Origin of the sequence: Pseudomonas putida, from assembly GCF_002906855.1 — a bacterium.
GTDB classification, from domain to species: Bacteria; Pseudomonadota; Gammaproteobacteria; order Pseudomonadales; family Pseudomonadaceae; genus Aquipseudomonas; species Aquipseudomonas putida_N.
The window spans coordinates 677,404-735,074 of sequence record NZ_MINI01000028.1; the positions used below are offsets into that span (position 1 = coordinate 677,404).

The 57,671-nt window shown below is 62.8% G+C and carries 43 protein-coding genes (1 of these 43 running past the window's edge); 27 read left to right on the forward strand and 16 right to left on the reverse strand.

Annotated elements, in window-relative coordinates; genetic code table 11:
• Positions 1 to 39: 39 nt before the first annotated feature.
• The 3 genes from BGP85_RS03450 to BGP85_RS03460 all read right to left on the reverse strand — a co-directional run bounded on the left by BGP85_RS03450 (position 40) and on the right by BGP85_RS03460 (position 3,014).
• Positions 40 to 861: an ABC transporter ATP-binding protein gene (locus BGP85_RS03450; protein ID WP_103447668.1), complete on the reverse strand. Its 822-nt coding sequence runs from the start codon at positions 859 to 861 to the stop codon at positions 40 to 42.
• 63 nt (positions 862 to 924) lie between these two features.
• A complete protein-coding gene (locus BGP85_RS03455; RefSeq protein WP_103447667.1) occupies positions 925 to 1,950 on the reverse strand; it encodes an aromatic ring-hydroxylating dioxygenase subunit alpha in 1,026 nt (341 codons plus the stop codon).
• A 38-nt stretch (positions 1,951 to 1,988) separates the two neighbouring features.
• On the reverse strand, positions 1,989 to 3,014 hold the full coding sequence (locus BGP85_RS03460; protein ID WP_103447666.1) for an ABC transporter substrate-binding protein: 1,026 nt from the start codon (positions 3,012 to 3,014) through the stop codon (positions 1,989 to 1,991).
• Between the two features lie 623 nt (positions 3,015 to 3,637).
• Between BGP85_RS03460 and BGP85_RS03465 the strand changes: the two genes are divergently transcribed.
• Complete coding sequence (locus tag BGP85_RS03465; RefSeq protein WP_181004500.1) at positions 3,638 to 4,444, forward strand: hypothetical protein; 807 nt, start codon at positions 3,638 to 3,640, stop codon at positions 4,442 to 4,444.
• Positions 4,445 to 4,491: 47 nt separating this feature from the next.
• Here BGP85_RS03465 and prpR read toward each other — a convergent pair whose 3' ends face one another.
• Positions 4,492 to 6,438: a propionate catabolism operon regulatory protein PrpR gene (gene prpR / locus BGP85_RS03470; RefSeq protein WP_103447664.1), complete on the reverse strand. Its 1,947-nt coding sequence runs from the start codon at positions 6,436 to 6,438 to the stop codon at positions 4,492 to 4,494.
• 200 nt (positions 6,439 to 6,638) lie between these two features.
• Between prpR and BGP85_RS03475 the strand changes: the two genes are divergently transcribed.
• The 7 genes from BGP85_RS03475 to BGP85_RS03505 all read left to right on the forward strand — a co-directional run bounded on the left by BGP85_RS03475 (position 6,639) and on the right by BGP85_RS03505 (position 13,824).
• On the forward strand, positions 6,639 to 7,697 hold the full coding sequence (locus BGP85_RS03475; protein WP_103447663.1) for a phosphotransferase family protein: 1,059 nt from the start codon (positions 6,639 to 6,641) through the stop codon (positions 7,695 to 7,697).
• Positions 7,694 to 8,050, forward strand: coding sequence for a DUF6285 domain-containing protein (locus tag BGP85_RS03480; RefSeq protein ID WP_103447662.1), 357 nt, complete (start codon positions 7,694 to 7,696; stop codon positions 8,048 to 8,050). Before BGP85_RS03475 ends, BGP85_RS03480 begins: the two co-directional genes overlap by 4 nt.
• A 50-nt stretch (positions 8,051 to 8,100) precedes the next feature.
• On the forward strand, positions 8,101 to 9,273 hold the full coding sequence (locus BGP85_RS03485) for an acyl-CoA dehydrogenase family protein (protein WP_103447661.1): 1,173 nt from the start codon (positions 8,101 to 8,103) through the stop codon (positions 9,271 to 9,273).
• Positions 9,273 to 10,040 carry an SDR family NAD(P)-dependent oxidoreductase gene (locus tag BGP85_RS03490; RefSeq protein WP_103447660.1) on the forward strand — a complete coding sequence of 256 codons (768 nt, stop codon included), beginning with the start codon at positions 9,273 to 9,275 and terminating at the stop codon, positions 10,038 to 10,040. The genes BGP85_RS03485 and BGP85_RS03490 overlap by 1 nt, the downstream gene beginning before the upstream one ends.
• A 96-nt stretch (positions 10,041 to 10,136) precedes the next feature.
• Entirely contained in the window at positions 10,137 to 11,789 is a 1,653-nt protein-coding gene (locus BGP85_RS03495) for an acyl-CoA synthetase (RefSeq protein ID WP_103447659.1), read from the forward strand.
• 56 nt (positions 11,790 to 11,845) lie between these two features.
• The gene (locus tag BGP85_RS03500; RefSeq protein ID WP_103447658.1) at positions 11,846 to 12,169 is read left to right on the forward strand and encodes a DUF485 domain-containing protein; all 324 of its coding nucleotides are present in this window, start codon (positions 11,846 to 11,848) and stop codon (positions 12,167 to 12,169) included.
• Complete coding sequence (locus tag BGP85_RS03505) at positions 12,166 to 13,824, forward strand: cation acetate symporter (RefSeq protein WP_103447657.1); 1,659 nt, start codon at positions 12,166 to 12,168, stop codon at positions 13,822 to 13,824. Before BGP85_RS03500 ends, BGP85_RS03505 begins: the two co-directional genes overlap by 4 nt.
• A gap of 49 nt (positions 13,825 to 13,873) precedes the next feature.
• Here BGP85_RS03505 and BGP85_RS03510 read toward each other — a convergent pair whose 3' ends face one another.
• From BGP85_RS03510 to BGP85_RS03545, 8 genes are all read right to left on the reverse strand, one after another.
• Positions 13,874 to 14,026, reverse strand: a complete 153-nt coding sequence (locus BGP85_RS03510; RefSeq protein ID WP_103447656.1) for an amino acid permease — start codon at positions 14,024 to 14,026, stop codon at positions 13,874 to 13,876.
• A gap of 239 nt (positions 14,027 to 14,265) precedes the next feature.
• Complete coding sequence (locus BGP85_RS03515) at positions 14,266 to 15,519, reverse strand: aspartate aminotransferase family protein (RefSeq protein WP_103447655.1); 1,254 nt, start codon at positions 15,517 to 15,519, stop codon at positions 14,266 to 14,268.
• A 48-nt stretch (positions 15,520 to 15,567) separates the two neighbouring features.
• Entirely contained in the window at positions 15,568 to 16,992 is a 1,425-nt protein-coding gene (locus tag BGP85_RS03520; protein ID WP_103447654.1) for a gamma-aminobutyraldehyde dehydrogenase, read from the reverse strand.
• Positions 16,993 to 17,071: 79 nt separating this feature from the next.
• Positions 17,072 to 18,403: an APC family permease gene (locus BGP85_RS03525; protein ID WP_103447653.1), complete on the reverse strand. Its 1,332-nt coding sequence runs from the start codon at positions 18,401 to 18,403 to the stop codon at positions 17,072 to 17,074.
• Between the two features lie 12 nt (positions 18,404 to 18,415).
• Positions 18,416 to 19,573 (reverse strand): iron-containing alcohol dehydrogenase, encoded by a 1,158-nt coding sequence (locus tag BGP85_RS03530; RefSeq protein WP_103447652.1) that lies wholly within the window; start codon positions 19,571 to 19,573, stop codon positions 18,416 to 18,418.
• A gap of 220 nt (positions 19,574 to 19,793) precedes the next feature.
• Positions 19,794 to 20,669: an alpha/beta fold hydrolase gene (locus BGP85_RS03535; RefSeq protein ID WP_103447651.1), complete on the reverse strand. Its 876-nt coding sequence runs from the start codon at positions 20,667 to 20,669 to the stop codon at positions 19,794 to 19,796.
• On the reverse strand, positions 20,666 to 22,192 hold the full coding sequence (locus BGP85_RS03540) for a flavin-containing monooxygenase (RefSeq protein WP_103447650.1): 1,527 nt from the start codon (positions 22,190 to 22,192) through the stop codon (positions 20,666 to 20,668). Before BGP85_RS03540 ends, BGP85_RS03535 begins: the two co-directional genes overlap by 4 nt.
• Positions 22,193 to 22,495: 303 nt before the next feature.
• A complete protein-coding gene (locus BGP85_RS03545; protein WP_103447649.1) occupies positions 22,496 to 23,074 on the reverse strand; it encodes a TetR/AcrR family transcriptional regulator in 579 nt (192 codons plus the stop codon).
• A 379-nt stretch (positions 23,075 to 23,453) separates the two neighbouring features.
• Between BGP85_RS03545 and BGP85_RS03550 the strand changes: the two genes are divergently transcribed.
• From BGP85_RS03550 to BGP85_RS03580, 7 genes are all read left to right on the forward strand, one after another.
• Positions 23,454 to 24,341: a phytanoyl-CoA dioxygenase family protein gene (locus BGP85_RS03550; protein WP_103447648.1), complete on the forward strand. Its 888-nt coding sequence runs from the start codon at positions 23,454 to 23,456 to the stop codon at positions 24,339 to 24,341.
• 71 nt (positions 24,342 to 24,412) lie between these two features.
• On the forward strand, positions 24,413 to 24,628 hold the full coding sequence (locus BGP85_RS03555; protein ID WP_103447647.1) for a hypothetical protein: 216 nt from the start codon (positions 24,413 to 24,415) through the stop codon (positions 24,626 to 24,628).
• Positions 24,629 to 24,754: 126 nt separating this feature from the next.
• On the forward strand, positions 24,755 to 25,450 hold the full coding sequence (locus tag BGP85_RS03560) for a hypothetical protein (protein WP_258035864.1): 696 nt from the start codon (positions 24,755 to 24,757) through the stop codon (positions 25,448 to 25,450).
• 505 nt (positions 25,451 to 25,955) lie between these two features.
• Positions 25,956 to 27,344, forward strand: a complete 1,389-nt coding sequence (locus BGP85_RS03565; RefSeq protein WP_374755309.1) for a DUF1329 domain-containing protein — start codon at positions 25,956 to 25,958, stop codon at positions 27,342 to 27,344.
• Positions 27,345 to 27,368: 24 nt separating this feature from the next.
• Entirely contained in the window at positions 27,369 to 29,015 is a 1,647-nt protein-coding gene (locus tag BGP85_RS03570; protein ID WP_308450947.1) for a DUF1302 domain-containing protein, read from the forward strand.
• An 8-nt stretch (positions 29,016 to 29,023) separates the two neighbouring features.
• A complete protein-coding gene (locus tag BGP85_RS03575; RefSeq protein WP_103447645.1) occupies positions 29,024 to 31,438 on the forward strand; it encodes an efflux RND transporter permease subunit in 2,415 nt (804 codons plus the stop codon).
• A gap of 10 nt (positions 31,439 to 31,448) precedes the next feature.
• Positions 31,449 to 32,411: a WD40/YVTN/BNR-like repeat-containing protein gene (locus tag BGP85_RS03580; protein ID WP_103447644.1), complete on the forward strand. Its 963-nt coding sequence runs from the start codon at positions 31,449 to 31,451 to the stop codon at positions 32,409 to 32,411.
• Between the two features lie 116 nt (positions 32,412 to 32,527).
• On the opposite strand, the gene BGP85_RS03585 is transcribed toward BGP85_RS03580, so the two are convergent.
• Positions 32,528 to 33,397, reverse strand: a complete 870-nt coding sequence (locus tag BGP85_RS03585; protein ID WP_103447643.1) for a phytanoyl-CoA dioxygenase family protein — start codon at positions 33,395 to 33,397, stop codon at positions 32,528 to 32,530.
• 239 nt (positions 33,398 to 33,636) lie between these two features.
• Between BGP85_RS03585 and BGP85_RS03590 the strand changes: the two genes are divergently transcribed.
• Positions 33,637 to 34,890 (forward strand): PucR family transcriptional regulator, encoded by a 1,254-nt coding sequence (locus tag BGP85_RS03590; protein ID WP_181004499.1) that lies wholly within the window; start codon positions 33,637 to 33,639, stop codon positions 34,888 to 34,890.
• 207 nt (positions 34,891 to 35,097) lie between these two features.
• On the opposite strand, the gene BGP85_RS03595 is transcribed toward BGP85_RS03590, so the two are convergent.
• Positions 35,098 to 36,012, reverse strand: a complete 915-nt coding sequence (locus tag BGP85_RS03595) for a LysR family transcriptional regulator (protein WP_103447641.1) — start codon at positions 36,010 to 36,012, stop codon at positions 35,098 to 35,100.
• 206 nt (positions 36,013 to 36,218) lie between these two features.
• On the opposite strand from BGP85_RS03595, the gene BGP85_RS03600 reads away from it, so the two are divergent.
• The 6 genes from BGP85_RS03600 (at position 36,219) to pgm (ending at position 46,072) form a co-directional block, all read left to right on the forward strand.
• Positions 36,219 to 37,241 carry a zinc-dependent alcohol dehydrogenase family protein gene (locus BGP85_RS03600; RefSeq protein WP_103447640.1) on the forward strand — a complete coding sequence of 341 codons (1,023 nt, stop codon included), beginning with the start codon at positions 36,219 to 36,221 and terminating at the stop codon, positions 37,239 to 37,241.
• 431 nt (positions 37,242 to 37,672) lie between these two features.
• Positions 37,673 to 39,046: a hypothetical protein gene (locus BGP85_RS03605; RefSeq protein ID WP_103447639.1), complete on the forward strand. Its 1,374-nt coding sequence runs from the start codon at positions 37,673 to 37,675 to the stop codon at positions 39,044 to 39,046.
• Complete coding sequence (locus BGP85_RS03610; RefSeq protein ID WP_103447638.1) at positions 39,046 to 40,356, forward strand: GntR family transcriptional regulator; 1,311 nt, start codon at positions 39,046 to 39,048, stop codon at positions 40,354 to 40,356. Before BGP85_RS03605 ends, BGP85_RS03610 begins: the two co-directional genes overlap by 1 nt.
• Before the next feature lie 84 nt (positions 40,357 to 40,440).
• Positions 40,441 to 42,090, forward strand: coding sequence for a VRR-NUC domain-containing protein (locus tag BGP85_RS03615; protein WP_103447637.1), 1,650 nt, complete (start codon positions 40,441 to 40,443; stop codon positions 42,088 to 42,090).
• On the forward strand, positions 42,087 to 44,348 hold the full coding sequence (locus BGP85_RS03620; RefSeq protein WP_103447636.1) for an ATP-dependent DNA helicase: 2,262 nt from the start codon (positions 42,087 to 42,089) through the stop codon (positions 44,346 to 44,348). Before BGP85_RS03615 ends, BGP85_RS03620 begins: the two co-directional genes overlap by 4 nt.
• 86 nt (positions 44,349 to 44,434) lie before the next feature.
• Positions 44,435 to 46,072, forward strand: a complete 1,638-nt coding sequence (pgm, locus tag BGP85_RS03625) for a phosphoglucomutase (alpha-D-glucose-1,6-bisphosphate-dependent) (protein ID WP_103447635.1) — start codon at positions 44,435 to 44,437, stop codon at positions 46,070 to 46,072.
• Between the two features lie 36 nt (positions 46,073 to 46,108).
• On the opposite strand, the gene BGP85_RS03630 is transcribed toward pgm, so the two are convergent.
• Positions 46,109 to 46,807 carry a pirin family protein gene (locus tag BGP85_RS03630; RefSeq protein WP_103447634.1) on the reverse strand — a complete coding sequence of 233 codons (699 nt, stop codon included), beginning with the start codon at positions 46,805 to 46,807 and terminating at the stop codon, positions 46,109 to 46,111.
• 175 nt (positions 46,808 to 46,982) lie between these two features.
• Between BGP85_RS03630 and BGP85_RS03635 the strand changes: the two genes are divergently transcribed.
• The gene (locus BGP85_RS03635; RefSeq protein ID WP_103447633.1) at positions 46,983 to 49,499 is read left to right on the forward strand and encodes a UvrD-helicase domain-containing protein; all 2,517 of its coding nucleotides are present in this window, start codon (positions 46,983 to 46,985) and stop codon (positions 49,497 to 49,499) included.
• A 7-nt stretch (positions 49,500 to 49,506) separates the two neighbouring features.
• Here the strand turns inward: BGP85_RS03635 and BGP85_RS03640 are convergent, their stop codons facing one another.
• Complete coding sequence (locus BGP85_RS03640) at positions 49,507 to 54,234, reverse strand: leucine-rich repeat domain-containing protein (protein ID WP_181004498.1); 4,728 nt, start codon at positions 54,232 to 54,234, stop codon at positions 49,507 to 49,509.
• A 207-nt stretch (positions 54,235 to 54,441) separates the two neighbouring features.
• Between BGP85_RS03640 and BGP85_RS03645 the strand changes: the two genes are divergently transcribed.
• The 4 genes from BGP85_RS03645 to BGP85_RS03660 all read left to right on the forward strand — a co-directional run.
• The gene (locus BGP85_RS03645) at positions 54,442 to 55,368 is read left to right on the forward strand and encodes an alpha/beta fold hydrolase (protein WP_103447631.1); all 927 of its coding nucleotides are present in this window, start codon (positions 54,442 to 54,444) and stop codon (positions 55,366 to 55,368) included.
• 76 nt (positions 55,369 to 55,444) lie between these two features.
• Entirely contained in the window at positions 55,445 to 55,864 is a 420-nt protein-coding gene (locus tag BGP85_RS03650) for a VOC family protein (RefSeq protein ID WP_103447630.1), read from the forward strand.
• A complete protein-coding gene (locus BGP85_RS03655; RefSeq protein WP_103447629.1) occupies positions 55,861 to 56,640 on the forward strand; it encodes an alpha/beta fold hydrolase in 780 nt (259 codons plus the stop codon). Before BGP85_RS03650 ends, BGP85_RS03655 begins: the two co-directional genes overlap by 4 nt.
• A 189-nt stretch (positions 56,641 to 56,829) precedes the next feature.
• On the forward strand, positions 56,830 to 57,671 hold the 5' portion of the coding sequence (locus BGP85_RS03660; RefSeq protein ID WP_103447628.1) for an MFS transporter. Its footprint extends 832 nt past the window's final position; 842 of the gene's 1,674 nt are visible here — the first part of the coding sequence; the start codon lies at positions 56,830 to 56,832; its stop codon lies off the right edge, out of view.

Consider the following 57,671-nt stretch of genomic DNA (forward strand, 5'->3'; position numbering starts at 1 on the left):
AGTAGGGGGGGACGCGACGATTGGCTCATGGTAATGCCCTCAGCAATGATCACTGTTGGCCTGGGCCAACAGCTGGGACAGGTGTGCGCATTGTGCGATGAACGCCGGCGAGGTGCGGTAGGCCTCGTCACGCTCGGGTGGGCCGTCGATGGCTACATCGGCGATCACCCGGCCGGGGCGGGCCCCCATCACCACCACCCGCGACGACAGGTACACCGCCTCGAAGATGCTGTGGGTGACGAACACCACCGTCAGGTCGCGCTCGGCCCACAACTGGCGCAGGTCGCTGTCGAGCTTGTTACGGGTGAACTCGTCCAGCGCACCGAACGGTTCGTCCATCAGCAGCAGGTTGGGCTCGGTGGCCAGCGCCCTGGCGATGGAGGCACGCATCTGCATGCCTCCGGAAAGCTCGCGTGGGTACACACCGCCGAATGCCCCCAGGCCTACCAGTTCCAGGGCAGCCTGCACCCGTGGCTGGCTTTGCGCCTTGGGCACGCCGGCAAGGTCCAGGGGCAGGCGCACGTTGTCCTGCACTTTGGCCCAGGGCATCAAGGTGGCCTCCTGAAACACCATGGCAAGGCCTGCACCCGGCGCTTCCTTGCCCCACCAGCGTACATGGCCAGCGCTGGGTCGTTCGAGGCCTGCGAACATTTTCAGCAGGGTACTTTTGCCGCACCCCGAAGGGCCCAGCAGCGAGACGAATTCGCCTCGGGCGATCGCCAGTTTCACGCGGCTCAAGGCATGGGTGCCGTTGCCGTAGGTTTTTTCCACCTGGTTGGCGAACAGCGGCGTGTCCACCCCGATGAGGGGCGAAAGGGCTTGCGGTTGGGCCGTCGCGGTAGGAAGGGTGTGCATCAACATAGCGCTCTCCCCGTAGGTCATGAGCAGTTGAAAATGCCCCGGCGCAGCGGGGCGCTGTGCAGGTCAGTGGCTGAGGAACACTTCGCTCTCGCCATGGGCTTCGAGCAAGCCCAGCAACTGGCGGCGAATCACCAGCCCGGGCTTGTCCGAAGGCATGTGCAGCTCGACTCGCCGACGGGTGTCGACGCAGGCGTCGGGGTCGGTGGCCTCGAGGATGTCGCGGTCCTCGGCGGTGATCGCCGCATCCCAGTCGATCAGCTCCTGGGTGGAGCACTGCGCTTCGCTGTCGTTGCGGTACAGCCACTGCACCAGCATCAACCGGCCGTCATCGATGGGCGTGGCGCAGTTGTAGATGATGTGGTGGATACCGCTGTTCGGGTACATGCAGCCGAAGCGCCGTGAAAATGGCAGGTAGTAGCGGTTGACCAAGTGGCGCTCGGTGATTGGCGCGGTGGTGCCGGTGATACGAAAGCTCGCCTCGGGGTTGCGGATAGGCACGCGGGTTTCGGCCTCGAAACCATAGTCGGTTTCGCGGAACTCATAGCTGGCCGGTTGCGGCTGGTCGAACAGGCCGAAGTTGGCCTTGTGCACGAATGAAAAATGGGAGTTGTCGAAGGAGTTCTCCATTACCCGCAACGGGCTGGTTTTCCATTCTTCGTAGAACTGGAAGATGCGCCGGTAACCGGGGGCGCCGTCTTCGGGGAACTCGGGGATCGGCTGCAGCGGGTCGTCCAGCGCGACCCAGGCATAGCCGTATTTCGCCTGGCAGTGATAGGCCTTGACCGCAGCACCCGGGGGGATGGCGCCGCAGGGGTTCTGCGGGATTTTCACGCAGGCACCGCCGGCGTCGTATTCCCAGCCGTGGTAGCCGCAGGCGATGTTGCCGTCTTCGCTGACGAAGCCTTTGGAAAGCTTGGCAGTGCGGTGGCAGCAGCGATCACGCATCGCCACCGGGGTGCCGTCGGGGCGCTTCCACAGCACCAGCGCTTCACCCAGCAGAGTGAACGGTTTAGGGCCATCGTCCAAGGCGCTCAGAGGTAGCAGGGCATACCAGAAGCGGCGCAGTACAGGTTGTTGGGTAACCAGCATGATCGGGTTTCCTCACGGCATTCGAGTTTTTATGGGGTTCAGCGGCTGGCTGCCTGGTCGGCAACGGGCAACACGTGCAGGCCTTGCACGAAACGGGTGGTATAGGCCTTTTGCCACGGCGCCTCGGCACCGAGCAGGCCAGCCTGCACCATGAAGTCGCGGGTGGCGTGCCAGCGCGCGTCGTTCATGGTGCCGATGCCTTGGCTTGCAGCGTCGCCACCGGTAACCAGGCGGTATTGCTTGAGGGTGCTCACGCCCCAGGCCAGCAGTTCGTCGCTCATGTTGGGGTTGTCACGCTTGATCAGCGCATTGCCGGCTGCAGGGTTGTCGAGGTAGCGCTTCCAGCCCTCCATTGAGGCGCGCACGAAACGCTCGACCCGCTCCGGGTGCTGTTCGATGACGTCCTGGCGGGTCGCCACGGTGGAGCCGTAGGGCGGGTACCCGGCATCGGCGAACAGGAAGAAGTTGGGCTGCTGGCCGGCCTTCCTGGCCTGGAACAGCTCGGAGCTGGCGTAGGCCTGCTGGGTGGTGTCGGGGTTGGCCAGGAACGGCTGCAGGTTGAAGGTGTACGGCCGCGCCTGGTTGTCCGCCAGCTGGTACTTGGCCTTGAGCCACGGCCACCAGGTTTGCTGGCCCGAAGTGGAGACCAGCACCTGTTTGCCCGCCAGGGCATCCAGGCCGGTGACATCGGCGTGGGTCATCAGGCCTTGGAGGTCACCCTGGAATGGCGCTGCCACTGCGACCACCGGCAAGCCTTGCTCGACGCTCTTGAGGATCTGCAGGTCATAGTTGACGATGAAATCGGCCTGCTTGCTGACCAGCAACTGCATGCCGTTGACCTGCGGGCCACCCATGCGAATGGTCACATCCAGACCTTCATTTGCATACAATCCATCGGCCAGGGCTTGATAGAAACCGCCCTGTTCGGCCTGGGCGTACCAAGAGGTGAGCAGCACCACGCGGTCATTGGCGCTGGCATGGGGCGCCAGTGCCACGGCGGCGGGCAGCAGCGCGGCCAGCAACCGCGAGCGAAGCGGGTGACCCAAGGCAAAGCGAGTGTTCATGTTGTGTTCTCCACCTCGATTGGGAAATCGCCGTGCGCCGTTGGGCACGCCAGCGAGTGCGCCGGGCGGTGGGAACTTGGGAAAGGGAGAGGGTACACGGGTGACGCTGCTCTCTTGCCCGTGGCCGTTCAGGCCGCGTTCAACCATCCGCTCGGATGTACGCCCGGTACAGGGCGCAAGAGCAATGTCCCATGCCGCTTTCGGCACTGACCGCTTCTACTCGCAAGAGTCTGAAGCCAGAAGCGTGCCAGCTTGCACATGCTGCCAAAATCCGGGGAGGTGCGGCGAAGGGCCGCGTCGCCAGTGAATCGAGAAGGTGCAGGGCTCGATGTCGAAGCGCCATTAAAGTGCGCAATGCAGCCTTGATAGGTACTCAATAAGGTTATGGATTGGCCACAATCCTTTGTATGGCTTGTATCCTATGAATTGGCACGCCCTCTGCTTGGGGTCACCCGAGTAGAAGCGGTCAGTGCCGAAAGCGGCATGGGACATTGCTCTGGCGGCCTTGCGCCGCCCACCCGGCATGGGTGGTGCCTCGGTGCGAACCGGGGCCAGGGGAGAGGTCGTCCACTGCTACGCCCCCTTGCCGGTCAATCACAATAATTCTGACCCAAGGGATGCACATGAAACCGAACCGTATTTCCTGGCTGCGCCATGGCCTGTTGCCACTTTGTACCATGCTCGGCTCCACCGCCCAGGCTGGCCCACTGCTGTGGAACGACAACAGCCTGAGCTACCTGTATGGGCACAACTACAAGGTCGATGGCACCGGCAACGACATCCAGCAAACGGTCACCTTCGAGCATGCCAGCGGTTGGACCTGGGGCGATGTGTTTCTGTTTGTCGACAACAAGTGGTCCAACGGGCTATCGGGCAGTGATGGCTACACCTACTACGGTGAATTCTCTCCGCGCTTATCGCTAGGCAAGGTCAGCGGCCACAACCTGCGCTACGGCATCGTCAAGGATGTGCTGATCGCTGCCACCTACGAGCGCGGCGAAGGGCGCATTCGCAGGTACCTGCTGGGGCCTGCGGTCGACCTTGACCTGCCCGGCTTCGATCGCTTTTCGCTCAACACCTATTACCGCAAGCCTGATGGCATCACGGGCAAGGCATCCGGGCAGTGGCAGATCAACCCAACCTGGGCGTTAACCCTGCCGCTGGGGCGTTCGGACATCTTGTTCGACGGGTACCTGGAGTGGTACGTCAACGACGTGGGCACCAAGGGTACCGCCAACTATGTGGCCAAGAGCTTTCACTTCAACCCGCAGATCAAGTACGACGTGGGCAAGGCCCTTGGGCAGGCGCCGAAGCGTTTTTATGCGGGGATCGAGTGGGACTACTGGTCGGACAAGTATGGGATCGAGGACAGTCACGGCTTCCCGACAGACCAGAACGCGGTGAGTGCACTGGTGAAGGTGCACTTCTAAACGGGTCTTCATGGCGCTGGGAGTGGGCTTGCCCGCGAAGACCTGATTCACCGCGCGGACCTGAGCCTTCGCCATAACGTGGTCCGGCTGATTCCCAACTGCCGCGCCGCTTCGTCGAGATTGCCCTGGCAATTTTCCAGCGTTTCCTGCACATGGCGCAGTTGAGCGGCTTTGCCGACGCTGTTCAGGTCCGATGCACGGAGTGTCCGGGGCCGGCCGGTCGGCGGCACACTGTCAGACAACTCGGGCAGTACCCGCGCCAGGTACTGTTCGTCCACGCCGTGCTCCCCCAGCAGTTCGCGCGCCGAGAGCATCGCTCGCTCGATCACGTTCTCCAGCTCACGCACATTGCCTGGCCACCCATAACGTGTCAGGTAAGGCAACAGGGCGCTTGGCACCTGTGCCGCGCCGGGCGGCTGGCCCTGGACCAGCAGGCGCTGGCTGATACCCCGGCAGATCAAGGCGATATCCTCGGGGCGCTCGCGCAAGGGGGTGGTTTGCAGGCGCAAAATGTTGAGCCGGTAAAATAGGTCGGTACGAAAATGGCCATCTTCCATCGCGGCGCGCAGGTCCTGGTGAGTGGCGGCGATGATGCGTACATCGATGGCAATCGGCTCGGTGCCGCCCAGGCGCAGCACTTCGCGTTCTTGCAGTACCCGCAACAGGCGCGTCTGCAGCGACACAGCCATGTCACCGATCTCGTCGAGGAACAGCGTGCCACGGTGTGCCACTTCGAACAGGCCGGGCTTGCCACCCTTGCGCGAGCCGCTGAAGGCGCCTTCCTCATAGCCGAACAGTTCGCTTTCCAACAGCGATTCCGGGAACGCTGCGCAGTTGATGGCGACGAAGGGGCCTTGCCGACGCGGGCTCTCGTTATGAATGCCCTGGGCCAGCAACTCCTTGCCGGTACCGCTTTCACCGGTGATCAGCACGGTTGACTGGCTGGCGGCGAAACGTCTGGCCAGCTGCAGCATTTCGCGGTTGGCCCGGCTGTTGCCGTCGAGCTGCTCAAGCCGATAGCGGGCGGTGAAGGCGCCGGGGCGGCGGGTGGAGCGGATGCGTTGGTCCGCGCGCTGCACGGCGATGGTGTCCTGGCAGGTCAGGACCAGGCCGGTGCGCTGGCCGTTCTCGAGGATCGGCAGCAGGTTGCTGACCACTGCATGTGAGCCGAGCCGGATCACCCGGTTTTCCTCGCCACCCTCTGCAAACGCCTGCTGCAGGTCCAGTTCCGGGCACAGCTGCTGCAGCGGACGGCCCAGCGCCGCGCTCAGTGGCAAATCCAGCAGGTGGGCCAGGGCCGGATTGAGCGACTGCACCACGCCCTGGTTGTCGACTGCCGCCACGCCGGTGGGGATGTGTTGCAGCACGGCGTTCAAGTGCCGCCGCTTGGCCATCTCGATACGTTGGCTGTCGAGAATGCCCAAGGCCTCTTCGAGGGCCTTGCGCACGGTGTCTTCGCTCAGCGAAAGCACGCCGTGCAGGCCTGCCTGTTCTGCCAGTTCCACCACCGTCGAAGAACCGATGATGCTGCGACATCCCAGTCGGGCTGCCTGTTCGACCTCTTGGCGAGCTTCCTCAAGGGAGGTATAGGCGGCCTGGTGGACCTGCACCGTGAACAACGCGGCCATGGCCCGCAGGCCTTGGTCGATACGGTGGTAACTGAGCAAGGCCACTTGCGAGGCATGTTCGCGCGCCTGCCCCAGCGCACGCAGCAGGTCATCGCCGCCCACGCGCATGGTCAGTACCGGGCGCGCCAGGTGTTTGCGCAGGTAGGCGGCAGTGGCCCCGGCACAGATGAACACGTCGGCCTCGCCCCGCAACTCCAGTTCGCGGGCGACTTGCAGCGCCTCGGTCACCGACGTGTCGAGTACTTCGATGTGGGTGTCGGGATAGTCCGACGCGAGCGCGGCCACCATATGGGCGAGGCGGCTGCGTTGCCGTGGGCGCTGCAGGTGGCTGATCAGCACGACGACCTGAGCGGTGGGGGAGTGCATGATCGTGGCCTTTCAGAAATGAAGTGTTTCCATATTGAATCAAGTTGTTTCATCTATGCAATACGGTGCGTGATCAGGATTTCCTGGGAATCGCTGCAAGCCATGTTTGGCAAGGCCTGCAGGTGATCCTGGCGAAGTTGGCCCGGGCGTTGCTCTAGCGGACCTGCCCATTTGAAACCGATGGCAGGGACCCTAGATTCATGAGCATTTCCTCTACGACGTGTCCGGCAAGCGATGCGCTCGCGGCCGTGACCGACGAGCAGCGCCTTGTCGACTTTATCCGTGAACAGGCAACGGCAACGCATGTTGACATTCAAACCCGCAAGCGCCTGAGCGGCGGTGCCATCCAGGAAAACTGGCTGCTCGAACTGCTGATCGAGGGCGGCCCCTGGGCCGGTGCACGGCGCTGGGTGTTGCGCAGCGACGCGCTGTCGGCGCTGCCGGCCAGCCTCGACCGTGCGCAGGAGTTCGCCGTGTTGCAGGTGGCCCACCAGGCCGGGGTGAAAGTACCGCGGCCGCTCTGGCTGTGCCGCGATACGCAGGTCTATGGGCGGGTGTTCTTCCTGATGGAGCATGTGTCGGGTGTCGCTGCCGGGCGTTTGCTCAGCGCAGGGGCCGGAGCCCAGGGCCAGGCGCGGCTGGCGGAACAGCTCGGCGCCAACCTGGCGCGCCTGCATCAGGTCCGCCCACCGAGCGTGGCCCTGGACTTCCTGCCGGTACCGCAGCGCTCGCCAGCCCTGGCCAGCGTCGATGCTTATCGCCGTTACCTCGACACCCTCGTCGATGCCTATCCGGCACTGGAGTGGGGCCTGCGCTGGTGCGAGCTGCATGCACCGCGCGACAGCCGTCTGTGCCTGCTGCATCGCGATTACCGTACGGGCAATTACCTGGCCAGCGAGCAGGGGTTGGAGGCGGTGCTGGATTGGGAGTTCACCGGTTGGGGCGACCCCTGCGAGGACCTTGGCTGGTTCACTGCCCCCTGCTGGCGCTTCACGCGCCCTGACCTGGAGGCCGGCGGCATCGGCCAGCTGGCGGATTTCCTGCGTGGCTACCACCAGGTATCGCCACTGTGGATCGAACCCGACCAGCTGCACTACTGGCAGGTGCTGGCGACTCTGCGCTGGGCGGTGATCGCACTGCAGCAGGGGCAGCGCCACCTGTCCGGCGAAGAGCCTTCCCTGGAGCTGGCGCTGACTGCGCGCCTGTTGCCGGAGCTTGAACTCGACATCCTGAACATGACCGGAGCCGATGCGCCATGACCCAGCCGTACGCCCATGAGTTGCTCGAAATCGCCCGCCAGACCCTGCTGGAGCAGGTATTACCGGCGCTGTCCGGCGAGCTTCGCTATCCGGCGTTGATGATCGCCAACGCCATGGCCATCGCCGCCCGGGAAAACCGTCTGGATGCCGCCGCCAGCCTTCAGGAGCAGGCGCATCTGACCGCGCTGATCGATGCGCCCGCCCCGTCGTTGCAGGAAGCCCGACGCCAGCTGGCGCAAGCGATTCGCCATGGTCGCCACGACACCCCGCACAGCGCTCGTAGCCTCGTCGAGACGCTGCGCCGGGTGACGCTCGACCGGCTGGCGATCAGTAACCCCAAGGCCGTGCGCTGAGCGCGGCAAGCCCCTGTTTCAAAACCGACAAGTACGAAGAGGGAAACCCATTGAATTTCGCGCTCTCAGACGAACTGCTTGAACTGCAAGCCAGAACCCGTGCATTCATTACCGAGCAAATCATCCCGTTGGAAAACGACCCACGCCAGGACGCTCATGGCCCCAGCGACGCGCTGCGTAGGGACCTGCAGGCCCGCGCCCAGGCAGCGGGCCTGATGACGCCACACGCCAGCCGTGAAATGGGTGGGCAGGGCCTGAGCCATGCGGCCAAGGCCATTGTCTTCGAAGAGGCCGGCTACTCGCCCCTGGGGCCGGTGGCGCTGAATATCCATGCCCCGGACGAAGGTAATATCCACCTGATGGACGTGGTGGCCACCGAAGCACAGAAGGACCGTTGGTTGCGGCCTCTGGTCCAGGGGCACGTGCGTTCGTGCTTTGCCATGACCGAACCGGCGCCGGGCTCGGGCTCCGATCCGTCGATGTTGCGCACGACCGCCACCCGCGATGGCGACGACTACCTGATCAACGGCCGCAAATGGTTGATCACCGGGGCCGATGGCGCTGGCTTCGCCATCATCATGGCGCGTATGGAGGATGGCTCGGCGACCATGTTCCTCACCGACATGCAGCGCGACGGGATCATCCACGAACGTCAGCTGGATACCTTGGACAGCTGCTTCACCGGCGGCCACGGGCAGCTGCGCTTCGACAACCTGCGGGTGCCGGCCAGCGATGTGCTGGGCGAGATCGGCAAGGGCTTCCGCTATGCCCAGGTGCGCTTGGCGCCTGCGCGCCTGACCCACTGCATGCGCTGGCTCGGGGCCGCACGACGGGCCCATGACATCGCCTGCGACTATGCGCGCACCCGCGATGCGTTCGGCAAGCCGCTGGGCGAGCACCAGGGCGTGGGCTTCATGCTGGCCGACAATATGATGGACCTGCATGTGGTGCGCCTGGCGGTCTGGCACTGCGCCTGGGTGCTCGACCAGGGCCAGCGCGCCAATGTCGATTCGAGCATGGCCAAGGTGATCAGCGCCGAGGCGCTGTGGCGGGTGGTCGATCGCTGCGTGCAGGTGCTGGGCGGGCGCGGGGTGACCGGGGAAACCGTGGTGGAGCGGATCTTCCGCGACATTCGCCCGTTCCGCATCTATGACGGCCCGAGCGAAGTGCATCGCATGAGCCTGGCGAAGAAACTCCTCGACCAGCATCCGGGAGGCCACTGATGCAGCCGACTCTTGCCCGACTGTTCGCCCTCGATGGGCGGCGCGCCCTGGTGACCGGTGCCTCCAGCGGCCTCGGCCGACACTTCGCCATGACCCTGGCGGCGGCAGGTGCCGAGGTGGTGGTGACCGCCAGGCGCCTGGCGCCGCTGCAGAGCCTGGTCGAGGCGATCGAACTGGCCGGTGGTCGCGCCCAGGCCTTGGCCCTCGATGTGACCTGCCGCGATGACGTATGCCGGGTGCTCGACGCCGCGGGCCCGCTGAATGTGCTGGTCAACAACGCTGGGGTGAGCGACAGCCAGCCATTGCTGGCCTGCGACGACCAGAGCTGGGACCGGGTGCTCGACACCAACCTCAAGGGCGCCTGGACCGTGGCCCAGGAGTGCGCCAGGCGGATGGTCGCCGCAGAGCAGGGCGGCAGCCTGATCAACGTGACCTCGATCCTCGCCAGCCGCGTGGCCGGTGCGGTCGGCCCTTATCTGGCGGCCAAGGCCGGGCTTGCTCACCTGACCCGCGCCATGGCCCTGGAGCTGGCGCGCCATGGCATCCGGGTAAACGCCCTGGCGCCGGGCTACGTGATGACCGAGCTCAACGATGCGTTCCTGGCAGGTGAGGCCGGGGAGAAGCTGCGCGCACGCATTCCCAGCCGCCGCTTCAGCCAGCCGCAGGACCTCGACGGCGCCTTGCTGCTGCTCGCCAGCGATGCCGGGCGGGCCATGAGTGGCGCCGAGATCGTGGTCGACGGCGGGCATCTGTGCAGCAGCCTGTGACCTGGGGCGGATCAGCGCCTGGCGCAAGAACAACAATAAGCAGGAGACCTATATGTACCTTCAATGCCTGAATAACGTGTCAACGGGGTGCCCGTCATGATTCACCCAACCTTCGAGCATGAACTCGCCCCCAACGAAGCCAACCATGTGCCGCTTTCACCCTTGTCGTTCCTCAAGCGCGCCGCCCAGGTTTACCCGCAGCGCGACGCCGTGGTGTATGGCGAGCGGCGTTACAGCTACCAGCAGTTGCACCAGCGCAGCCGCGCCCTGGCCAGTGCGCTGGAGCGAGTCGGCGTACAGCCAGGCGAGCGGGTGGCGATACTGGCGCCGAACATCCCCGAGATGCTCGAGGCGCACTATGGCGTGCCGGGAGCGGGGGCCGTGCTGGTGTGCATCAATATCCGCCTGGAGGCGCGCAGCATCGCTTTCATCCTGCGCCACTGCGCGGCCAAGGTGCTGATCTGCGACCGCGAGTTCGGCCCGGTGGTGCAACAGGCACTGGCCATGCTCGACACACCGCCACTGCTGGTAGGCATCGAGGATGAAGCGGCCGAGCAGGGCGAACTGGCCGACGACCTGGACTACGAGGCGTTCCTGGCCCAGGGCGATCCGGCAAGGCCGCTGAGCGCGCCGCAGAACGAATGGCAATCGATTGCCATCAACTACACCTCCGGCACCACCGGCGACCCAAAGGGCGTGGTGCTGCATCACCGTGGCGCCTACCTCAACGCCTGCGCCGGGGCGCTGGTTTTTCAGCTGGGTCCGCGCAGTGTTTACCTGTGGACTTTGCCGATGTTCCACTGCAACGGCTGGAGCCACACCTGGGCAGTGACCTTGTCCGGTGGCACCCATGTGTGCCTGCGCAAGGTCCAGCCTCAAGCGATCCACGCGGCGATTGCCGTGCATGGTGTGACCCACTTGAGCGCCGCGCCAGTGGTGATGTCGATGCTGATCCACGCCGAACATGCCGGCGCGCCTGGCGGGCCGGTTTCGGTGATCACTGGCGGCGCCGCGCCGCCCAGTGCGGTGATCGCCGCCATGGAGGCCCGCGGGTTCAGCATCACCCATGCCTACGGCATGACCGAGAGTTACGGCCCCAGCACTCTGTGCCTGTGGCAGCCGGGCGTCGACGAACTGCCCCTGGAGGCCCGCGCCCGGTTCATGAGCCGCCAAGGCGTTGCCCACCCGATGCTTGAAGAGGCCACGGTGCTGGATCTCGACAGCGGCCACCCGGTGCCGGCCGACGGCCTGACGCTGGGCGAGCTGGTGGTGCGTGGCAACACGGTGATGAAAGGCTACCTGGACAACCCTGAGGCCACCCGCAGCGCCCTGGCCGCCGGTTGGCTGCACACCGGCGACCTGGCGGTGCTGCACCCGGACGGTTACGTGGAAATCAAGGATCGGGCCAAGGACATCATCATTTCCGGTGGCGAGAACATCAGTTCGCTGGAAATCGAGGAGGTGCTCTACCAGCACCCCGAGGTGGTCGAGGCCGCGGTGGTGGCGCGCCCGGATTCGCGCTGGGGCGAGACACCCCATGCGTTCGTCACCCTGCGCGCCGATGCGCTGGCCACTGTCAGCGAAGGCGACCTGATCCGCTGGTGCCGTGAGCGCCTGGCGCATTTCAAGGCGCCGCGACATGTGTCGCTCACGGAGCTGCCCAAGACCGCCACCGGCAAGATCCAGAAGTTCGTCCTGCGCGAGTGGGCCCGGCAACAGGAGGCGCAGACCGCCGACGCCGAGCACTGATTGAGCTGCAACACCTGCACACCCCATAACAACAAGTACATTGATCGAGGTGTCCCATGTCCAGCCTGTTATACGCGCGTGTTCGCGCCAGCGCCCGGTTCCAGCAACTGGTGACGCGCAGAAACCGTTTTACCCTCAGCCTGTTCGTGCTGATCCTGGGCACATTCTATGGCTACATCGCGTTGGTATCGTTCTGGCCCGAGCTGATCGCCACGCGCCTGGCCGAGGGGTCGAACATGACCTTCGGCGTCGCGGCCGGCGCTTTCCTGTTCGTGTTCTTCTGTGCGCTGTCGGCGTTCTATGTGTACCGGGCCAATGGCGAGTTCGACCGCTTGACGCAGGCGCTGGTTGCCGGGCTGGAAGAGGAGCAGGGCGCATGAAGAAAATACTGCTTCTGGCTTTGTTGCTGCACTCCGGCCTTCTGTTTGCATCGCCTGCGCTCGAGGCGGGCCAGCGTCAGCCGCTCAACCTGCATGCGATAGGCATGTTCATGGTGTTCGTGCTCTTCACCTTGTGCATCACCTGGTGGGCAGCGCGGCGCACCCGCTCGACGGCGGATTTCTACAGCGCCGGTGGCGGCATCCTGGGCTGGCAGAACGGCCTGGCGCTGGCCGGTGACTACATGTCCGCCTCGACGCTGCTGGGGATTACGGCGCTCATCTACACCTCCGGCATGGATGGCTACATCTACCTCATCGCCTTCTTCGCGGGCTGGCCGGTGTTGCTGCTGTTGATGACCGAGCGGTTGCGCAACCTGGGCCGCTTCACTTTCGCCGACATCACCTCGTACCGCCTCGACCAGGGCAAGGTGCGCACCATGGCCGCCATCGGCTCGCTGACCGTGGTGTGCTTTTACCTGGTGGCGCAGATGGTCGGGGCCGGGCAGCTGATCAGGCTGCTGTTTGGCCTGGACTACCACATCGCCCTGGTGATCGTCGGCGTGCTGATGATGCTGTATGTCACCTTCGGCGGCATGGTGGCGACCACCTGGGTGCAGATCATCAAGGCGTTCCTGCTGCTGGTCGGCGGCTCGCTGGTGCTGTTCCTGGCGATGCGCCAGTTCGACTTCAGCTATGACACGCTGGTCACCCAGGCCATGGACACCCATGCCCTGGGCGAGCGCCTGCTGGCGCCCGGCAGCCTGCTGGCCGACCCATTGACCGCGCTGTCGCTGAGCCTGGGGCTGGTGTTCGGCACCGCCGGGCTGCCGCATATCCTGATGCGTTTTTTCACCGTCAGCGATGCCCGCGAGGCGCGCAAGTCGGTGCTCTATGCCACCGGGTTCATCGGCTATTTCTTCAATGTCATTTTCCTGCTGGGCCTGGCGTCGATCGTGATCGTCAGCCAGCAGCCGCAGTTCTTCGAAGGCGGGCAGGTGGGTGGCAAGCTGCTGGGCGGGGGCAACATGGTGGTCATGCACTTGGCTCAGGCGGTTGGCGGCAACTTGCTGCTGGGTTTTTTGTCTGCCGTGACCTTCGCTACCATCCTGGCCGTGGTGTCAGGCCTGGCGCTTGCGGGAGCTTCCGCCATCGCCCATGACCTGTATGCGCGGGTGATCATGAAGGGCGCGGCCAGCGAGGCGCAGGAGCTGCGGGTGACCAAGCTGGCCACCCTGGGGCTTGGGTTGGTGGCGATAGCTCTGGGCATCGTGTTCGAAAACATCAACGTGGCCTTCATGGTCGCGCTGGCGTTCGGCATCGCCGCGTCGGCCAACTTTCCGGTGCTGTTCCTGTCGATGTTCTGGTCGGGGTTGACCACGCGCGGCGCGTTGGCTGGTGGCTACGCGGGGTTGGTCAGCGCCATTGGCTTCGTGGTGTTTTCCAGGCTGGTGTGGGTGGATGTGTTGCACTTTGCCGAGCCGCTGTTCCCCTATACTCAGCCTGCGCTGTTCTCCATGCCGCTGGCGTTTGCAGTGGCGTATGGCGTTTCCCGGCTGGACCGGTCTGCGCGAGCCAAGGCGGAAAGGGCGGCGTTCGCCGACCAGTTCGTAAGGGGTCAGACCGGCCTTGGCGCCAGCGGTGCGGTCGATCATTGATCACCCGCGGCCGCTGGCGGATGCGTGCCAGCGGCCAGGTGATACCTCGTTAATACCCCCTGAAAATTTCGCCGATGCTGGTGATCGGGTGCCCTATGTGCTGCGCCGCCGCTCGGTTGACGAGAGAAGGCCTGGGGGCAAGCAGGGCATTCAGGAAAATGGCCAGCGTCAGCACGGCCAATAGAAAACCAAATCGGCGCATATGATCCTCCAGCGATTATTATTGTTGTTGTCTTCAGGTTCGATCCGAAAGGCCAGTATCACTAGGCCCGGGCGCTTTGTCGTGGGCGAATGACTGGGTTATGGCTGCGATGTCCTGGTCGCCGTAGCCCAGTTTGAACACATAGCCACTCAACCTGCGATGGCCGGGTTGTCGACTGCATGCGATGAACCTGCGTGCGGCACCTGTATCGATAAAGGCCGCACGGCAGGCCCGTGCAGTTACTGGCTCAGCGCTGCCGCGACCGATTCGCCGAAGGCTTGCAGGCCTTCTTCGAGCTGATCGGTCGGGGTGTTCACCGGTGGCATCAGCTTGATGATTTCGCCGTTCGGGCCGCAGCGGTCGACCAGCACACCCGCCTGCAGCACGCGCTGCTGGGCATCCTTGGCGAACGCGACGTTGCCGCGGCCGAAGTCGATGCCAGCGATCATGCCGCGACAGCGGGCGGATGCGACGCCAGGGGTTTCAGCGAAACCGGCGACTGCGCGTTCCATGGCCGCGCAGTTGGTGGCCAGCAACTTCAGGAACGACTCATCGCGCCAATAGCCGAGCGCGATCTGGGCCGTCAGGAACGCCAGTTGGTTGCCGCGGAAGGTGCCGATGTGATCGCCAGGTTGCCACACATCCAGCCCGGCGCGAATCAATACGATCGCCATCGGCAGGCCGAAGCCGCCGATCGATTTGGCGCAGGTGATCAGGTCTGGCACCACCCCGGAACGCTCGAACCCGAAGAAGTCGCCGGTGCGGCCGCAACCGGCCTGGATCTCGTCGCAGATGAGCAGCACGCCGTGATCGGTGGTCCACTTGCGCAAGCGTTGCAGCCATTCGTTGGAAGCCGGGTAGACGCCGGCCTGGATCTGCACGGACTCGACGATCACCGCCGCCGGCAGCTCCGAGCCGCTGCCCTGGTCGTTGGCCAGGCGCTCGAGAAAGCCAATGCTGTCGAATTCACCGTAGGGACTGTCTTCGTACGGCACGAACACTACATCGGTGGAAAGCCCAGGGCCGCGGCGGGTGCGGTTACCAGTGACGGCCAGGGCGCCGGCGGTCATGCCATGGTATGCCCCGTAGAACGATACGACCTTGGTACGCCCGGTCGCCTTGCGCGCCAGCTTCAACGCCGCCTCGACGGCGTCGGCACCGGTCGGGCCGGTGAACTGCACCTTGTAGTCCCAGCCGCGTGGCTTGAACAGGTCGCGCTCGATCGCCTCGAGGAACTGGCGTTTGGTGGTGGTGTGCAGGTCGAGGGCGTGGGTCACGCCGTTGGACGACAGGTACGCGATCAAGGCATCGCGCATGCGGGGGTCGTTGTGGCCATAGTTCAGGGCACCCGCGCCAGCGAAGAAGTCCAGATACTCGCGGCCGTCTTCACCTCGGATCTTGCTGCCTTGGGCGGTATCGAACACCAGTGGCAGGTCACGGCAGTACATCCGCACATTGGACTCGAGCCTTTCGAATGTCTCGATGTTGTTCATGCAAACCTCTTGAAAAAAATGATCTGGGCTATCGGGGGGCGTGGGCGGTCAGTGTTTGAACATCACGTGGCGAACCACGGTGTAGTCTTCCAGCCCGTACATGGACAGGTCCTTGCCGTAGCCGGAAAGCTTCACCCCGCCATGGGGCATTTCGCTCACCAGCATGAAGTGGGTGTTGACCCAGGTGCAGCCGTACTGCAGGCGAGCGGCCAGGCGATGGGCGCGACCGACATCGGCGGTCCACACCGATGAAGCCAGGCCGTAGTCCGATTCGTTGGCCCATGCCAGTGCCTGGGCTTCGTCTTCGAATTGCGAAACCGTCACCACCGGGCCGAAGATTTCCCGGCACACCACCTCGTCCTCCTGCGTGGTGCCGGCCAGGACCGTCGGCTCGAAGAAGAAACCGCCACCCGCAGCGCGCTTGCCGCCGGTGACCACCTCGATATGAGGCAGCTCCTTGGCACGGTTCACGAAGCCCTCCACGCGTTCCAGGTGCTCCTGGGTGATCAGCGGGCCCATCTCGGTCGCCGGGTCATCCTGTAGCCCGCACTTGATGCTGGATACGGCTTCACCGAGCTTGCGCACGAATTTCGGGTACACCGCCTTCTGCACATAGAGGCGGCACGCGGCGGTGCAGTCCTGGCCGGCGTTGTAGAAGCCGAAGGCGCGGATGCCTTCGACGGCTGCATCGATGTCGGCATCGTCGAAGATCAACACCGGCGCCTTGCCACCGAGCTCCATGTGCATGCGTTTGACGCTGTCGGCGGTGCCTTCGATGATGCGGCTGCCGGTGCGCACGGAGCCGGTCAGCGACACCATGCGCACTTGGGCGTGGCTGGTCAGCGGTTCACCCACCGAGGCGCCGCGGCCGTGGACGATGTTGACCACGCCGGCGGGGAAGATGTCGGCGAGCAGCTCGCCCAGTTTCAAGGTGCTCATCGGCGTGTGTTCCGACGGCTTGAGCACGACGGTGTTGCCGCCGGCCAAGGCCGGGCCCAGTTTCCAGGCCGCCATCAGCAGGGGGTAGTTCCACGGGGCGATGGAGGCGACCACGCCCACCGGGTCGCGGCGGATCATCGAGGTGTGGCCCGGGATGTACTCGCCCGCCGCCGAGCCCTGAAGGCAGCGCACGGCGCCGGCAAAGAAGCGGAATACGTCGGATACGGCAGGCAGTTCGTCCTGCAGCACGGCGGTGAACGGCTTGCCGCAGTTGTCCGCCTCCAGGCGGGCGAACACCGGCGCCTGGGCGTCGATGCTGTCAGCGAGCTTGAGCAGCAGTGCCGCGCGGTCCTTGGGCGGCGTTTGCGACCAGGCGTCGAAGGCCGCATCGGCGCTTTGCACCGCGGCGTGGACCTGGGCGCGGCTGGCTTCGGTGGTCTGTACCAGGACGCTGCCAAGGGACGGGTTGTACACGTCGAGGTTTTCGCCTTCGCCGGCCACCAGGGCACCGTTGATCAGGAGTTTGGTTTGCATGTCGATTCTCGCCATTGAACTGCAAGGCCGGGGCCTTGCCTTGTGGTTGTTGTCAGGACATTCGATTGGCAGGTGGCCGCTACGCCAGCGCGTCAGGCACCGGGTTGCGGAAGAAACTGGTCCGGCAGGCGAGGTAAACCGTGCCCAGGGCGAGCCAGATACAGCCCATGATCAGTGCGTCTTTATCCAGGCTGGCCAGCATCCAGCCGGCCGTGACCAGGCCGATGAGTGGGAAGAGCACGCCGCGCAGCAGGCCAGCCCCGTCCTTGACGCGTGCATCGAAGGTGAGCCGCAGCGCGCAGAGGTTGACGGCGGTGAAGGCTAGAAAAGCGCCGAAATTGACCAGGGACGTCGCGGTGGCGATCGTCAGGCCAAAACCCGCGGTGCCGAAAATGCCACAGAGCAGGATGTTGAAGGTCGGCGTCCTGTAGCGAGGGTGCAATGCACCGAACAGCTTGCGCGGCAGTTGGTTGTCCCGGCCGAGGGCGTACAGCAGCCGGCCCACGCTGGCCTGGAACGACATGCCCGCGGCGAAGTGGGCGATGATGATCCCCGCCAGGACCACGGCGAAGAACAGGTCGCCACCGATCATGCGGGCAATCTCGAAGGCAGCGCCGTCCACCAGCTCGAACGTGGGGGAGGGGTGCGCCAGGTACATGAAGTACGAGGAGCCGACATAGACCGAACCGCCGATCAGCGCGACCATCAGGATCGCGCGGGGCAGCGTGCGGCCTGGGTCACGGGTTTCCTCGCTGAGCGTGGACAGTGCGTCGAAGCCCAGGAACGAGTAAGCAGCAATGGCGGCGCCGGCCATGCTGGTGGCAAAGGGCACATCCTGGTTGAAGAACGGCTTGGCCGACAGCAGTCCTCCAGGGCCGTTGGCAGCCACGATGTAATGCACGCACAGGCCGATAAACACCACGATGATCGCCAGTTGCGCGCCCATCAACAGCAGGTTGAAGCGGTTGGCGACCTGGATGCCCAGCACATTCAGCAGCGAGGTAGAGACGATGAAACCGGTAATCCACACCCACTGCGGCACATCTGGAAAGGCCATGTTGAGATAGCTGGCGCCAAGCAGCCAGATCAGCATCGGAATGAAGAAGTAATCGAGCAGGGCGGCCCAGCCCACCATGAAGCCGAGGTTGGCGCTGAGCATCTTGCGGGTATAGGTGTAGGCCGAACCGGCCACCGGGAACACCCTGACCAGCCGGCCATAGCTCAACGCCGTGAACACCACGCCGGTCGCCGCGATCAGGTAGGCCATCGCCGTGGTGTTGCCACTGGCCTGCGAGATCACGCCATAGGTGCCGAAGACGATCAACGGGGCGAGGAACGCCAGGCCGAACAGCAGGACCGAAAACGGGCCCAAGGTGCGCTTCAGCGAAGCGCTGGGGGTTGATTCGCTCATGACTGACAGCCCTCACGCTACGAAGTGGTAAGCAGTGGCGACGATTTCACGGTAGGTTTCCACGGTCATCTCCTTCGCATTGCTGCCATCGGAGAAGTTCTTCTTCGATTTTTCAGCGATGCTCAGGAAGTCTTCCTCGCGCACGCCTTTCACCTCGGCGAAGCGGGGGATGCCCAGGTCCTTGCTCATCTGGAACAGGTAGCCGACGGCGGCCTCGGCGGCCTCGGCCGGCGAGAGGTTGGGGTCGATGCCCAGTGCGTAGGCGACCTGCGCGTGGCGAATGATGTCGGCGTCGCGGTTATGGCCGAACACGAAGGGCAAGAAGATCGCGTTGCCCACGCCGTGTGGCGTGTCGTACATGCCACCAATGGCTTCGGAAATGCAGTGCACGCTGCCGACGTCTGCATTACCGAAGGCCATGCCGGCGATCAGGCTGGCCACCAGCATCTGCTCGCGGGCGTGCAGGTTGCCGGGTTCCAGCACGGCGGGCTTGAGGTGTTGGCTGATCAGGCGGATGGCATGCAGCGCCAGGCCGTCGCTGATGGGGTTCGACACGCGGCCGGTGTAGGCTTCGATGGCGTGGGTCAGGGCATCCATGCCGGTTGCGGCGGCAATCGACGCGGGCAGCGTGTCGAGGATATGAGAGTCAAGCAATGCCAGCACTGGCCCGAGCCGGTAATCGTGCACGCTCATCTTGTAATGACGGGCGGTATCGGTGATCACCGAGAAGCAGGTTACTTCGCTGCCGGTGCCAGCCGTGGTCGGAATGGCAACGATAGGCGGGATGGCATGGGTGAGCGTGAACGAACCTTCGTAGTCCTCGATCCGACCCTCATGGCTGAGCAGCAGGCTGATGGCCTTGGCTGCATCCATGGCACTGCCCCCGCCTACGGCTAGCAAGCCATCGATACCTTTGCCGCGATATCGCTGCGCGATCTGATTGACGTCCTCGCTGCGCGGATTGGCCTTGATGTCAGACACTTCCTCGAAGGCGATGCCTGCCTTCTCCAGGCTGGCGTAGACGCTGTCCAGCAGGCCCGCCGCCTTGACCCCAGGATCGGTCACGACGAGCACGCGGGCCAGGCCAAGTGAGTGCAGGTGTTCGCCGGTGCGCTCGCGCAGACCAGGTTCCATCACGACTTTGCTGGGGAGTAAAAACTTGAAGTCCATACGTACCTCTTGCTCAATTGTTGTCATTGTTGAAAGGGCAGTAGAGGAGCACTTGCGCCAGGCCGTGGATAACAGCTCAAGCGGGTGATGTGTGGCCTGGCGTTTCGCACAAGCCAGCATTTTGTTGTTCTGGGTTTTGCTTGAACCTGTCGTCAAAGGCCTCCTTGGGGGGGTAAAAAGAGGGGCGGCCAAGCTGCACGCCCCTGAAAGGGTGATCGCGCTACAGCATGTGTCCTGCCAGCAAGGACAGCAGCGTGCCGGACAGGCAAGGCGGGAAGTCGTGCCCCATCCCGGGCAGCAGCACCAAACTGGAACCACGGATAGCTGCGGCCGTGGCGTACCCGCCGCTGGTCGCGACCATGAGATCTTCATCGCCATGGATGACCAGGGTGCGGCAACGAATCCGTTGCAGTTCCTGGGTGCGATCGCCGGAATTGATGATCGCGCCGATCTGCCTGGCCGTACCGACGTTGCCGGCCTCGCCACCGCCTCGCTCCCACGCCGACAGGGCATAGTCACGGAAGGCGGGTTCATTCCACTCCAGGGTCGAGCCGATCAGGCGCATGATGTCCAGGTAGTCGCGAACGCTTTCCTGCTCGCTGCGCGGTGGGCGGCGCAGCAGCTGCCGAATGGATTTCAACGCCGGCTGGCCGACGCGCAGCGATCCGGTGGTCGAGAAGATCGAGGTGAGCGACCTGATACGCTCGGGGTAACGGGCAGCGAGGGTCTGGGCGATCATGCCGCCCATCGACATGCCCACCACGTGCGCCGTTGCCAGGTTCAGGCCGTTCATGAGCCCGATCACGTCGTTGGCCATGTCACCCAGGTCATAGCCGGGGGTGCGCTTGCGCAAGAACTGCTGCATGGCCGTGGGAGGGACTACGTCGGTGAAGAACGACCGGCCCGAGTCGCGGTTGTCCAGCGTGATGACGCGAAACCCCCGCTCGACCAGGCCGGCGATGATCGGTTGCGGCCAGTAGGTCAATTGCAGCCCCAGGCCGACGATGAGTATGACCGCTGGCGCCGTTTCGGACCCGTGGCTGCGATAGCAAAGAGGGCGCTCGCCGGGCAGTTCGCAGAAGCGATCGGGGCTCATCCGCGGCTACCCTGTTGCTGCAGCTCGACGTTCGCACGCAAGGGTGCGCTGGGTACGGAGGAGAACGCGAGGCACTTGTCAGCTACAGCACCTCGGCGCAGGAGTTTGGTATCGCGGAAGTAATCCATCGACATCACCCAGGGCTCGCTCGGCCCCTGGCGCGGTATGCTGTCCAAGGCGCGCTGCACATAGCCGGCACCAAAATCCAGCAGAGGGCGGGTCTCGATCCCATCTGGCGCCTGGGGTTCGCAGACGTTGTAGCCGTGGTTGTCCATGAAACCCAGCAAGCGACAGAAGTGATCGCACAGCAGGCACACTTTCAGGGTCCAGGAGGAGTTGGTGTAGCCCACCGCGAACGCGAAGTTGGGTACACCGGAGAGCATGGTTCCTTTGTAGGCGAGAGTGTCGCTCAGCACCACTGGCTTATCGTCCTTGTACAGACTGACCCCCCCGAACATCTGCACATTCAGCCCGGTGGCGGTAATTACGATGTCAGCTTCCAACGCCTTGCCGGATTTCAGCAACAGGCCGGATTCGGTGAACCGCTCGATATGGTCGGTGACGATGTCGGCCTTGCCCGCGCTGATCGCCTTGAACAGGTCGCCTTCAGGTACCGTGCACAAGCGCTGGTCCCAAGGGTTGTAGGGCGGATTGAAATGGACGTCGACCGGGTAGCCTTTCGGCAGCTCCTTGCGCGTCAGCCATAGCAGCAGTTTGCGGGAAAGCTTGGGGAAGCGCTGGCAGAAGGCCCAGAAGGCCAGGGTGATCCTGGCGTTCTTGTAGCGTGTCAGAGAGTAAGCGGTTTGCTCGGGCAGGACCTTGCGCAGAAACGCCGCAACCGCATCATTGGCTGGTTGGTTGATGATGTAGGAGGGCGTACGCTGCAGCATGGTGATGCTGGCGACTTTGTCCGCCATCGCTGGAATCAGGGTCACTGCCGTCGCGCCGCTGCCGATCACTACAACACGTTTGCCCGTGTAATCCAGGTTCTCTGGCCAGTGTTGCGGATGAACGATCTGCCCCTTGAACTGTTCGGCTCCCTCGAAGCGGGGGCTGAATCCTTGGTCGTACCTGTAGTATCCGCCCGCGCTGAACAGCCAGCGACATTCGATTGTGCGGGCCTGCCCCAGGTAACCGTCCTCCACCCGCACCGCCCACAAGCCCTTGTCCGTTTGCCAGTTCGCTGAGATGACTTTCTGCTTGTACTGGATCAAGGACTCCAGCTCATGCTCGTCGATCGCTTCACGCAGGTACTCGAGAATGTCTGCGGCGTCCGCCAGGGATTTCGCCTTGGTCCAGGGCTTGAAGTCGAAGCCGAAGGTGTACAGGTCGGAGTCCGAGCGGATGCCGGGATAGCGGAACAGGTCCCAGGTGCCGCCCATTCGCTCACGAGACTCGAGAATCGTGAAGGTCTTGTGAGGCTGATGGCGCCGCAGATAGGCGGCCGCACCGATGCCAGACACACCGGCTCCCATGATCAATATATCGAGTGGCTCAACCGGAAGAGCAGTGTGCGAGGACATAGGGCTTCCTATTATTGTGTTATAGAGGCTGATCTTTTGACTTGATCATTTGACCATGATGGGGCGACAGATTCCCCAGGGCAAGGTGCAAAATGCATCGCGAAGGCATTTTTTTGGGACGATTTGAACCTGGTGGGATTGGATAAGGGGGGATTGCGCGTCGGGCGACTGCAGATTTTGGCGTCGTTATGACGGGGCGATATGTGGGTTTCTGTGGCAAGAGGCGACAGTCCGTTTGTCTGTCAGACCCTATGGATACCGGATTGCCGTGTCACACCGGACCACGGCAATCTGAATGACATCTTAGTAGCTGGCGACCAGCAGCTTAACTGCCTGGCAGGCCGTTTCTGTCTCAGCCTCCAGGCGTTCGAGGTTGCCGTGGGCGGTCCAGGAGAGAAGCAAACCATCGAAAAGGTTGATGAGCAGCCGACTGACTGTGGTGAGTGCGGCCTGATCCAGCGCATCGCCGGTCGCCTTCTGGATGGCCTGTTGGGTTGCTTCGATGGAAACGGTATAGATCTTCGCTGCCATTTCCGGGTCATGGCGCAGGTTCCAGAAGAACAGCTCGAACTGGGTTATGGCCCGTTCGGGGTGTGCGATGAACCACTTGACCAACTGGCGCAGCATTTCCCCTACCGATTCGGCGGGGAGAGTGTTTGCCGGAGCCTGCAGCGATTGCTGCGGCATGTTGATCAAGGACTCGTAGACCGCATAGAACAAGTCTTCCTTGGTGTGAAAAACGTAATGCAGCGAGGCCAGTGGCGAATCTGCCGCTGCCGCGATGCGCCGCGTCGTGGCGTTGGCTATGCCGTGTTCTGCGATCACCTTGATGGTCGCTTCAATGAAATCCTGTCTGCGTTCTTCCGCGCCTATCCGAGCCATTCAGCGTTCTCCCCTTTTGGCCTTGCGCCAACCGCCGGGTCCGGCGTCGGCGGTGACGAATGCTATCGCAAAGTCATGGCCCAATCCATGAGATGGTCGATGCACCCCTTTGCGTCTGCGGTCTTGCTATCGGTATGTGGCCATTGCCCAGAGGCAGATGCTGAGTGCCTATCTCACCGAGACCGAGGCGAGGCGCTAAAAAACCAGATCAAATGACTTGATCAAATGACTATATTCGATAATCATGGCAACGCCGAACAGATAATTACGGGCTTCGGCAGCGGCATAAGAGGTTGCTGTGGTGGTTGCGCCGGTGGGACGAGGCGGTTGCCCGAGCTCGCTGGGTAGAACAATAAACAACCGGACAGGTAGAAGGCAGATGGATACACGAAAACTCTCGACGGTCAGCAGTAATGCGCCGGTCGAACAGGTGGTGGAAATCATTCGGCGTGACGGCGGGGTCATCATTGCCGACTTCGTCTCGCCAGAGACGCTCAAGTGCCTCACCGAAGAGCTGGACACCTACTTGAATGTCACGCCCTGCGGAGAAGACCCCTATTTCGCAGGCACGCAGACCCGTCGTATCGGTCGCATCATCGGGCGAAGCGATACGGCGGTGGAGGTGGCACTAAACCCGTTGTTCATCGGGGCGGCCAGGCAGATCCTGCAGACACCGACCCATGTCTGGGTGGGCAGCGACCGCATCGAGATGGCGCCTGACATTCAACTCAGCATTACCCAGGCCATTCAGATCGGCCCGGGCCAAGGCCTCCAACCCCTGCACCGCGACGATGCCACCTCGTTGTGGCGACATCCCCAGTTCGGGCGCGAGGCCCGCCTGCAGATCATGCTGGCCATCTCGGACTTCACCGAAGAGAACGGTGCCACGCGTGTTATTCCGGGCAGTCATCAATGGGATGACGAGCGCGGGCCGACTCAGGAAGAAACCATCGCCGCCGAGATGAAAGCAGGCTCTGCGCTGTTGTGGCTGGGGTCGCTCTATCACGGCGGTGGCGCCAATACCACAGCGTCTCCTCGTACGGGTCTGACCATGGCCTACGACTTGGCTATCTTGCGCCTCGAAGAAAATCACTTCCTTTCCATTCCCGTTGAACGGGTTCGCCAGCTCCCCGCAGAAATGCAACGCCTGCTGGGCTGGAGTGTGAGCTCCACGCTGCTGGGCTGGGTGGAAATTGATGGCCAGATGCGTGACCCACAAGAGCTCTTGGGCATGCCTGCTTTTTCCGAGCCTGGAAAAGGCTTCTGAGATTCTGAGTTCGCACAGCCTGCTGCGTATTGAATTTCTGCCCTTTGGGGCGCAACCAAGGAGATAACACCATGGCGTTCTCAATCGACTCGAAAGTTGGCGAGCTGCTGGATAACAGCACTACGAGCCAGATCCTTGAAAAGCACCTGCCCGGTATCGGTAAACACCCACAAATTGGCATGGCCCGTGGCTTTGCCTTAGTGACGGCGGCGAAATATTCTGGTGGGTTTATTTCTCAGGAAACGCTGAATAAAATCGACAGCGACCTGAGGGCCCTGGTCAACTAATCGCGGCCATGACCTGCTCGGATAACTTTAGTTACCGGTGCAGGTCAAATAATTCAGTCCGTATTTCCCCGCTGATCGGGTTTGCAATAGCCGTCTGATTGGCTGCCGATTTCGACGTGCAGTGTGATGTCGATCCTCAGATTGAGAGAGGCTGTTCTCGTGGAACTTATAGAAGTGAGTATCCTGGGCTCATGTATATTGCTGATCATCTGTGGTCTGTATTATGGAGCGGCATTCATCGGGCGAAGAAATTATCTGCTCGGCGGAGAATTTTTGATTGTCGGGATATCCGCGACGAATTTCGCGATCTTCATCGTTACGGGCTGGCTGGCAAATTATAACGTTGCCATATTCCTCGATGCTTTTTCCCGGGGCGTTGGAATTCCTGTTATTGCAACGCTTGGCTTGATGGCGGTAACGCACGACTACAAGCCTTCCCCGGTGAATGACATTGTGTTGTTCCTGGCTGGCTTTGCGCTTGCAGCCATTTACTTCATGTCGAGTTCATTCAAGCTATTCCTGCCTTATTTTTATATAGTGATGTGGCTGGCTTATACAGCGTACCTGGCCTATTTCATCTGGCGGCTGGTTCGTGCCAGAGAGCTTCTGCATGCGCTGGCTACCACCTTGGGCGGTGTGGCGGGGCTAACGATAGCATTCCGGTATGACTTCTTTCCGATTCCGGGTGACGATTCAAAGATGGTATTCATGACCTTTGCTTTCTTGACTTGGTCGTACTCGATTGTGCAATCGTTTTATGCCTATGGTGCACTTCAGCGTTCTAGAAGTACCTCAGTTGAGGCGTTACTCAATGTTCGTTAAATTGAGCGGCGCAGGTGCGCTGTTGTGCCGCCAATTCCTTGATTCGAAGTAACTCCATGTCGGGCCATCGGCCCGCTTCTTTACCGCCTTCAGGGGCGGTTTTTTTATGGCTAAATTATTAATTTCCATGCTTGGGTTGCGAATGGAAAGATTAAGGCTGATGCAATAAAGATGGCGGCTTGTGACGGGTGAGTATAACTACGCAGTTCATCATGATTGGGCATGCACTGGTAACACATGTTTCTTTACTTCCCATTAAGGTGCAGGCATCTGATGAACATAGATCGCCACTTACGACTAAATACCTGATTTATTTAACTTAATCATACCAAGAGACTTCTGGCATGTGGATTGCTTTCTGATCATTTGACATGGTCAATTGATCATGTCAAATGATCAGCTTGCGATAGGTGCCCATTTCCATGTGGATGGTCGGGTAGCCGGTCCAGGCCCTTTGTTCGAGGAGCCTCCAATGAAAGAAGTATTTACAGGGCAGAAAGACGACATGTCCGCCCGCTGTATTTTCAGGCAGCTGCTAGTTACCCTCGCGGTATCGACCGCGATTTGCTCGGTACAGGCCGCACCCCAGGGGGCCGGGGAGCTGGGTTCGAAGCTCACGCCACTGGGCGGTGAGGTGGCCGCAAGTTCAAGCGGGGATATTCCGGCCTGGACTGCCCCGGGGCCGCAAGGGGGGGGCTGGAGCTATGGCCAGGTGCGGGGGGACCACTGGAAGTTCAAGGATGACAAACCCCTCTACAGCATCGACTCGAACAGCGTGGCGCAGTATGCGAGCAAGCTGTCCCCCGGCCAGCTCGAACTGTTCAAGCAGATTCCAGGCTACCGCATGGAGGTCTATCCGACCCGCCGCACCTGTGGAGTGCCGGACTTCGTGGCGGATAACACGCGGCAGAACATTGGATTCGCCAAGCTCGACTCCACCGGCGTTGCCCTCGAGGACGCCCATGTGCCAGGCATCCCGTTCCCTCTGCCCAGTACCGGCGCAGAGGTGATGTGGAACATGAAGATGCGGTATCGCGGCCTTGGTGTCGAAATTCCCAAAAGCATTTCAGGCATTTCGCCGCGCAAGGGCGGGGAGTGGTTACGTCAGTCATCGGACACCTTTTTCTATACGCCTTGGGGAAAGAAAGGCAGTGCGCTTTTTTCGTCCATTGGCCGCTTGGAAAACGCCACGTTCTCCAGTTACCGGGAGCCAGCGGCGCTGGCCGGCCAGGCTGGGGTGCAGACAACTATCGCCGGCGAGCAGGCCAGTACCTTTTACTATTTCCCCGGCCAGCGTCGGGTCAGGCGCATGCCGTCGTATTCCTATGACGCTCCGCAGATCGGGCTGGACAACCAGTACACCGTCGATGAGGCGAACGTGTTCTTCGGGGCCATGGACCGTTTCGATTGGAAACTGATCGGCAAGCAGGAACTCCTGGTGCCGTACAACGCCTTTGGCGCCTATGACACCGCAGCCAAGGTGGAAAGCTTCGCCGGCGACGATTCCATCGCGCCGCAGTCGCGCCGCTACGAACTGCATCGTGTCTGGGTCGTCGAGGCCAATGTTCGTCAGGGCATGCGCCACCAGGCGCCCAAGCGCCTGTTCTACATCGACGAGGACAGTTGGAACCCGTTGCTGGCCGTTGACTATGACAAGCAGGGACAGATCTGGAAGGTGCGTGAAGGGTTCTCGATCCCCGTCTACGAGACCGGCGCGTGCGACGTGCAGGCCCAGGTCCAGTACAACCTGGCCGATCATCGTTACCTGTTCGACATGACCTCGATCGGCGCGGGCAAGAACGATATTCGCTGGCTCACCGAAGACAGCGGCAACCCTCGCCTGAAACGCGACTTCTTCACCTCCGACAATCTGCGAGCCATCAGCGAGCGCTAAACCGACGCCAGATCGAGAGCCCACATGAAAAAAATAATTACGAAAGCGTCAGGCCTTGTGATCGTGTGCGCAACCCCACTGGCAGTGGGGTTCACATTTGAAACCGAAACCCTCAATGGCTCCTTCGACTCCACGATCACCGCAGGCATGGGCCTGCGTACCGAGTCGCGGGCCTGCAACCTGATCAACCAGGGGCCGACCGGGCACAACGTGCCCTCCGGCTGCCTGGCGCAGAGCTCCGGCGTGGCGGACCAGGGCGACCTGAACTACGACCGCGGCGACATGTTCACCAACTACCTCAAGGGCACCCATGAGCTGTTGCTGAAGATGCCCGAGGACTTCACCTTCATGGCGCGCGGGACCTGGATCCGCGACTTCGCTGCCACCGATACCACCGGCACGCTGTCGTTCAACACCCCAGAGAGCGTCGGCAGCAACGGGCTGAGTGACGACGCCCGCAACGACCTCGCCTTCAAGGCCCGCCTGCTGGACCTGTGGGTGAGCAAAGGCTTCGACATGGGCGGGCAGCGGGTCCGCGCGCGCCTGGGCAACCAGGTGATCAACTGGGGCGAAAGCCTGTTCGTGGCCGGTGGCATCAACAACACCAACGCCTACGACTACCAGGCCTTGGCGCGCCCCGGCGTGCAGCTCAAGGAGGCCGTGCTGCCGGCGCCGATGCTCAGTGTCGCCTCGGGCCTGGGGTCGGGCGTGAATGTCGAGGCCTACTATCAGTTCCGCTGGAACAAGAGCGAGTTGCCGCCGGTGGGCAGCTACTGGTCCACCAACAACGCGCTGGGTGAGGGCAGGGGAGACTACGGGTTCTCCGAGAAGGACGCCCGCGACAGCGGCCAGTGGGGCCTTTCGCTGCGCTGGCAACCGGAGGACAGCGACATCAACTACGGCTTCTACGTGATGCGTTATCACGACAAGTTGCCGTCGTTGCGTGTTGCCATTCTTGACCCCGACACCTTCGCCGCTGCCCCCACCTGGGAATACCAAGAAGACCGAATGATGTATGGCATCAGTGCCAACATGCCGATCGGTGACTGGGCCGTCGGTACGGAGCTGTCGTACCGGCCTAAGGATTCGGTCATGCTCAACCCGGTCATCGACCTGTGCTCCAGCAATGGCGGCAAATGCTGGAAGGACGAGAAGAAATTGCAGTGGCACCTCACCGGGCTTTACAGCTTCACGCCTTCCAACTCCCCGACGCTGCTCGACTTCACCGGGGCCAGCACGGGCACCTTGCTGTCCGAGCTGGTGGTCATCAAATACCCAGGGCTGCATGACGAGGTCAATGGCGAGCCACTCGCTGCGGGGCTCAATACCTGGCAGCTGGACCCTGCGACAGCGCCCAAGCCCCGTGGCGACAAGACGTCCTCTGGCATCAACCTGGACTTCAGCCTGACCTATGACGGCACCTTGCTGCCGGGCTGGCAGGTCACGCCAGGTGTCTTCTATTCGCGCTCGCTGGGGGGCAGGACGCCGAATCTGAGTGCGACCTTCACCGAAGACGCGAGCAGCATGAACCTGTATCTGAACTTCGTGCGAAACCCGGCCAGTTGGCAGATCTCCCTCAACTACGCGAAGTTCATGGGCGGCGACACGCCCTACGACCAGCTTTATCGTGACCGCGACTATGTCGGCATCGCGATTTCCCGCACCTTGTGAGGCCCGCCGTGAACGGTTCTGTAAAGTTATCCGAAGCTCCGGCACCTGGCCTGCTGTCACGTGTCGAGGGTGTGTTGTTCAGGCATCGTCGCCTGGTGCTGGCGAGCCTGGCGGTGTTCACGCTGATCATGGGCTGGTTCGCCGTGCAACTGCGCATGGATGCAGGCTTTGAAAAGCAATTGCCGGTAGGCCACGAATACATCAAGACATTCGAGGCCTACCGCAACGACCTGCTGGGAGCGAACCGGCTGACCCTCGTGGTCAAGGCCCGACAGGGCGATATCTGGAGCGCCCCAGGCCTGAAGCGGCTGTATGACGTCACCCAGGCGGTGACCTTCCTCCCGGGTGTTTCGCGCAGCAGCGTGCGTTCGTTGTGGACGCCCAATGCCTTCGTCAACGAAATCACCGAAGAAGGTTTTCGCGCTGACCCACTGGTACCAGGAACGGTTTCGCCCGAGCACCTGGATGACCAGGTCATCGCGACGATCGCCAGCTCCACCGCCCAGGGTGGTTTCATCGGCACGCTGGTTTCCCGGGATCAGAGCAGTGCGATGATCACGGTGGAACTCAACGAATACGACACCAATGGCGCGCACCTTGACTATGTGGCGTTCAACCACAGGCTGGAGAAAGAGATCCGCCAGCAATTCGAGGATGGCGATTTCGAAATCCAGATCATCGGTTTCGCCAAGCAGATCGGTGATATTGCTGACGGGGCTTCAGCCGTGCTGGAGTTCTGTCTGCTGGCGTTGCTGCTGACGGCGGGGGCGGTGTACTGGTATTGCCACTCACTGCGCTTCACGCTGCTGGCGCTGGTCTGTTCGTTGGCCTCTCTGGTGTGGCAGTTCGGCAGCCTGCGCCTGTTGGGGTACGGGCTCGACCCGTTGGCGGTGCTGGTGCCCTTCCTGGTATTCGCCATCGGGGTGTCCCATGGCGTGCAGCAAATCAACTTCATCGTCCGCGAGATCGCCATCGGCAAGAGCGCCGAAGCGGCGGCGCGTTCGAGCTTCACGGGTTTGCTGATTCCCGGGACGCTGGCGCTGGTGACCGCGCTGGTTTCCTTCGTGACGCTGCTGTTGATCCCCATTCCGATGGTGCGGGAGCTGGCGATCACGGCCTCGCTTGGCGTGGCCTACAAGATCATCACCAACCTGGTGATGTTGCCGTTGATGGCGTCGTTATTGAGTGTCGATGACAAGTACGCGGCCGCCCAGGAAGCCTCCCGGCAGCGCCGGACCCGCTGGCTGCGTGGCATGGCCCGGCTCGCCGAGCCGCGCAGGGCACAATGGGTGCTCGGCGTTGCCTTGGTGGTATTCCTGGTGGCGATCTGGCAAAGCCATGACCGTGTCGTTGGCACGCTGCAGGCGGGCGCGCCGGAGTTGCGCGAGGACGCCCGCTTCAATCGCGATGCGGTCTCCATCGCCGGAAACTACGACATTGGCCTGGACTGGCTCAGCATAGTGTTCGAAGTCAACAAGGGCCCCTCTGGCGAAGACAGTCAGGTGGCCTGCGAGGATGTTGCCCTGGGCCAATATCAGGATCGCTTCGTGTGGGCCATGCAGGGGGTGCCTGGCGTCCTTTCGGTCGCGTCGTTCTCCAGCAACATGCGCCAGTTCAATGAGGGCTACAACGAAGGCAACCCGAAGATGGCGGCAGTGCCCATTGACCCGATGAACTACGCCGCCCTGGCTACCGAGGTTGCGCGCACGCCCGGGCTCATGCGCACCGACTGCAGCATGTCCGCAGTGCACCTGTACCTGGCCGATCACAAAGCCACCACGATCAACCGGGTAGTGGATGCCGCCAAGGCACTGCGCAGCGAATACCCCCTGCCAGGCATCTCGGTGCGCCTCGCTTCGGGCAACGCCGGGGTGCTGGCAGCCATCAACGAAGAAGTGGAAAAAAGCGAAACACCCATGCTGCTTTATGTCTATGCCGCCATCGCATTGCTGGTGTTCGTGGTGTATCGCGACTTGCGGGCAGTCCTGGTGTGTTGCCTTCCGCTGACCATCGGCACCTTCATTGGCTACTGGTTCATGAAGGAGCTGCAGATCGGACTGACCATCGCCACCTTGCCGGTGATGGTGCTGGCGGTGGGCATTGGCGTCGATTACGCCTTCTACATCTACAACCGTCTGCAACTGCACCTGGCCCATGGGCAGTCGATCACCAAAGCCGTGGAATACGCGCTGCTCGAAGTGGGTGTCGCGACTATTTTCACCGCCATCACCCTGGCCGTGGGCGTGGCCACCTGGGCCTTCTCGGAACTCAAGTTCCAGGCCGACATGGGCAAGCTGCTGGCCTTCATGTTCATCGTCAACATGGTCATGGCCATGACTGTGCTGCCGGCCTTCGCCGTGTGGCTGGAGCGGGTATTCCCACGTAAGCGCCCCGTGCGCATGATCGGCGCGCTGGTGCACTGAGGAGAGAAGCATGAAGTTCAGGGTTTCATTCACCGCAGCCTGGCTCGCAGCAGCAGTGCCGCTGATGTCTCTTCAGGCCGCGCCGTTGCACGCCGTGCCGGCCGTACAGGCGAGCAATGCCACGCAGGCCACCATGCTGGCCGCCGGTTGGGCGGGGGCGCGCATGGTGGCCGTGGGCGACCACGGTGTCGTGCTGTTGTCCGACGATCAGGGCATGCAGTGGCGCCAGGCGAGGTTGGTACCGCTGTCCACTCCATTGACGGGCGTGTCTTTCGTGGATGCCAAACGCGGCTGGGCGGTTGGCCACTGGGGCGCGATCCTGGCCACTACCGATGGCGGGGAGTCCTGGCAGGTCCAGCGCCTGGCCACCGAAGAAGACCGGCCACTGTTCGCGGTGCACTTCTTCAATGCCCGGCAGGGTGTGGCAGTAGGGCTCTGGTCGTTGGTGCTGACTACCGAGGATGGGGGCCAGACGTGGACCGAGCAGGCGGTACAAGCGCCGCCCGGGGCCAAGCGGGCCGACCTCAACCTTATGGGGCTGTTTGCCGACAGCCGCGGCACGCTGTACGCCACGGCCGAGCATGGGCAGGTGCTGCATTCCGAAGACCAGGGGAAGAACTGGCGTTACCTGGATACCGGCTACGAAGGCACCCTGTGGTCTGGCGCGGTACTGGCCGATGGGCGTCTGCTGCTGGGTGGCCAGCGCGGCACCCTGTTGCAGGGTTCAGCGGACGGCAAGGGCTTTCGCAGAGTGCCAACGCAAAGCAAGGGCTCTGTCACTTGCGTAGCGGTAGCGGGCTCTCGTGTGTTGGCGGTCGGGCTGGATGGGCTGAGCGTGCAGAGCAGCGATGCCGGGCGCAGTTTTCAGGAAACGCAGACCGCTGATGGCCTTTCACTGACGGCGGCCTTGTTCAACGCCGAGGGCGTACCTGTCTTGTTTTCACGCAGAGGGGTAATGCCCTACCAGGAGTGAAGGGCCGGCCACTCGCTCAGAGGCCAGGCATCGCAAACCGACGCCTGGCCTGTTTCCTTGCCTGGGCGTTTGGGTGGTCGTGGCACCCTCAGGCCCAGCCAAGTCAAAGCTGGACGCTAGAGCTGAAGGTAATCCGCCAGGTCTGCGTAGTTATGCTGCCAAAGGCCAGGGCTGCCATTGGGGTATTGGGAGCGGAAACCGAGGATCTTCTGAACCCGTGGAGAAAGCGTGCGCACCAGCTCGAGCGGCACGATCAACGGGTAGGCTTCTTCAGGCGTGATGATCGAAGCCTGCATCGGGATGGTCAGCCCGCGACGGTAATAGTCGGTGGTCAGGTTGGCCCCGCCACCGTGAACGACTTTACCGCCGAACAGCATGGCATCCCCGGCTTTCAGCAGGGCGGGGATCGTCATTTCCGGAGTGCCGACATCGTAGAAGTCATCCCAGTCCTGGCTCCCGGGGATCAAGCGCGTGGCGCCGTTTTCCTCGGTGAAATCGGTCAGCGCCAGCATCAGGTTGGTGATGGCGCGTGGCGCATGTTTGTTCATGGCCACGAACGGTTGGTACTGCATCATGTCACGGTGCAGCATTTGCGCTTTGTTGCCTGGGCCGATCTCGATCAACTGGGCCGTGGTCAGCCACCAGTCACCGCACTCCGGAGCGTAAAGCACGTTCCCCAGTTCGTGAAAGAGGTCGTCATCGAGGATTTCCTCACGAAAGGTCTTGCTGTGAGTGACGAGGTTGGTAAGCCGTTTGGTCTGATGGCCATGGAACTCGGCGATCAGCGCGTGCTCGTGCCTGGAGCCGGCATCGAGCGCGGCCAGGGGGGCGTCGAGTTCGCTGTTGATTCGTACGACTTGTTCAGGGGTCATGAAGTTGCGGATGATTACGGCACCTGCCTGGTCGCTCAGCAGCGCAATTTCTTGCGCGGATGTCGAGCGGGTTACAACTGGCAGGCTTGGCGCGGAGTCGCGAGAGGTTGACATTGAGAACACTCCAGATTGAAAGGAACGGTTGCGCAGGCGGGTTGACGTTTGATCAACGGGCATCAGGAAACAGGCCTGCTTGCTACTGCGCTAAACCCAAAAAAAGGGACATGGAGCGCCACGGTGCCTCCTTGTTCTTTTTGTTCAGGCAGTGAGTTCATGCTAGGTTTGCACTGGCCCTTCGCCAAGGTACGAACTGCACCATTTTCCAGCCGATTTTTGAGTGATTTGCACCGCCCATGACCAGCACGCCATCGCCCTGGCCACGCCCCTCGGAAGCCGTTCGCGAGCTTATGCGCAAAGGCGCCGAACGCGCTCAGGCGCTGCCCCCTGAGTGGGTCGAGCGCCTGAACCAGTCACTGTTCTCTTCACCCGAAGATGCCAGGTTGCTGGAAGACCCGGTCATCCTCGCGGCGTGCCGGCGCGCCAACCGGGCAGAGTTGCTGCATTGGGCCAATGCCAACCTGCAGCGCCCTGGTGAGCCGGTGGAGCCCTACGTGTCCGCTGACATGGTGGACACGGCCAGGGAGCTCGCCCGCAGGGGGCTATCCGAGCTGCTGATGAATGTTGCAAGGTCGACACAGAACGCAGCCTGGGACCTGTGGATGAAGATGGCCTTCAGCCTGACGCAGGATCCCGCTGTACTCGAGGAATTCCTGGAGGTCTCGTCGCGCTCGATCTCGGAATTCATCGACAGCAACATGCGTGTGGTGACGCGGATCATCCTCGAAGAAAAAAACGCCCAGGCCCATGACGACCCTATCGATAAACGCAGCCTGGTCAGCCGGCTGCTCGATGGCAGGGATGTGGACGCGGAGCAGTTCCGCAGGCGACTGGGTTATAGCCTGGCTCAGAGGCACCATGCCTGCCTCGTCTGGAGCGAAACCCCGGACGCCGAGATTCGCCCCTTGGAGGATATGGCGCGTGCCCTGGCGCAGCTCACGGGCACGGTAGCGCCTTTGATCGTGTTCGCGGGCCCCGCGACCCTGTGGGCCTGGAGCAATGTGGCAAAGCCGCTGGACCTGAACCTGCTGCAGGGCGTCGCCCGGCAATTTCCGAAAATACGCGCGGCAATCGGTTCGGCGGGCGCGGGGATGAATGGCTTCCGGCGCTCGCACCTGGAAGCCTTGACCACCCAGCGGTTGATGGGCCGTTTGGCAGGTTCACCCGCCGTTGCCACGATCGATCAGGTGCGGATGGTGTCGCTGATGACCCAGGATGCCCGCGCGGCCAGGCAGTTCGTCTTGAGCACCCTGGGGCGCTTGGCGGCCGAGGCCACGGTGCTTCAGCATTCGTTGCACGCCTTCCTGGCCAATGGCTGCAATATCACCCAGACCGCCGAGGTGCTGGGTACCCATCGCAATACCTTGCTGCGCCGGCTGGAGCGCGCCCAGGACCTGCTGCCTATCCCGTTTGGCGACCATCGCATCCAGATCGCTGCCGCACTCGAACTGGTGATCTGGAATACCCCATTTGCAGACGACGAGAAATAGTTGTCAAAGCATATCCAGAGTCAACGATACGTAATGAGCCCTGTCAAAATTAACTCAATCGGAAATTTACAACACCACCCGCATTGATCTGGGGCCAAGGTTTCTCAGGACTGCGGGCCAGGAACCAGCATTCGAGCAGATATACTCAGTGATTTGCCATGAGCTTGCGTCAACTGGCTCCGCTCGAATGCGCCCACGTTGCAGTTCTTACATGTTTTCGTCGCTGCCAAAGAACATCTGTATCCTCGACCTCAGCCACCGCTCCGCCGGGTCATTGTCCTGCGCCCCGCGCCAGGCCATGTGTAACTCGAACGTGCGCACTTCTAATGGCAAGTCTTCAGCGCGCAGCCCGCCGGCTGCAGTCAAGGCATCGGCCGTGTAGTCCGGTACCGTGGCGACGATATCGGTGCCCGCGAGCAAGCTCCCCAAACCGTTGAACTGCGGCACGGCCAACACCACATGGCGCTTGCGGCCGATCTCTTCCAAGGCCTCGTCGATGAAACCCGACAGGTCACCGGCAAACGACACCAGCGCATGTGGCCGTGCGCAAAAGTCGTCAAGGGTGATGCTGCCTGGCACGCTGTCGGCGCGTAGCAGCTTGGGCTTGCTGCGCCGCAGCACCTTGCGCTTGGCGTTGGCCGGCAGTTCGCTGGTGTAGCTGACGCCAACGGAAATCTCACCCGAGGCCAGCAGGGTCGGCATCAGCAGGTAGTTGACCCGGCGCACCACCAGGACGATGCCGGGGGCTTCGGCGCGGATGCGCTTGAGCAGCTGTGGCAGCAGGGCGAACTCGGCGTCGTCCGACAGGCCGATGCGGAACACCGCGTTGCTGGTCGCCGGGTCGAACTCGGCGGCGCGGCTGACCGCGGTAGAGATCGAGTCCAGTGCCGGCGACAGCAGGGCAAAGATTTCATGGGCGCGTGCCGACGGTTCCATGCTGCGGCCGGTACGCACAAACAGCGGGTCGTCGAACAAGTTGCGCAGGCGCGACAGGGCCGCGCTGATCGCCGGCTGGCCGAGGAACAGCTTCTCGGCGGCGCGGGTCACGCTACGCTCATGCATGAGGGTTTCGAACACGATCAACAGGTTGAGGTCTACGCGACGCAGGTCGTTTCGATTCATCGGTGCGCTTCGCCTGAAGTGGAGCAGGGGTGAATCTTAAGGCCAAAGGCTGTTACCCTGCACGGATTTCCGGGGGCCAATGCACAGGAAAGTCAGGTGCCCAATCGATGACAGGCATGTCGACTATTAATAGCCACTGATGGTCTAACGGCAAAAGCCCGGATAAAGTCCGTGGTAATACGAGATTCACACAGGCGAGGTATGCGATGTCCCGCATGATCCGTTTCCACAAGTTCGGTGCTGCCGATGTGCTCCGTTGCGAGGAGCAGGCCGAACCGTCACCTGCCGTCGGCGAGGTGCAGATCCGCGTCGAGGCGATCGGCGTGAGCTGGTATGACGTGCTTTGGCGGCAAAACCTGGCGCCATCCCAGGCCCGTCTGCCCGCGGGGATCGGCCACGAGATGGCCGGTGTGGTGACGGCGGTCGGCGAAGGCGTCGATGACATTGCGGTGGGCGACCGGGTCGCCAGTTTCCCGGCCACCAGTGCCAACGATCACCCGGTGTATGGCGACGTTATCGTCCTGCCGCGCACCGCCATCACCCGCTACCCGGACCTTCTCACGCCGATCGAGGCCAGTGTGCATTACACGCCGCTGCTGATCGCCTATTTCGCCTACGTCGACCTGGCACGCGCCAAGGCCGGGCAGACCGCGCTGGTCACTGATGCCAGCCATTGTGCCGGGCCAGCCTTCGTGCAACTGGGCAAGGCGCTCGGCCTCAAGGTGTTCGCCGCCACCAAGGAGCCTGAGCAGCGTGAGTACCTGCTGGGCCTAGGCGCCGACAAGGTGATTGTCACCGAAGAGCAGGACCTGCTCATGCAGGTTGGCAAGTACACCGATGGCCGTGGCGTGGACATGGTCCTCGATGGCATGGGCGGGCCGCAGATGTCGTTGCTCGGCGATGTGCTGGCGCCACGTGGCAGCCTGGTGCTGTACGGCCTGCAGGGAGGCAACCAGACGCCATTCCCGGCCTGCGCGGCGTTCCAGAAGAACATCCAGTTCTACGTGCATTGCATCGGTAATTTCACCGGCAAGCCGGAACTGGGTATCAGCCAAGACCAGGTGGCGCTGCAACGGGCCTTGCGCGATATCAATCAGTTCACCGCCGATCAGTTGCTGACGCCGCAGATCATCAAGGTGTATCCGTTCTCTGATGTGGTCGAGGCCCATCGCTACATGGACGAATGCCCCTGTGGTGGGCGAGTGGTGCTCGACATGGCGTCGACCTGACAGCATGTCTGGAAACGAAAAACCGGGCTGATGCCCGGTTTTTTGCATGTTGGGCGGCTATCTTGAACAGGTTGAAGGTGCGGGCTTTGTAATTGAATGTTGCCATCAAGTAATGGTTCATCTCTTTAAGCGTCCTTTTCTATAAGGCACTTTCCTGTTGTCTGCATATTGTGTGTTTTCTGATTTCTGAATGGTTTTTTAGTCGGCATCTGTATCTTTTAATCCTTTTTCAAGGCTCGATAATTGCGCAATGATATTTGGCGCAAGGAGCGTGCGATGGAAAATGGTCCCTATTTTTCAATGGCATGGCGACAGATTTTCGCAACTTCAAAGTTTCCCGTTTTGCTGTAGGAAATTTCTTAAAGTTTAATTCGCTGCACCCTTTCATAGGCTACCCGTTTGTGCGGCGGATGAAGTTGTGAGGTAACGCCGTGAGTATTGTTCACGACCAGGCTATGCACTTTATCTACCAACAGGTGCTCGAGCGCCTGTTGAGCCATATGTCCAAGGAACAACGTGTTTCGTTGCAACTGTTGATCCAGCGTTTGCTGGTGGCCGCCGGTGGGCCGGAATACATCGGTACGTTCAGGTTGCTGGTGGTGCAGGGGAGCGATCGCCGTGGCGCCCGGCTGTTGGCGGTCTTGCGTGCAGCCCAGCTGAGTATCGCCTTACGGGCCCCCGTGACGTTCAAGTTACGCGTGCTGGTGAGCTGTTTGCCGGCAACCAGCAGTGCGCAACTGGAGCAGCACGAGCGCCACTTCAGCGCCTTGTTCATGCATGACGACCCGCGCGTGCAACTGGAAATGGTCGATGGCGCTGCGGTGATGCCTTTCTGCCGTCAGGCCGACGCCACGGACCGAGATAGGCCGTTGGCACGTGAAGCCCTGCTCCTGTTCGGCCACCTCGTCGATGCGCGCCCGGACGCACTGCTGGGCAGTCGCACGCACCTGGAGCTGGCCGGTGCCCTTCGTCTGGCGCTGGTCACCTACCCGAGCGCCGATGCGCTGGTCACCGCCATGCCTGCCGGCCAACGGCGGCGGTTTGCCGCCTGGGCCCGGCGGAGCCTGCGCCAGGCAGGTGTAGACGCCCCGGACGCGCTACATCAATGTGTTGAAAACATGGCCAACTGCCTTGGCCAATTGCATGCCGCCGCCGGCTCCCCGGGTGGCACGCTCGCCACGCCGTACAGCGCACCGTCGAGAGCATTGCCGCTGCGGGTCATCGTGATTGACGATCTGCTTGCGCAGCTGCTCGGTGAGGGGGAACTGGATCAGGTGCTGGGAGGGTGTTTCGAGCCGGCGCAGCACGCCACGCCCCTGTCGGCGTTTGTCGATCCCCTGGCACTGTCGCAGTTGCATGAACTGGCCGCTCGCTGCAAGGCGCCTGTTGCACCCAGGCAAGCATTGCGCCTGCTTAGCCCGAATGCTGCGGCGCAGCCACAGCAGGCTCGCCTGGCCAAGGCATATGGCCTCGAACAGACTCAGCTCGCCTGCATGCTGTACCGGCCGTTTGCCGATCAGGGGGCAGGGCTGGAGCATTTTCTGCAATCCCTGCATGCCGACATGCTGGTCGCATTGCCTTATCTGCATCGCGCCCTGCAAGGCAAAAGCTGCCCTGATGCGGTCAAGGATTGGATAGTGAACACCAGCGGCCTGACGCTTGCGCAGCTGCGCGTGGTTTACAAAGGGCGACTGGGGCCTGGTATGCGGCACTTGCTGGCCAACCTGGCGCGACGGGATGTGCAACTGCGCTTGCTGGACCGTGAGGCAGCCCCGTGCACGTCGGCGCACAAGGCATCACTCTGATGGGGCGTGAGTTCGCCTATCACGTGGTGTATCGCTACCTTGTTGCGTTGATCGACGAAGCGGAGCGGGGCGGGCAGCCACGCTTGCCCTCGTTGAGGGCTTTGTCCAGGCGCCTGCGTGTTTCGTTGGCCACGGTACAGGCCGCCTACAACCTGCTCGAACACGAAGGGCGTGTGCGGTCGGTGCCAAAGTCCGGCTACTTCGCCCAAGCCGGTATCCAGGCAGGCCAAGTCGACGCTGCCCATGCGCTGCCGGTGCAGCCGCAGTTGGAGCGCGCACTGTGCGCCCATGAGCGGCGCCTGGGGCGGCTGCGTGGGCGGCCAACGCGTGTGCTGGGCGGGCCACGCCTACGTGATGCCCTGGCGGAGCGCTACACCCGGTCTTCCCGTCAGTTCTGGCGGCCGGAAGATGTGCACCTGGGCCCGGATGTACAGGCCGTGCTGGAAACCCTGCTGCTGGCGCTGGCGCTGCGAGGCGCTACCGTGCTGGTTGCTTCGCCGTGCTGCTGGCGGATCTTGCGCACGCTGCAACGCTGCGACATGCGGGTCATCGAAGTACCGCTGGATAGCTGCGGCAGCCTGGATATCGACAGTCTGGCAAGGTTGCTGGGATGTGAACCGGTGCGCATGGTGATCATGCCATCGTGCCTAGGGATGCCTGTTGGGCGCCTGATGCCCCACCGAGTTCAGCAGCAACTCGGTGATCTACTGGCACTGCATCCTGTCTGGTTGCTGGAGAACGATCTGGACAGCGAGTTGTGCTTTGCCATGCCAACGAGGCGCTTGCGCGATTGCGTTGACCCGCGCTGGTTGCTGGTGCTGGGCTCGCTGGAGTCGTCGGTGGGGGGCGAGGCACCTTATGCCTACGTGCTGGGGGGCGACCCGGCCTTGCCGGAAGCGTTTGCCCTGCGCGCCTTCCAGTTGGCGCCAATGCGGCAGCAGGCGCTGGCGCAGATGATCGCGACCGGCGAAATCGATGAGCAGCTAGGCAGGATACGCTTGGCGCTGCAGGGGCGCATGGAGCAACTTGGCCAGCACTTGCGTATGGTTCTGGGCAACCAGGTGGAATTTGACACGCCGGATGGCGGCTGCTCCCTGTGGGTGCGTCTGTCACTGCCGATGGCGGGCGCACACGCCATGGCGGCGACAGCGGGCTTGGAATTGCAGGTGCTGCCAGGTGAGCAATTCGGTTTGTACGGGCGTTACCGGCAATACCTGGCGCTGACGTGGCTGGGTGAACAGCCAGAGGCACTGGCTGAGGCGTTGGAAAACCTGGCAGGGCGCCTGGCGATCGGCGCCATTCGTCGGTAGGTCGGCGGAATGAACCTTGGTGCTTGCCTGGGTGCTGTATCTGTATGTATAAACAGTGCTCACTCTTTTTGCCCGACCCGTCCTGTGATCGCCCACTCCGTCGATGACCCGCTATATTACCTGCACAACTTCCGCCAGGTGCTGCTGTGGGTCGAGTCACGTTACGCCGACCTGCTCGATGAGCAGGAGCTGGCCTTTCTCCATGCCTTTGCCGAGCTGGCGCAGCCGACCCAGGCGCTGATGGTGCGCATGGTGATGCGCAAGGGTGAGCTGTTTCGCTGTGACCGCCTGGACTATGCCGAAATCGGTGACAGCATGGCGGCCCTGCAACCGCTGTTGGCATTGGGTTGGGTGCGCGAACCCGAGGCGCTTAGCCTTGAGCAGTTGTTCGCGTTGTTGCGCAAGGATGAACTCGCCCGCGGGTTTGCTGGGCAATTGAGCCGTCTGCGGGCGCCCAAGGGCGACCTGCTGGAACAACTGCGGCCCCTGGCGCTGGCTCCCAGGCCCTTGCGCGAATGGTTCGCCCAGGCCCCGGTGAGTATCGTGCAATGGTGCCTGCAGCCGCTGTGCGATCGCATGCGCTTGTTGTTTTTCGGCAACCTGTACCAGAACTGGTCGGACTTCGTGCTGGCTGACCTGGGCCTGCTGCGTTTCGAGCAGGTACCGTTCAGCCCCGACTCACGTGCCCTGCAGCAGCGCAGCGAGGTCGACCAGGCCATGACGCTGCACCAGTGTGCCGAGCGCCTGGAACTGGGCGAAGACCCCGCGTCTATCCTGGCGACACTGGCCGGCCTGAGTATCGACAACCCATGGTTGGCCCGGCGCCATGGGCGGCTGCTGTTCGCCGTGGGCCAGCAGTGCGAGCGCCTGGGGGACTGGGACCAGGCCCTGGCGGTGTATGCCCGTAGCTGCCATGCGCAAGCGCGTATCCGCCAGGTGCGCGTATACGAGCGTAGCGAGCGTTGGCCGCAGGCACACGCATTGGCTCTGGAGCTGGCGGCCGCACCGGCCAACGCCCTGGAAGTGCAAGCCCTGGAGCGCATGTTGCCGCGGCTGGCACGCAAGCTCGGCGGGCCTGTACAGCGCCGCCGGCGCACTCCCGTCCTGGAGCTGATCGAACTGGAGTTGCCGCGCGAGCAGGCAGCGCTGGGTGTCGAGGAGGCCGTGCGCCAATACCTGGCGCAAGCGGGAGGGCCGGCGCATTACGTGGAAAACACCCTGTTCAACAGCCTGTTCGGCCTGCTGTGCTGGGAAGCGGTCTTCGCCCCGGTTCAAGGTGCCTTCTTCAACCCGTTCCAGGCGGCGCCCCAGGACTTGCATGACAGCGATTTCCAGCAACGGCGTGCGGCACCGTTCGCGGCCTGCCTGGGTCGCCTGGACGAGGGGACCCATCGTCAGGCCATCCTCGACTGCTACACGGCCAAGCAAGGCCTGCAATCGCCGTTCGTGTTCTGGCCCATGCTCAGCGAAGCGTTGCTCGATCAGGCGCTGGCGTGCCTGCCCGCCGAGCACTTGAAACAGTGCTTCCTGCGCCTGTTGCAGGATATCCGCAACAACCGCGCCGGCATGCCGGACCTGATCCAGTTCTGGCCGGAGCAGCAGCGCTACCGGATGGTCGAGGTCAAGGGCCCGGGTGACCGCCTGCAGGACAACCAGCTGCGCTGGCTGGAATTCTGCGCCGAGCATGGCTTGCCGGTGGCGGTCTGCCATGTGCGCTGGAGCGAGGCATCGTGAGCTATCGCGTGGCGGTGCGGGCGTTGTGCGAGTTCAGCGCCAAGGTCGGTGACCTGGACTTGCGCTTCACCCCGTCACCCACGGCGCAGGAAGGTATCGAAGGGCACCGTCGGGTGGTCGCCCGGCGCGCCGCAGGCTATGAAGCGGAAGTCGCCCTCGAAGGCGAGTACCAGGGCTTGCTGGTGCGCGGGCGCGCTGATGGCTATGACCCGGCCGCCAATCGCCTGGAAGAGATCAAGACCTACCGCGGCGATCTGGCACGCCAGCCGGCCAATCACCGCCAGCTGCATTGGGCCCAGGCCAGGGTCTATGCCTGGCTAATGTGCCAGGCGCGGCAGTTGCCGGCCATCGAGGTGGCGTTGGTTTATCTGGATGTCGACAACGACAGCCAGACGTTGATCAGCGAACCCTATCGCGCCGATGAATTGCAGGGCTTTTTTGAAACGCAGTGCCAGCGATTTCTCGCCTGGGCCCAGGCCCAGCAACAGCGTTTTGCCGAGCGCGACCAGGGGTTGCAGGCTCTAAGCTTTCCTTACCCGCAGTTTCGCCAGGGCCAGCGGCAACTGGCCGAAACCTTGTACAAGGCGGTCAGTACCGGGCGCTGCCTGATGGCCCAGGCCAGCACCGGCATCGGCAAGACCCTCGGCACCTTGTTCCCGCTGCTCAAGGCCATGGTCCCGCAGCGACTGGACAAAGTGTTTTTCCTCACGGCCAAGACCCCGGGCCGGGCGCTGGCACTGGATGCCTTGGGCCAGATCAGCGCGGGCACGCCGCAGCCGGCCTTGCGCACCCTTGAGCTGATAGCGCGCGACAAGGCCTGTGAATACCCGGACAAAGCCTGCCACGGCGAGTCCTGCCCGTTGGCCCGGGGTTTCTACGACCGCTTGCCCGCTGCACGGGAGGCAGCGGCCTCACGGCCCATGCTCGACCGCGCCAGCTTGCGCGAGGTGGCGCTGGCGCACCAGGTCTGCCCGTACTACCTCGGCCAGGAAATGGCCCGCTGGGTGGACGTGCTGGTGGCCGACTACAACTACTATTTCGACGCTCACGCCATGCTGTTCAGCCTGACCCAGCTCAACCAGTGGCGGGTCGCGGTGCTGGTGGACGAGGCGCACAACCTGGTCGAGCGCGGACGCGGCATGTACAGCGCCAGCCTCGACCAGGGCCAGTTGCTTGCCTTGCGCCAGAGCAAGCCGCATGGGCTCGGCAGTGCCCTGGACCGGCTGAATCGGCAGTGGAACGCGCTGTTCAAGGAGCAGCACGCGCCATATCAGGCGAGCGATCAGTTGCCGGAGGCCTTCTTGCGTGCCCTGCAGCAATGCATCGGATTGATCCAGGAGCGCATGAATGAAACGCCCGCCGAGGTCGATGCCCAGGTGCTGCAGTTCTTCTACCAGGCGCTGCAGTTCAGTCGGGTGGCCGAACTGTTCGACGAGCATTTTCTGTTCGACGTCAGCCTGCGCGAAGGCCCCCGCAAACGGCGCCTGGCCAGCCTGTGCCTGCGCAATGTCACCCCGGCCCGGCTGCTCGCCCCGCGCATGCAGGCCGCGCGCAGTGTGACGCTGTTTTCCGCCACCTTGAGCCCGAGGCCTTTTTACACCGACCTGCTTGGCATGCCGGCTGATACCGCTTGGCTGGAAGTGGCGGCACCGTTCCGTGCCGAGCAGCTCGAGGTGCGCATCGCCAGCCAGGTCTCGACCCGCTATCACCAACGCCAGGCTTCACTGGCGCCCATCACCGCGCTGATTGCCGAGCAATATCAGCGCCAGCCGGGCAACTACCTCGCGTTCTTCAGCAGCTTCGAATACCTGCAGCAGGTGGCCAGCCTGCTCGCCGAGCAGCATCCTGGCATCCCGCTGTGGGCCCAGGCACCGGGCATGGACGAAAGCGCGCGCCAGACCTTTCTCGATCGCTTCGTGGCAGACGGGCAGGGGGTGGGCTTTGCCGTGCTCGGCGGGGCGTTCGGCGAAGGGGTCGACTTGCCTGGCACGCGCCTGATCGGGGCTTTCGTCGCCACCCTCGGCCTGCCCCAGGTCAACCCGGTCAACGAACAGTTCAAGCAGCGCCTGGGCCGGCAGTTTGGCGCTGGCTTCGACTATGCCTACCTGTACCCCGGTGTGCGCAAGGTCATCCAGGCCGCCGGGCGGGTCATTCGTGGCGACCACGATCGCGGCGTGCTGGTGCTGATCGACGAACGTTTCGCCGAGCAGCGGGTTCAGCAGATGTTCCCCGCATGGTGGCAGGTGGCCGTTAAATAATCCTCGGTGGCCCCATCGCACGGCATTGCAACTCCCAGTACACTGCGTGTTCCAACACCAACATCCGTTGAACTCGAGGTTTTTGCATGACGCTCAGTCCTTTGGCAGGCAAGCCGGCTCCGGCCAGCGTGCTGGTCGATATCCCCCGCCTGCTCACTGCCTACTACACCGGCCGCCCCGACGCCGCCGTGGCGGCCCAGCGCGTGGCCTTCGGCACCTCGGGGCACCGGGGCAGCTCGTTCGACCTGAGCTTCAACGAGCACCATGTGCTGGCGATCACCCAGGCTATCTGCCTGTACCGCCAGGAAAAAGGCATCGACGGCCCGCTGTTCATCGGTGCCGATACCCATGCGCTGTCTGCGCCGGCTGCGGCCAGTGCGCTGGAAGTGCTGGCCGCCAATGGTGTGCAGGTGATGCTGTCCAAGGACGATGAATACACCCCGACGCCGGCGGTGTCACATGCCATCCTCTGCTACAACCGTGGCCGCAGCCAGGGCCTGGCGGATGGCATCGTCATTACCCCGTCGCACAACCCGCCACAGAGCGGTGGTTTCAAATACAACCCGCCCAACGGCGGCCCGGCCGACAGCGATGTGACCAAGTGGATCGAGGCCAAGGCCAACGAACTGCTGGCTGCGAACCTTGCCGGGGTCAAGCGCATGGAGCATGCCCAGGCGTTGCAAGCCGCCACCACTCAGCGCCATGACTACGTGGCCAACTATGTGGCTGACCTGGAAAACGTCATCGACTTCGACGTCATTCGTGGCGCCAACCTGCGCCTGGGCGTCGATCCGCTGGGCGGGGCAGGGGTACGCTACTGGTCGGCGATTGCCGAGCGCTACCAGCTGAACCTGGAAGTGGTGAACACCGAGGTCGACCCGACCTTCCGCTTCATGTGCGTGGACTGGGACGGCCAGATCCGCATGGACCCATCCTCGCCCTACGCCATGCAAGGCCTGATCGGCCTGCGCGAGCGCTTCGACGTAGCCTTCGCCTGTGACCCGGACCATGACCGCCACGGCATCGTCACCGCCGATGGCCTGCTGCAGCCGAACAACTACCTGGCCGTGGCCATCGACTACCTGTACCGCAACCGTCCGCAATGGCGCAGCGACGCCGCAGTGGGCAAGACCGTGGTGTCCAGCGGCCTGATCGACCGCGTCACCAAGCGCCTGGACCGTAAGCTGTACGAAGTGCCGGTGGGCTTCAAGTTCTTTGCCCAGGGCCTGTTCGACGGATCTCTCGGCTTTGGTGGCGAGGAGAGTGCCGGTGCTTCGTTCCTGCGTAAAGACGGCACGGTCTGGGCGACTGACAAGGACGGCCTGATTCCAGCGCTGCTGGCGGCCGAGATGACTGCCCGTACCGGGCGCAACCCGAGCCAGGCCTATAACGACCTGACTGCGGCGCTGGGCAAGCCGTTCGCCACCCGCGTCGAGGCCAAGGCCGACGCCCGGCAGAAGGCCGCCCTGAGCAAGCTGGCACCGGAGCAGGTGAAGTCCACCGAGCTGGCCGGTGAGCCAATCGTGCAGATCCTCAGCCAGGCGCCGGGCAATGGCCAGGCGATTGGTGGCTTGAAGGTGATGACGGCCAATGGCTGGTTTGCCGCGCGGCCTTCGGGGACGGAAGACATCTACAAGATCTACGCCGAGAGCTTCGTCGACGAGGCGCACCTCAAGCGCCTGGTGGAAGAGGCGCAGGTGCTGGTGGATGCGGCGATTGCCTGATTGAACTGAGTGGGGCCGCAGCGCGGCCCCCTTCGTTCAAGCAACATCGACCAGGACGATTTCGCTGTCCTCGATCGCGGTCACCCGCAGCACTTCCTCTTCCTCGATCGCCACGCCATCCCGGCCCTTGGCGCGCAGTCCATTGACCTCCACCAGCCCCTTGGCCGGCACCAGGTAACCCCGGCGTCCGGCATCGAAGCGGTATTCGGCGGTTTCGCCAGCCCGCAGCGTCGCGGCCACCAGCCGTGCATTGGTACGGATCTGCAGGCTGTCCTCATCACCGGCACGGCCACTGGCCAGGGTCACGAAGCCTTCGCCGCGCTCACCTTTCGGGAACGGGCGGGTCCCCCACGACGGTGCATCGCCAACCTTCTCCGGCACGATCCAGATCTGGAAGATGCGGGTATCGACTTCTTCCAGGTTGTACTCGCTGTGCACGATGCCGCTACCGGCACTCATCACCTGCACGTCGCCAGCCTCGGTACGGCCTTTGTTGCCCAGGCTGTCCTGGTGGGTAATGGCGCCTTCACGCACATAGGTGATGATTTCCATGTCGCGGTGCGGGTGCGGCGGGAAACCGCTGCCGGCGGCGATCAGGTCGTCGTTCCAGACCCGCAGGTTGCCCCAGTGCATGCGTGCCGGGTCGTAGTACTCGGCAAACGAAAAGTGGTGGTGGGCATCGAGCCAGCCGTGGTTGGCGTGGCCGAGGCCTTCGAACGGTCGCAGTTGCAGCATGGTCGTGCTCCTTGAATCGGTGGAATGAAGCCATGATGCGTCAAAAAAAGATCGAAAATAAGCGTAAATATCGGCTGATTATTATCTGTTTTGTAGATTGATAGTGGCGATGTGGATTATGCGATTCATCGCCTAATCCACTGATCTGCAAGCATTCGCTGGCGATTTTTGGCAGATGCGGCGAACATGGCCCGCTGATCTGATTTTCAACGGAGTGACCGTGGCTCACGAGCAACCCCAGGCCCCCGCCGAACTGACCCCGCCCGCCCAGTTGCCCTGGTTGCGCCGCCTGGCTGCCCGCCTGCTGGGCCGTGGCCTGAGCCGCCTGCAGGCACAACACCGTGACTCCTGGTTCCTTGGCCATGTTACCGGGCAGCGCAGCGGCCATGCCGATGGCCTGCGTGAAGGGTTCGAGCGTGGCCGGGTGGAAGGCTATGAGGCCGGTCGCCAGGTGCTGGTGATTCGCGACACGCGCCCTGACACAGCCGCCGTGCCCGGGCACGACGACAACCTGTTCGACGATTGGCGCCTGCCGTTGAGCGCGGAACTGAAAAAGCGTTTCAAGGCCGACGTTGCCCAGCGCTTGCCCGCCGAGGCCCAGCCCAGCGCGGCGCAGTGGAAGCTGATCTTCAGCGACACACCGTCCACCTGCGTGGTGGCCGGCGCCGGGGCGGGCAAGTCGACCTCGCTGGTGCTGCGCATCCTGCTGCTGCGTCACTACCTGGGCTACGAGCTGGACGCGATGACCGTGGTCACGTTCACCCGCGAGTCGCGCAAGGACTTCATCAAGCGCCTGGTACAGGTGTTCGGCCTCTGGCAGCTCGACCTGCAACCAGCCAAGGCCCGCGAACTGGTGCGTACCTTCCATTCGCGGATCCTGCCGCTGGTGCGCAGCCTGCCAGGCTTCAGCCAGGTGCGCGCGTTCGAGACCCTGGGCAACGAGATGCCGGCTGGCCGTGAGGCAGAAGCCGAGAGCAACCCGTTCGACCTGCGCCTGAACGATGCCCAGCGCCAACAGCTCAACCAGTGCTACAGCCAGTTGCTCGGCGACAGCCCACGCTTCGCCGAGATCGTCGCCACCTTGCGCCGCGAGGCCTTGCAACTCAAGCCACTGGACCCGGACCACCCGGATGTACAAAAGCGGGTGCAGGTCACCCAGCTGGCCGCCCAGCGTGACGAAGAACTGTGCGACGTGATCGAGGACCTGTGGTTTGCCGCCGGCGCCTGGCCGATCAAGGGGATCGAGCCCTGCCGCGAAACGGTCGAGATCCGTGGCAGCTGCTTCCATGTGCATGGCCGCCTGGAAGGCCTCGATGCCTGGGTGGTGCTGGGCTTCGACCCGGCGGAAAGCGCCCAGTACCAACGCCCCGGCGCCAAGCTGGCGGTGCGTGCCGAGTGGGCGGTCAAGCGCACCTTGTTGCAGGCGTTCTGCGACAAGCCGCTGATCTGGCTCGACAACTACGCCATGGCCCGGCGCCTGGCCGCATCGCTGGCCGGCGATGCCGTGGCCGGGCCCGGTTTCGAGTACAAGGTCAAGGGCGAACTGGCTCCGGCGCCGCTGCTCGACGCCTTCGTCGGCGCCGCCAACTTCATCGAGAACCTGGGCCTTGAGGTGAACCCGGCCGTGGCAGCCATGAGCTTCCCGTCCGGCGATCCCGACGCGCTGTTCTTTGAAGCGTTGGCCCTGTACTGGAAAGCCCTGGAAGCGCACCTGCTCGACCAGTCGCCACCAGTGATGAGCTACAACCGCATGTTCGCTCTGTTCGGCGAGAACAACCCGGAGAACCTGCAGCTGCTGCCCGACCCGCTGCTGCGGCCATTGGCGCACCTGATGATCGACGAGTTCCAGGACGTCTCGCCGCAGATCGTCAGCTGGCTGCGCGCCAGCCTCGCGGAAATCCGCCGCCGAGGCCCGGCCATGCATACCGGGCGCAATGCCCAGCATTCTTCGCTGATGTGCGTGGGCGACGACTGGCAGTCAATCTATGGCTGGCGCGGCAGTTCGCCGAAGTACTTCATGGAGTTCACCAAGGCCTTCCCGTCGCCGGCCAACACTCGGGTGATGCTGGTGGACAACTACCGTTGCCAGCAGCAGGTAATCGACGCCGCCGAACACCTGGTCAAAGGCACCCCGGCCATTGCCGGCAAGAAGGCTCGCGCCAGCGGGCCGGCCGCCGAGCTGCCGGGCGCCCCGGTGCGGGTATTCGACCGTGATGAGGCGGCGCTGGGCGAGACATTGATCGAGCATTACCAGCGCGGTGAGTCGGTGATGATGCTGTACCGCAAAGGCAGCGACAAAGCCCTGATGAACGAGCACCTGCAAAGCGTCCTGCACGCCGAAGCGCTGTTGCCCGCCGAGCAGCGGCGCCTGCGCCAGCTGACCTACCACAGTGCCAAAGGGTTGCAGGCCGATGCGGTGTTCATGCTCGGCGATTGCCAGTACCTGACCAGCTCGCCGTACAAGAACCAGGTTTACCGCCAGGCTGGCCTGGGCAAGGCCGGCGATGCCCAGCCGTTCGACACGGCACAGAAGGAAGAGGTGCAGCGCCTGGCCTATGTGGCGGTGACACGCGCCGTCAGGCACTGTTACTGGCATGTCGAGAGCGCCAACGGCGAGGTGGCGGGCGCACCTCGCGCATCGGCGCAGATCGATGGGCGCCAGGCCTTTTTCGACGACCTGCGCGGGCAGTAGGCTGGGGTCAGTTCGGGTCGGCCTCGGCGGTCAGCTGTTCGTTCAAGGCCGCTTGCTCCTGCTGCAACCTGGCGGGGATCAGGTTGCTGGCCTCCAGGTACTGGCCCTCATTCAGGGTCACAGGGAGCAACTGCCCGTTGGCATCGACGGGGGTGGTGGCTAGCACCTGGCCAAGCAGGTCGATTACCCCGGCGAGCACTTCGCTGGGCAGTCCGTGGTCGGCTCTTGCCGCTGCGTGTTGCAGGCCTTCCAGATAGGTAATGACTCCCACCCAGCGCTCGTTCAGGGCCTCGAAGCGTTCGGCAAAGTGGGTGCGCAAATAGATTTGCCAGTCGGGGTGCTGGGCGATCCAGGTGCGCCGCGCAATGGCATCCGCTTCCAGGCTGAAGACCCGCTGCTCGACGTTGTAGATTGTGGCTCCTGACAGTGGGGCCACTGTGTAGAACCATTGTAAAGGGCCAGGCTCGGGGAAACCGAGAAGATCGGCCAGCTCTTCACGAAGCCTCAGGCGTATTTCTTCCAGGTCGGAATCGTCACCGAGAACCTGGTCGGATGGCAAGTCGTCCAGTGGGTCGAGCCACGGCAATTGCAGTTGCGCAACGTTCAGGTTTGGATCCTGATCCAGGGCCTGCCGCAGTTGTGCCCGGGTGGTTACCCGCCCCTGATGGATGATGCGGGCACACCCGTTCACGCTTTCGCGGGCATACAAGCCGCGCATCGTATTGAACATTCTTCCCGGGTGAGGCGGTGTCGTTACCACCTCCGAGAGGATGCTCACCTCCACCTGCAGCGTGCTCAAGGCATCGGCCAGGGCGTTGCTTTCAGCGTTTGCGAATTCCAGGGCCACCCGCTCCAGGCGTTGGGTCAGGTGGGGAAGCAGATCCGGGTGGTGCAAAGCGATTGCTCTGCTGCGGACATCGCTTATCAATTCAAGCAGAGGCCAGACGTCAACGTCGATATCCATGGCGCGCACTTCGGCCAAGCGCTCGACGATGTCTTGCAACTCAGGATGGGCGTTTTCAACGAACAGTTGATCCCAGATGCTGCGGCGTGCGTCGCTGGCATCGAGCAGCCACAAATTGAACTCTACCTGCACCCGCCGATTGGCGAGTTGCAAGCTGGGCTCCGATGCCAGCGGGTTTCGCAGAATACACCAGCGGGCCGGGTTGTCAGCGCGCTCGAGCGCCGCCACGAAGGGGCTTGCGAGTACACGGGCCAGCTCTGGTACTTCGGTGATAGCGTTGCCGCTCAAGTCCAGGTTGTGCAGTGCAGCGTGCGGGTTTTCCATCAGTGCTGTCAGCCCATCTGGCCAGGCGTACAGCTGGCAGTCACTCAGGTTGAGCCGCTCCAGTCGAGTGAAACGCTCCAGGCCGGACAGCTGCTGCAACGGGTTGTCATGCAGGTCAAGGGCTCGCAGTGCCGGGAGAGAGGCAAGTGTTTCGCGTTCGTTGAACGTCAGCTCCGTGATCCCGCAGTCGATGAGGCTCAGGCCGCCCAGCTCATGGGCGTCAGGCAGTGCCCTGAACAGCGAACTGGTCCGCAGCAACGAATTGTTGCGAATGCTGAGCTGTTGCAGCCTTGGGAAACTGCGCAGGAAATCTTCAGGTATTTCCTGCAGGCCAATCGCATCGATGTCCAGGCGAATGATGTGGTCCAGGCGCACGGGAAGAGAAGGCAGGGCCGGGATGTGCATGTGCTCCAGGGTAAAACGCTCGACATAGTCCCGGCGCCACACACGATTGAGGACTTCGCGCAGCTGGTTGCGCGACGGCTGCTCTTCAGGCGTTGCTTGCGCCACCCAGGCACGCAAGTGGTCATCCAGAATCTGCTGCTGCCTTTCCAGTGCAGTGATCTGCTCGCCGACATTGCCATGCCTGCGCAGGTCATCCAGCATGTTGCGTCGCTCAATGGGGTCAAGGGCTGGATACAGGCGTTGAAGCCGCCGCTCCTCGATGCCCATGCCCCTGCCACTCAGGTGGTAACCCAGACCACCACCTGCCAGATGCGACGGCGACACAAAGCGAGGCTTGATCGGTCGTTGGCCTAGCAGCATGGCGGCGCGGGCACGGTCACTGACAGCAATATCGAACAGTTGCGCAAGGCTTGCTGCAGGGTACTCGGCCCGTAACGCGGCCTCGAGTGTCAGACTGTCGGCAGTGCTCAGGCTTTTGCGATAGAGCCCCAGCAAGGCACGATCCAGGCGCGCCCGTGCCTGCTCTATTCGCGCCTGCTCGCCGATACGCAGGGGCACCCGTTTCATCGCCAGGTGTTGTTGCTCCTGCGGGTTGGTCGCTGCCAGAAGATCCTGCAGCACTGCGTCCGGCAAACCTGGGAATTGCCGACCCAGCGTTTGCGCATGAACGGACTGAGGTACGCGCCTGCTCGCGCGAAGGCTGTCGAAGATAGCGTGGTGCTTGCCTTGCAACTGGTCGCCGAGCAGGTTGGCCAGTTTCGAAGACTGTTCGGATACGGGTATATCACCCATCAAGGCGTGCACGACGCCACTGTCCAGCTGATCGACGATGACTTGGCAAAGCTCACCGTTTTCCAGATCGCTCAGGGTGATCTCGATCTCCACCTGGCCGGGTCTCCAGTCGCCACCCAGGCGCGTGTGCGCGCCGAATGGCTCTGCGCCCTCGTACACCTTGAGCACGTGATCTTCCGGCCAACCCTTGAGCTGCAGGAGCTCAGGTAAGGCGTAGTTCTTGTAGGCCGCCAGAGGCTTATGTTGACGAACCCGATGGATGATATCGAGCGTTTCGTCGTCGACTGCCAGTCGCTGTATCAGCTCTACCAACTGAGCAGGAGGACGTTCGTTGCCCAGGTGCACCTGGCGCAGAATGCGCGCGTCGATGCCACTGCTGCGCCTGGCAGCATCCAGATCGGCATCGGCCAGATTGTCGTTGGGGGTGAGTCGCCGCATCAGTTGGCTATCGTCCCAGTGCAGGGGTTGTTCATGAGCCAGTCGCCAGCCACCCCGGCCGTTGTGATGCAATCTTGGCGAATAGGCGTTTACTGCGTTGGGGTGACGAACTCGCCATTGGCCTTGGCTGTCTTCGAACACTTCATGGAGCCGGCCCTCCAAGCGCAGGTAGGTGCCGGTCGGGGTACGGTAGAGCCCTTGAGGGTCGGGTTGCAGTTGCTCGGGCAGCGTCTTAGTGCTGGCGTAGCCGCGCATGTCGGCATGCCAGAGCACCTGCCTGTCACCATGCCAAACGCTCTCCAGGGCATCGACGAACCCGGAGGCCTTCAGCGCCTTGGCTCCGACGGCGAAGCCGGCAAGCACGGCGACATTGATCGCCAGTGATTGCAGTTGGCCCAAGGCTTCGTGGGTATCTCCGTCCTCCCAGGCGGCGAAACCGGTGAACACGGAATCCATGATGTCGTAGGCAAATACCGCCAGCATCACCGCATCCAGCCCCGGTATGAAAAATGCGGCTACATTGAGCGCATTCATGCCTGCATCGAGCCAGTGCTGTAGTTGCTCGGCGCGGGCCTTCGCATCGGCATCGGCAGTGGGGACGGCAATCGTTCGGGCATCCTGCTTGAGGCGCTTGGTGTGGCTTTGGTACAGCACTGGCCAGGGATCTGACGCCAGTGGCGTTTTGACCCAGTGGATGTTGCTGGCTTCGCGTGGTTTGCGGATACCCGTGTCGGTAACCGTGAACAGCGCGCTTTCCAGCCTGCGGCTGAGTTCGGGCTGCTGGCGCTTGTGAGCGAAGCCGATCAATTGTTGACGGAAACTGCTGTGCAGCACCCGTTGCCGAAGGTGTGCCCCCATTGCCTGCAAGGATGGATATTCCCTTACCGGGTGCTCGGTATCGTTGGGAATGAAGAGGATGCAGGGGTTGTTCTGGTCAGCCTGGTCGGGCCCGATCAGAAGCACGTCATGAATCGGGATGCCGAACAGGCTGAAGCGCCAGCAGTGCAGTGACGCTTCGCCGTAGTGCGGAAAACGTTCGTTGTTGCACAGCTGGACCAGGGCATCGCGACCACGGCGCGACAAGAGCCCTTTGAGTGATGCGATCAAGGCCTGGACCTTCAATGCCTGCCTGTTGGCCTGAATCCATAGCCTTTCGATCTCGGCCTGATTCGTGCCTTGGTAAACGGCGTGAAGGTGGTCCTGATACTGCTGGCCGAGATCCAGCTTGCGGCACAGGCGCACGAAGCCTTCAGGCTCAAGGCCCCGGAGGGCTTCGTCGGTATGCGTGCTCTGCGTCAAGGCATCATAGGGGCCGACTTCGTCGAGGCCTTCGAAGTTGTGCAGTGCCGCCTCCAGCAGTGAGCGCTTTTGCGCCGCGCCTACCGGGCGAGTCGTTGTGGGCTCTGGCTCCTGCACAGGTGGCGGCGAGAATTCGAACCCGGGTGGATTGATCCAGGGGCTGACGACCTCGAAAGGCTGATGAACGTATTGGGCTTTCTCCACGTCGGTAGCCAGGTCAAGCCTGGCCTCGAGCAGTGGCTTGCAGAATTCGCTGATTCCCTTGAGCTTGCTGAGCACGGCATGCAGTGCCTTCACCTGGGTATCGCGATAGCCTATGCATTGCTTCAGAAGCTGTTGCTCCTCGGGCGCTGCTGCGGCGTACCAGCTGTAGGGCGAGCCGTTTTCATCCATGTAGTCTTTACGCACGGTCTGCACGATGCGCCGGGTATGGTCGGGATGCAGGGTTCTTACCCAGGCGGGCATGCTGCGGGTGATCTGGACCTGATGATAGGGCGTTGGTGTCTGGTTCATGTTGCTGGCGCTCCGTTGTATGGAGGCAAGAGTCGAAGCTATTGACCCGCGTAAGAGGCAGTACATATGGCTGCGCAGGGTCGGTTCTGTGCATGCAAGGGTCGGTAGCAGGCCAACAGCGGCCGGGCGAGTGAGGGAAGGTGAGGCAAAGCATGACGTGAAGGTGGTGCTGGCTCAGGTGCTGGCACTCTGATAGGGAGAACTCGGATGCATTCGCTGTGCAGTCCCAAGGATCACCTGCTGGACCTCGATGGCATCGAAATAGCAGTACGCACCTGGGGGGCCGAAGATGGCATTCCGGTGTTGGCGTTACACGGCTGGCTGGACAATGCGGCCTCGTTCGAGCGCTTGGGGCCATTGCTGGAAGGCTGTTTTGTGGTGGCCCCCGATCTGGTGGGCCACGGCCGCTCGGACCATCGCCGTCACGACAGTGGCTATTACCTCTGGGAGCATGCCGAGGACATGCTGGCGGTCACCGACAGCCTCGGTCTGTCTCAGTTTCATGTGCTTGCCCATGGCATGGGCACCGGCATCGCCTCGCTGCTCGCGGCCATGAGCAGTGGTATCGCCAGCATGATCTTTCTCGATGGCATCGGGGCACCCTTTACCGTGGCCGAGGACGATCGCGTGCAGCATCTGGCGCGCGCCTACCGACTCAAGAAAATGGTCAAACGCAGCCAGTTGCAGGGATTTACCGACCCGGATGGCAGCCGTTTCGACAACCTGGAAACCGCACTAGAGCAACGGCGCAAGCGCCTGGATGGCGAGTTGACGGAAGACGCCGCGCGGCTGTTGGCCCTGCGCGATCTGTTGCAGCTGGCCGAGGGTTATTGCTGGCGCCACGACCCGCGGCTGGTGCTGCCCGAGCCCATGCCGCTGACCGAGCGCGAGGCGTGTGATCTGCTGCGGGAGATTCGCTGCCCGTTGTACCTGATGTTTGGTCGGCAGGGCGCGTTCAGCGGCAACGGTTTCGAACAGCGCCAGGCTGCATTGCCAGGCCATGCCAAGGTGTCCTGGCACCCCGGTGGGCATCATTTTCACCTGGAGGCGCCGGACCGGGCGCTGGTCGACCAGATTCTGCGTATCCTCTTCCGGCATGAAGGTGGCCAGTTGCAACGTCTGGTGAATGAGTAGAGGGTGATGGTCAGCGGGCCAGGTCCTGGGCTATGGTGGCGAACGTTCACGGGCAATCGCCAGAAGGAGACCCGGCATGCGACCGTTCACCCTCAAGCACATCGACCACCTGGTGTTGCGAGTCAGTGACCTGCAGCGCAGCGTGGCCTTTTACCGTGATCTACTGGGTTGCACGGTAAGCCGCGAGCGCCCGGACCTGGGCATGATCCACCTGGCGACCGGCACGGCAATGATCGACCTGGTGACGCTCGACGGCCCGCTGGGCCGGCCTGGCGGTGCGGCGCCGGGGGCGCAAGGGCGTAATCTGCACCACTTCTGCTTGCGCATCGAACCGTTCGACGAGCAGGCCCTGACGGCTTACCTGCAGGCGGCTGGGGTGGCGGTCGAAGCAGCCGAGAAGCGCTATGGCGCCGAAGGCGAAGGGCTGTCGCTGTACTGTTTCGACCCCGATGGCAATCAGGTCGAGCTCAAGGGCCCGGTCGAGGGGGCGGCATGACGCAGGTCGACGTGCTCGAACACTGGATCGATACGCCTGACGGCAAGCTGTTCGCCCAGGACTGGCGCCCCCTGAACGCCCAGGGCGTGCCGATCATACTGTTGCACGACTCGTTGGGCTGCGTTGCCTTATGGCGTGACTTCCCCGAACAGCTGGCTGCGGCGACCGGCCAGCGGGTGATTGCCTATGACCGACTGGGCTTTGGCCGCTCCGATGCGCATCCAGGCCGGTTGCGCCGTGGCTTTGTCGAGGCTGAGGCGGAGCAGGGCTTTGCGGCGCTGCGGCGGCAGCTGGGCATCGGCGACTTCATCGTCTTTGGCCACAGCGTCGGCGGCGGCATGGCCGTCGGCTGCGCAGCAACCCATGGCAAGCATTGCCGAGGCCTTATCATCGAATCGGCCCAGGCGTTTGTCGAGGACCGTACCTTGCAGGGCATCCGCGACGCCGACCATCAGTTCGCCGAGCCGGGGCAGCTGGAGCGTCTGGCGCGTTATCACGGCGACAAGGCCGACTGGGTATTGCGCGCCTGGGTGGACACTTGGCTGGACGACGCCTTCGCCGACTGGAACCTGGATGCGCTGCTGGCGCAGGTACATTGCCCGCTGCTAAGTCTGCATGGCGACCAGGACGAATTCGGTTCGCCAGCGCATCCCCGGCGCTTCACCACACTGGCCGCCGGGCCGAGCGCGATGTGCCTGTTGCCAGGCTGCGGGCATGTTCCGCACCGGGAACAGGCCGAGGTAGTCTTGGCCGAGGTGCAGCGGTTTCTGGGGTGATGGCATCTGGCGATGCTGGCAAGTGGATATTGTGGCAAAGCCGATTTATGCTTCAGTTACCTTGCTGCGATCCGAGGCAGCGACCTCGTCGTGCTTCGCGCAACCAATGCTAGCCCTAGGGCCTGGGTGCGACGGTGAAATGGGTGTGAGGTACTCCGGCCTGCGATAACGACAAGACGGAGGCAACCCATGGCGGTTCTCGACAGCGCTTCCACGGGCAGTAGCGCGCCCCAACGGGGCATTACCAAGGAGGAGCGCAAGGTCATCTTCGCCTCCTCGCTGGGCACCGTGTTCGAATGGTACGACTTCTACCTGTACGGCTCGCTGGCAGCGATCATCGCCAAGCACTTCTTCGCCGGCGTCAATGAAACCACCTCGTTCATCTTCGCCTTGCTGGCCTTTGCCGCCGGCTTTGCCGTGCGGCCGTTCGGCGCCATTGTGTTCGGCCGCCTGGGCGACATGATCGGGCGCAAGCACACCTTTCTCATCACCATCGTCATCATGGGCCTGTCCACCGCAGTGGTGGGGCTGTTGCCCAGCTACGCGGCGATTGGCGTGGCGGCACCGATCATTCTGATTACCCTGCGCCTGCTCCAGGGCCTGGCGCTGGGTGGCGAGTATGGCGGTGCAGCTACCTATGTGGCCGAGCACGCGCCCAAAGGCAGGCGCGGCTTCTTCACGGCGTGGATCCAGACCACCGCCACGCTTGGCCTGTTCCTCTCGCTGCTGGTGATCCTGGCCTGCCGCACCGTCATGGGCACCGAGGTGTTCGAGGCCTGGGGCTGGCGGGTGCCGTTCCTGCTGTCGATCTTGTTGCTGGCGATTTCGGTGTATATCCGCATGCAGCTCAACGAGTCGCCGGTGTTCCTGAAGATGAAGGCCGAGGGCAAAGCGTGCAAGGCGCCATTGACCGAATCGTTCGCTCGCTGGGACAACCTCAAGGTGGTGATCATGTCGTTGCTCGGCGGCACGGCTGGGCAGGCTGTGGTGTGGTACACCGGTCAGTTCTACGCGCTGTTCTTCCTGTTGCA

What these genes read in the sequence shown, in the direction of transcription:
- BGP85_RS03500 (WP_103447658.1), top strand. Translation starts at nt 11,846, where the DNA reads ATGTCCAGCCTGTTATACGCGCGTGTTCGCGCCAGCGCCCGGTTCCAG.
- BGP85_RS03630 (WP_103447634.1), bottom strand. Translation starts at nt 46,807, where the DNA reads ATGCTGCAACTGCGACCGTTCGAAGGCCTCGGCCACGCCAACCACGGC.
- BGP85_RS03520 (WP_103447654.1), bottom strand. Translation starts at nt 16,992, where the DNA reads ATGCAAACCAAACTCCTGATCAACGGTGCCCTGGTGGCCGGCGAAGGC.
- BGP85_RS03475 (WP_103447663.1), top strand. Translation starts at nt 6,639, where the DNA reads ATGAGCATTTCCTCTACGACGTGTCCGGCAAGCGATGCGCTCGCGGCC.
- BGP85_RS03530 (WP_103447652.1), bottom strand. Translation starts at nt 19,573, where the DNA reads ATGGACTTCAAGTTTTTACTCCCCAGCAAAGTCGTGATGGAACCTGGT.
- BGP85_RS03580 (WP_103447644.1), top strand. Translation starts at nt 31,449, where the DNA reads ATGAAGTTCAGGGTTTCATTCACCGCAGCCTGGCTCGCAGCAGCAGTG.
- BGP85_RS03655 (WP_103447629.1), top strand. Translation starts at nt 55,861, where the DNA reads ATGACGCAGGTCGACGTGCTCGAACACTGGATCGATACGCCTGACGGC.
- BGP85_RS03450 (WP_103447668.1), bottom strand. Translation starts at nt 861, where the DNA reads ATGTTGATGCACACCCTTCCTACCGCGACGGCCCAACCGCAAGCCCTT.
- BGP85_RS03490 (WP_103447660.1), top strand. Translation starts at nt 9,273, where the DNA reads ATGCAGCCGACTCTTGCCCGACTGTTCGCCCTCGATGGGCGGCGCGCC.
- BGP85_RS03640 (WP_181004498.1), bottom strand. Translation starts at nt 54,234, where the DNA reads ATGAACCAGACACCAACGCCCTATCATCAGGTCCAGATCACCCGCAGC.
- BGP85_RS03455 (WP_103447667.1), bottom strand. Translation starts at nt 1,950, where the DNA reads ATGCTGGTTACCCAACAACCTGTACTGCGCCGCTTCTGGTATGCCCTG.
- BGP85_RS03585 (WP_103447643.1), bottom strand. Translation starts at nt 33,397, where the DNA reads ATGTCAACCTCTCGCGACTCCGCGCCAAGCCTGCCAGTTGTAACCCGC.
- BGP85_RS03505 (WP_103447657.1), top strand. Translation starts at nt 12,166, where the DNA reads ATGAAGAAAATACTGCTTCTGGCTTTGTTGCTGCACTCCGGCCTTCTG.
- prpR (WP_103447664.1), bottom strand. Translation starts at nt 6,438, where the DNA reads ATGCACTCCCCCACCGCTCAGGTCGTCGTGCTGATCAGCCACCTGCAG.
- BGP85_RS03525 (WP_103447653.1), bottom strand. Translation starts at nt 18,403, where the DNA reads ATGAGCGAATCAACCCCCAGCGCTTCGCTGAAGCGCACCTTGGGCCCG.
- BGP85_RS03550 (WP_103447648.1), top strand. Translation starts at nt 23,454, where the DNA reads ATGGATACACGAAAACTCTCGACGGTCAGCAGTAATGCGCCGGTCGAA.
- BGP85_RS03565 (WP_374755309.1), top strand. Translation starts at nt 25,956, where the DNA reads ATGTCCGCCCGCTGTATTTTCAGGCAGCTGCTAGTTACCCTCGCGGTA.
- BGP85_RS03595 (WP_103447641.1), bottom strand. Translation starts at nt 36,012, where the DNA reads ATGAATCGAAACGACCTGCGTCGCGTAGACCTCAACCTGTTGATCGTG.
- BGP85_RS03570 (WP_308450947.1), top strand. Translation starts at nt 27,369, where the DNA reads ATGAAAAAAATAATTACGAAAGCGTCAGGCCTTGTGATCGTGTGCGCA.
- BGP85_RS03600 (WP_103447640.1), top strand. Translation starts at nt 36,219, where the DNA reads ATGTCCCGCATGATCCGTTTCCACAAGTTCGGTGCTGCCGATGTGCTC.
- pgm (WP_103447635.1), top strand. Translation starts at nt 44,435, where the DNA reads ATGACGCTCAGTCCTTTGGCAGGCAAGCCGGCTCCGGCCAGCGTGCTG.
- BGP85_RS03460 (WP_103447666.1), bottom strand. Translation starts at nt 3,014, where the DNA reads ATGAACACTCGCTTTGCCTTGGGTCACCCGCTTCGCTCGCGGTTGCTG.
- BGP85_RS03555 (WP_103447647.1), top strand. Translation starts at nt 24,413, where the DNA reads ATGGCGTTCTCAATCGACTCGAAAGTTGGCGAGCTGCTGGATAACAGC.
- BGP85_RS03645 (WP_103447631.1), top strand. Translation starts at nt 54,442, where the DNA reads ATGCATTCGCTGTGCAGTCCCAAGGATCACCTGCTGGACCTCGATGGC.
- BGP85_RS03635 (WP_103447633.1), top strand. Translation starts at nt 46,983, where the DNA reads ATGCGGCGAACATGGCCCGCTGATCTGATTTTCAACGGAGTGACCGTG.
- BGP85_RS03510 (WP_103447656.1), bottom strand. Translation starts at nt 14,026, where the DNA reads ATGCGCCGATTTGGTTTTCTATTGGCCGTGCTGACGCTGGCCATTTTC.
- BGP85_RS03480 (WP_103447662.1), top strand. Translation starts at nt 7,694, where the DNA reads ATGACCCAGCCGTACGCCCATGAGTTGCTCGAAATCGCCCGCCAGACC.
- BGP85_RS03590 (WP_181004499.1), top strand. Translation starts at nt 33,637, where the DNA reads ATGACCAGCACGCCATCGCCCTGGCCACGCCCCTCGGAAGCCGTTCGC.
- BGP85_RS03545 (WP_103447649.1), bottom strand. Translation starts at nt 23,074, where the DNA reads ATGGCTCGGATAGGCGCGGAAGAACGCAGACAGGATTTCATTGAAGCG.
- BGP85_RS03515 (WP_103447655.1), bottom strand. Translation starts at nt 15,519, where the DNA reads ATGAACAACATCGAGACATTCGAAAGGCTCGAGTCCAATGTGCGGATG.
- BGP85_RS03465 (WP_181004500.1), top strand. Translation starts at nt 3,638, where the DNA reads ATGAAACCGAACCGTATTTCCTGGCTGCGCCATGGCCTGTTGCCACTT.
- BGP85_RS03650 (WP_103447630.1), top strand. Translation starts at nt 55,445, where the DNA reads ATGCGACCGTTCACCCTCAAGCACATCGACCACCTGGTGTTGCGAGTC.
- BGP85_RS03560 (WP_258035864.1), top strand. Translation starts at nt 24,755, where the DNA reads ATGTCGATCCTCAGATTGAGAGAGGCTGTTCTCGTGGAACTTATAGAA.
- BGP85_RS03540 (WP_103447650.1), bottom strand. Translation starts at nt 22,192, where the DNA reads ATGTCCTCGCACACTGCTCTTCCGGTTGAGCCACTCGATATATTGATC.
- BGP85_RS03495 (WP_103447659.1), top strand. Translation starts at nt 10,137, where the DNA reads ATGATTCACCCAACCTTCGAGCATGAACTCGCCCCCAACGAAGCCAAC.
- BGP85_RS03535 (WP_103447651.1), bottom strand. Translation starts at nt 20,669, where the DNA reads ATGAGCCCCGATCGCTTCTGCGAACTGCCCGGCGAGCGCCCTCTTTGC.
- BGP85_RS03610 (WP_103447638.1), top strand. Translation starts at nt 39,046, where the DNA reads ATGGGGCGTGAGTTCGCCTATCACGTGGTGTATCGCTACCTTGTTGCG.